The sequence below is a fragment of the Streptomyces marokkonensis genome (assembly GCF_039539045.1).
GTDB lineage: Bacteria > Actinomycetota > Actinomycetes > Streptomycetales > Streptomycetaceae > Streptomyces > Streptomyces marokkonensis.
In genome coordinates, this window is record NZ_BAABCQ010000047.1 from 1 (window position 1) to 45,681 (window position 45,681).

The 45,681-nt window shown below is 71.8% G+C and carries 43 protein-coding genes and 1 pseudogene; 17 read left to right on the plus strand and 27 right to left on the minus strand.

From position 1 onward, the window contains the following. Positions 1-145: 145 nt before the first annotated feature. Positions 146-1,084, plus strand: coding sequence for a cation diffusion facilitator family transporter (locus ABEA26_RS14350; RefSeq protein WP_345592518.1), 939 nt, complete (start codon positions 146-148; stop codon positions 1,082-1,084). Between the two features lie 301 nt (positions 1,085-1,385). Continuing rightward, positions 1,386-1,979 (plus strand): isopentenyl-diphosphate Delta-isomerase, encoded by a 594-nt coding sequence (idi, locus tag ABEA26_RS14355; protein WP_345592520.1) that lies wholly within the window; start codon positions 1,386-1,388, stop codon positions 1,977-1,979. A 53-nt stretch (positions 1,980-2,032) separates the two neighbouring features. On the opposite strand, the gene ABEA26_RS14360 is transcribed toward idi, so the two are convergent. After that, the gene (locus ABEA26_RS14360; protein WP_345592575.1) at positions 2,033-2,485 is read right to left on the minus strand and encodes an ATP-binding protein; all 453 of its coding nucleotides are present in this window, start codon (positions 2,483-2,485) and stop codon (positions 2,033-2,035) included. A 204-nt stretch (positions 2,486-2,689) separates the two neighbouring features. Between ABEA26_RS14360 and ABEA26_RS14365 the strand changes: the two genes are divergently transcribed. Beyond that, positions 2,690-3,469, plus strand: a complete 780-nt coding sequence (locus tag ABEA26_RS14365) for an enoyl-CoA hydratase/isomerase family protein (protein WP_345592522.1) — start codon at positions 2,690-2,692, stop codon at positions 3,467-3,469. Here ABEA26_RS14365 and ABEA26_RS14370 read toward each other — a convergent pair. Both ABEA26_RS14370 and ABEA26_RS14375 read right to left on the minus strand, forming a co-directional pair. Continuing rightward, entirely contained in the window at positions 3,456-4,091 is a 636-nt protein-coding gene (locus ABEA26_RS14370) for a DJ-1/PfpI family protein (RefSeq protein WP_345592524.1), read from the minus strand. The genes ABEA26_RS14365 and ABEA26_RS14370 overlap by 14 nt on opposite strands. Before the next feature lie 41 nt (positions 4,092-4,132). Continuing rightward, positions 4,133-5,092 (minus strand): GlxA family transcriptional regulator, encoded by a 960-nt coding sequence (locus tag ABEA26_RS14375; RefSeq protein ID WP_345592526.1) that lies wholly within the window; start codon positions 5,090-5,092, stop codon positions 4,133-4,135. 159 nt (positions 5,093-5,251) lie between these two features. On the opposite strand from ABEA26_RS14375, the gene ABEA26_RS14380 reads away from it, so the two are divergent. The 3 genes from ABEA26_RS14380 (at position 5,252) to ABEA26_RS14390 (ending at position 8,837) form a co-directional block, all read left to right on the plus strand. After that, entirely contained in the window at positions 5,252-6,121 is an 870-nt protein-coding gene (locus tag ABEA26_RS14380) for an SCO6745 family protein (RefSeq protein ID WP_345592528.1), read from the plus strand. Positions 6,122-6,215: 94 nt separating this feature from the next. Continuing rightward, positions 6,216-6,347, plus strand: coding sequence for an LPFR motif small protein (locus tag ABEA26_RS14385; RefSeq protein WP_260605009.1), 132 nt, complete (start codon positions 6,216-6,218; stop codon positions 6,345-6,347). Positions 6,348-6,464: 117 nt separating this feature from the next. Continuing rightward, positions 6,465-8,837 (plus strand): Tex family protein, encoded by a 2,373-nt coding sequence (locus ABEA26_RS14390; protein ID WP_345592532.1) that lies wholly within the window; start codon positions 6,465-6,467, stop codon positions 8,835-8,837. A 254-nt stretch (positions 8,838-9,091) separates the two neighbouring features. On the opposite strand, the gene ABEA26_RS14395 is transcribed toward ABEA26_RS14390, so the two are convergent. Both ABEA26_RS14395 and ABEA26_RS14400 read right to left on the minus strand, forming a co-directional pair. Next, positions 9,092-10,735, minus strand: coding sequence for an ABC-F family ATP-binding cassette domain-containing protein (locus tag ABEA26_RS14395; protein ID WP_345592534.1), 1,644 nt, complete (start codon positions 10,733-10,735; stop codon positions 9,092-9,094). A gap of 39 nt (positions 10,736-10,774) precedes the next feature. Continuing rightward, entirely contained in the window at positions 10,775-11,806 is a 1,032-nt protein-coding gene (locus ABEA26_RS14400) for an oxidoreductase (RefSeq protein ID WP_345592536.1), read from the minus strand. A gap of 66 nt (positions 11,807-11,872) precedes the next feature. On the opposite strand from ABEA26_RS14400, the gene ABEA26_RS14405 reads away from it, so the two are divergent. Beyond that, positions 11,873-12,826 carry an FAD-dependent oxidoreductase gene (locus ABEA26_RS14405; protein ID WP_345592538.1) on the plus strand — a complete coding sequence of 318 codons (954 nt, stop codon included), beginning with the start codon at positions 11,873-11,875 and terminating at the stop codon, positions 12,824-12,826. A 332-nt stretch (positions 12,827-13,158) separates the two neighbouring features. Here the strand turns inward: ABEA26_RS14405 and ABEA26_RS14410 are convergent, their stop codons facing one another. From ABEA26_RS14410 to ABEA26_RS14465, 12 genes are all read right to left on the minus strand, one after another. Next, entirely contained in the window at positions 13,159-14,889 is a 1,731-nt protein-coding gene (locus ABEA26_RS14410; RefSeq protein WP_345592540.1) for a BCCT family transporter, read from the minus strand. A gap of 79 nt (positions 14,890-14,968) precedes the next feature. Further along, on the minus strand, positions 14,969-16,273 hold the full coding sequence (locus tag ABEA26_RS14415; RefSeq protein ID WP_345592542.1) for a M14 family metallopeptidase: 1,305 nt from the start codon (positions 16,271-16,273) through the stop codon (positions 14,969-14,971). Then, a complete protein-coding gene (locus ABEA26_RS14420) occupies positions 16,270-18,237 on the minus strand; it encodes a Xaa-Pro dipeptidyl-peptidase (RefSeq protein WP_345592543.1) in 1,968 nt (655 codons plus the stop codon). The genes ABEA26_RS14415 and ABEA26_RS14420 overlap by 4 nt, the downstream gene beginning before the upstream one ends. 165 nt (positions 18,238-18,402) lie before the next feature. Next, positions 18,403-19,527: an ATP-grasp peptide maturase system methyltransferase gene (tgmC, locus tag ABEA26_RS14425; protein ID WP_345592544.1), complete on the minus strand. Its 1,125-nt coding sequence runs from the start codon at positions 19,525-19,527 to the stop codon at positions 18,403-18,405. Further along, the gene (gene tgmB, locus ABEA26_RS14430; protein ID WP_345592545.1) at positions 19,527-20,477 is read right to left on the minus strand and encodes an ATP-grasp ribosomal peptide maturase; all 951 of its coding nucleotides are present in this window, start codon (positions 20,475-20,477) and stop codon (positions 19,527-19,529) included. Before tgmB ends, tgmC begins: the two co-directional genes overlap by 1 nt. Beyond that, positions 20,474-20,767, minus strand: coding sequence for a putative ATP-grasp-modified RiPP (gene tgmA / locus ABEA26_RS14435; protein WP_345592546.1), 294 nt, complete (start codon positions 20,765-20,767; stop codon positions 20,474-20,476). The genes tgmB and tgmA overlap by 4 nt, the downstream gene beginning before the upstream one ends. Positions 20,768-21,170: 403 nt before the next feature. Next, complete coding sequence (locus ABEA26_RS14440) at positions 21,171-21,545, minus strand: DUF6415 family natural product biosynthesis protein (RefSeq protein ID WP_345592547.1); 375 nt, start codon at positions 21,543-21,545, stop codon at positions 21,171-21,173. Beyond that, complete coding sequence (locus tag ABEA26_RS14445) at positions 21,542-21,700, minus strand: hypothetical protein (protein WP_345592548.1); 159 nt, start codon at positions 21,698-21,700, stop codon at positions 21,542-21,544. The genes ABEA26_RS14440 and ABEA26_RS14445 overlap by 4 nt, the downstream gene beginning before the upstream one ends. Positions 21,701-21,858: 158 nt before the next feature. Beyond that, on the minus strand, positions 21,859-23,109 hold the full coding sequence (locus tag ABEA26_RS14450) for a helix-turn-helix domain-containing protein (protein WP_345592577.1): 1,251 nt from the start codon (positions 23,107-23,109) through the stop codon (positions 21,859-21,861). 92 nt (positions 23,110-23,201) lie between these two features. Further along, complete coding sequence (locus ABEA26_RS14455) at positions 23,202-23,438, minus strand: LexA family transcriptional regulator (RefSeq protein ID WP_345592549.1); 237 nt, start codon at positions 23,436-23,438, stop codon at positions 23,202-23,204. 445 nt (positions 23,439-23,883) lie between these two features. Beyond that, complete coding sequence (locus ABEA26_RS14460) at positions 23,884-24,369, minus strand: macro domain-containing protein (protein WP_345592550.1); 486 nt, start codon at positions 24,367-24,369, stop codon at positions 23,884-23,886. Between the two features lie 42 nt (positions 24,370-24,411). Then, positions 24,412-25,878, minus strand: coding sequence for an amino acid permease (locus tag ABEA26_RS14465; RefSeq protein WP_345592551.1), 1,467 nt, complete (start codon positions 25,876-25,878; stop codon positions 24,412-24,414). Positions 25,879-26,125: 247 nt separating this feature from the next. Here ABEA26_RS14465 and ABEA26_RS14470 point away from each other — a divergent pair, with 247 nt between their 5' ends. Beyond that, a complete protein-coding gene (locus ABEA26_RS14470) occupies positions 26,126-26,854 on the plus strand; it encodes a MerR family transcriptional regulator (protein WP_425587839.1) in 729 nt (242 codons plus the stop codon). A gap of 9 nt (positions 26,855-26,863) precedes the next feature. Here the strand turns inward: ABEA26_RS14470 and ABEA26_RS14475 are convergent, their stop codons facing one another. From ABEA26_RS14475 to ABEA26_RS14485, 3 genes are read right to left on the minus strand one after another with little or no spacing between them, the layout of a single operon-like run. Further along, positions 26,864-29,044 carry a 3-hydroxyacyl-CoA dehydrogenase NAD-binding domain-containing protein gene (locus ABEA26_RS14475; RefSeq protein ID WP_345592553.1) on the minus strand — a complete coding sequence of 727 codons (2,181 nt, stop codon included), beginning with the start codon at positions 29,042-29,044 and terminating at the stop codon, positions 26,864-26,866. 53 nt (positions 29,045-29,097) lie between these two features. After that, complete coding sequence (locus ABEA26_RS14480; protein WP_345592554.1) at positions 29,098-30,312, minus strand: acetyl-CoA C-acetyltransferase; 1,215 nt, start codon at positions 30,310-30,312, stop codon at positions 29,098-29,100. An 11-nt stretch (positions 30,313-30,323) separates the two neighbouring features. Further along, entirely contained in the window at positions 30,324-31,604 is a 1,281-nt protein-coding gene (locus ABEA26_RS14485; protein ID WP_345592555.1) for a CaiB/BaiF CoA transferase family protein, read from the minus strand. 204 nt (positions 31,605-31,808) lie between these two features. Between ABEA26_RS14485 and ABEA26_RS14490 the strand changes: the two genes are divergently transcribed. Next, positions 31,809-32,987 carry a saccharopine dehydrogenase family protein gene (locus ABEA26_RS14490; RefSeq protein ID WP_345592556.1) on the plus strand — a complete coding sequence of 393 codons (1,179 nt, stop codon included), beginning with the start codon at positions 31,809-31,811 and terminating at the stop codon, positions 32,985-32,987. 154 nt (positions 32,988-33,141) lie between these two features. Here the strand turns inward: ABEA26_RS14490 and mmpA are convergent, their stop codons facing one another. Next, entirely contained in the window at positions 33,142-33,291 is a 150-nt protein-coding gene (gene mmpA / locus ABEA26_RS14495; RefSeq protein ID WP_345592557.1) for a morphogenic membrane protein MmpA, read from the minus strand. A 192-nt stretch (positions 33,292-33,483) separates the two neighbouring features. On the opposite strand from mmpA, the gene ABEA26_RS14500 reads away from it, so the two are divergent. Further along, entirely contained in the window at positions 33,484-33,678 is a 195-nt protein-coding gene (locus tag ABEA26_RS14500; RefSeq protein WP_345592558.1) for a hypothetical protein, read from the plus strand. Here ABEA26_RS14500 and ABEA26_RS14505 read toward each other — a convergent pair. Next, on the minus strand, positions 33,621-34,370 hold the full coding sequence (locus tag ABEA26_RS14505; RefSeq protein ID WP_345592559.1) for an endonuclease V: 750 nt from the start codon (positions 34,368-34,370) through the stop codon (positions 33,621-33,623). The two genes, ABEA26_RS14500 and ABEA26_RS14505, sit on opposite strands and share 58 nt — an antisense overlap. 44 nt (positions 34,371-34,414) lie before the next feature. Here ABEA26_RS14505 and ABEA26_RS14510 point away from each other — a divergent pair, with 44 nt between their 5' ends. Beyond that, a complete protein-coding gene (locus tag ABEA26_RS14510) occupies positions 34,415-34,714 on the plus strand; it encodes a YciI family protein (RefSeq protein ID WP_345592561.1) in 300 nt (99 codons plus the stop codon). Between the two features lie 16 nt (positions 34,715-34,730). On the opposite strand, the gene ABEA26_RS14515 is transcribed toward ABEA26_RS14510, so the two are convergent. Then, positions 34,731-35,060 carry a plasmid stabilization protein gene (locus ABEA26_RS14515; protein ID WP_345592563.1) on the minus strand — a complete coding sequence of 110 codons (330 nt, stop codon included), beginning with the start codon at positions 35,058-35,060 and terminating at the stop codon, positions 34,731-34,733. A gap of 332 nt (positions 35,061-35,392) precedes the next feature. Between ABEA26_RS14515 and ssgD the strand changes: the two genes are divergently transcribed. Beyond that, the gene (gene ssgD, locus ABEA26_RS14520) at positions 35,393-35,809 is read left to right on the plus strand and encodes a spore wall synthesis regulator SsgD (RefSeq protein WP_345592565.1); all 417 of its coding nucleotides are present in this window, start codon (positions 35,393-35,395) and stop codon (positions 35,807-35,809) included. Positions 35,810-36,147: 338 nt separating this feature from the next. On the opposite strand, the pseudogene ABEA26_RS14525 reads toward ssgD, so the two are convergent. Then, positions 36,148-36,705: pseudogene (locus tag ABEA26_RS14525) on the minus strand (GOLPH3/VPS74 family protein); the annotation flags it as partial. A 322-nt stretch (positions 36,706-37,027) separates the two neighbouring features. On the opposite strand from ABEA26_RS14525, the gene ABEA26_RS14530 reads away from it, so the two are divergent. The 3 genes from ABEA26_RS14530 to ABEA26_RS14540 all read left to right on the plus strand — a co-directional run bounded on the left by ABEA26_RS14530 (position 37,028) and on the right by ABEA26_RS14540 (position 42,175). Further along, positions 37,028-38,653, plus strand: a complete 1,626-nt coding sequence (locus ABEA26_RS14530) for an ABC-F family ATP-binding cassette domain-containing protein (RefSeq protein WP_345592567.1) — start codon at positions 37,028-37,030, stop codon at positions 38,651-38,653. Positions 38,654-38,663: 10 nt separating this feature from the next. Next, the gene (locus tag ABEA26_RS14535) at positions 38,664-40,922 is read left to right on the plus strand and encodes an ATP-binding cassette domain-containing protein (RefSeq protein ID WP_345592568.1); all 2,259 of its coding nucleotides are present in this window, start codon (positions 38,664-38,666) and stop codon (positions 40,920-40,922) included. A gap of 278 nt (positions 40,923-41,200) precedes the next feature. After that, positions 41,201-42,175, plus strand: coding sequence for an acyl-ACP desaturase (locus tag ABEA26_RS14540; protein WP_345592570.1), 975 nt, complete (start codon positions 41,201-41,203; stop codon positions 42,173-42,175). 122 nt (positions 42,176-42,297) lie between these two features. Here the strand turns inward: ABEA26_RS14540 and ABEA26_RS14545 are convergent, their stop codons facing one another. Further along, a complete protein-coding gene (locus ABEA26_RS14545; RefSeq protein ID WP_345592571.1) occupies positions 42,298-42,660 on the minus strand; it encodes a hypothetical protein in 363 nt (120 codons plus the stop codon). A gap of 7 nt (positions 42,661-42,667) precedes the next feature. Between ABEA26_RS14545 and ABEA26_RS14550 the strand changes: the two genes are divergently transcribed. Beyond that, a complete protein-coding gene (locus ABEA26_RS14550) occupies positions 42,668-42,994 on the plus strand; it encodes a hypothetical protein (RefSeq protein ID WP_345592572.1) in 327 nt (108 codons plus the stop codon). 56 nt (positions 42,995-43,050) lie between these two features. Here ABEA26_RS14550 and ABEA26_RS14555 read toward each other — a convergent pair whose 3' ends face one another. Next, the gene (locus tag ABEA26_RS14555) at positions 43,051-43,296 is read right to left on the minus strand and encodes a WhiB family transcriptional regulator (RefSeq protein ID WP_345592573.1); all 246 of its coding nucleotides are present in this window, start codon (positions 43,294-43,296) and stop codon (positions 43,051-43,053) included. A gap of 189 nt (positions 43,297-43,485) precedes the next feature. Here ABEA26_RS14555 and ABEA26_RS14560 point away from each other — a divergent pair, with 189 nt between their 5' ends. Further along, positions 43,486-44,274, plus strand: coding sequence for a VOC family protein (locus ABEA26_RS14560; RefSeq protein WP_345592579.1), 789 nt, complete (start codon positions 43,486-43,488; stop codon positions 44,272-44,274). Between the two features lie 158 nt (positions 44,275-44,432). Here ABEA26_RS14560 and ABEA26_RS14565 read toward each other — a convergent pair whose 3' ends face one another. Beyond that, positions 44,433-45,461, minus strand: a complete 1,029-nt coding sequence (locus tag ABEA26_RS14565) for a multicopper oxidase domain-containing protein (protein ID WP_345592574.1) — start codon at positions 45,459-45,461, stop codon at positions 44,433-44,435. Positions 45,462-45,681: the final 220 nt, after the last annotated feature.

Below are 45,681 nucleotides of genomic sequence, written 5' to 3' on the forward strand. Positions count from 1 at the left end.
CGTTTCTGCAGGTCAGGGCACATGACAACGGTGTTCAGTGCCGCGTTGCCGGATACCCCCTACCCGTAGTTGACTGTGTCCCGGACTCCGCGCTCCGGATTGCCGGAGGCCGGACGACGTCGACCGCACAGAGAGGCTGCTTCTCATGGGGGCTGGGCACGATCACGGGCATGCGCACGGAGCGCACGCCGGCGGGACGGCGACCGCCGCGTACCGCGGCAGGCTTCGGGTCGCGCTGGCGATCACGCTCTTCGTCATGGTCGTCCAGATCGTCGGTGGCATGCTCGCCGACTCGCTCGCGCTGGTCGCCGACGCGGCGCACATGGCGACCGACGCGCTGGGACTCGGCATGGCGCTGCTGGCCATCCACTTCGCGAACCTGCCGCCCAGCGACCGGCGCACCTTCGGCTACGCCCGGGCCGAGATCCTCGCGGCCCTTGCCAACTGCCTGCTGCTGCTCGGCGTCGGCGGCTACGTCCTGTACGAGGCGATCGAGCGATTCGTCACGCCGGCCCAGACCAAGGGCGGGCTGGCCGTCGTCTTCGGCGTGATCGGCCTGGTGGCGAACATGGTGTCGCTGACGCTGCTGATGCGGGGTCAGAAGGAGAGCCTCAACGTGCGGGGCGCCTTCCTGGAGGTGGCGGCCGACGCGTTGGGCTCGCTGACCGTGATCGTCTCGGCGCTGGTGATCCTGGGCACCGGATGGCAGGCGGCCGACCCGATCGCCTCACTGGTCATCGGCCTGATGATCGTGCCGCGCACGTGGCGGCTGCTGCGCGAGACCCTGGACGTACTGCTGGAGGCCGCGCCCAAGGGCGTGGACATCGCCGAGGTGCGCGCCCACATACTGGCGCTGGACGGGGTCGAGGACGTGCACGACCTGCACGCCTGGACGATCACCTCGGGTATGCCGGTGCTGTCGGCGCACGTGGTGGTGAGCGGCGAGGTGCTGAGCGCGATCGGCCACGAGAAGATGCTCCACGAGTTGCAGGGCTGCCTCGGCGACCACTTCGACGTGGAGCACTGCACCTTCCAGCTGGAACCCAGCGGCCACGCGGAGCACGAGGCGCGGCTGTGCCACTGAGAGACGGTGGCACCGGCGAACCTCTTCCGCGCGGCCACGCCCTGTTCCCGGCCACTTCTTCTTGGCCACTTCTTCTTGGCCACTTCTTCTTCCCGGCCATGTCTTCTTCCCGCCCGGGCGCGGACGGTTCCCGGTGCGCGGCGCCGGGCACGATGATCACTTGGGCCCCTTCCTCGGCGCCCGACCGGTGACCACCGCCGCCCGCGCCCTCGCGCGGAACATGCGGGAGTGCCGTGAAGTGCCGAGAGCGCCGGATTCGTACGGCACACTTGGGGCGCGAGGACCGATGTGAAGGATGGGTATGCCGATCACTCCTGCCACCGCGACGCACAGTTCGTCGAACGGCACCGCAGACGCGATTTTGCTGGAACTGGTCGACGAGAACGGCGTGACGCTCGGCACCGCGGAGAAGCTCTCCGCGCACCAGCCTCCGGGGCAGCTGCACCGCGCCTTCTCCGTGTTCCTCTTCGACGAGCGGGGCCGGCTGCTGCTCCAGCAGCGGGCGCTGGGCAAGTACCACTCCCCCGGTGTGTGGTCAAACACCTGCTGCGGTCACCCCTACCCCGGGGAGGCACCTTTCGCGGCGGCGGCCCGGCGGACGTACGAGGAGCTGGGCGTCTCCCCGTCGCTGCTCGCCGAGGCGGGCACGGTGCGCTACAACCACCCGGACCCGGCCTCGGGGCTGGTCGAGCAGGAGTACAACCACCTGTTCGTCGGCCTGGTGCAGGCAGCGCCGCGGCCCGACCCGGAGGAAGTGGCCGAGACGGCCTTCGTGTCGCCTGCCGAGCTGATCGAGCGGCATGGGCGGGACACCTTCTCGGCGTGGTTCATGACGGTGCTGGACGCGGCGCGGCCCGCCGTCCGCGAGCTGACGGGCCCGTCCGCGGGCTGGTGAGCATGTCCGCCGGCCGGCTTCGCCGACCGGCTTCGCCGACCGGCGGACACTCCTCACGCAAGTGCGCGTTTGAGCGGCAGGGCGGCCCAGATCACCTTGCCGCCACTCGCCGTGTGGGCCACGTCGCACGCCCCGCCCGCCTCCAGGGTGATCTCCCGCACCAGGAGCAGCCCACGACCGCCCGTCCGGCCGTGGTCGGCCTCCAGGGCGGTCGGGCGGTAGGGGTGGCTGTCCTCCACGGACACCCGCACCCACTCGGGCCCGACTGCGACCTCGACGGCGAGGACCGGCGACAGCACCGCCGCGTGCCGGACGGCGTTCGTGACCAGCTCCGAGACGATCAGGAGCAGGCCCTCGATCACGTCGTCGGAGACCGGCACGCCCTGGCGCACCAGCAGGTCCCGCACGGCGTGCCGCGCCTGCGGGACCGACGCGTCCACGGCGGGGGCGGTGAACCGCCAGACGCCTTCGTACGGCAGCGGCCCGGCGGGCCCGGTCTCGTCCATCGTCCGGTCGCCACCCCTGGGCTCGATTGTCACCACACCCCTGAGTGTTGGTAACGCGTCGCTCCACTTCGGAGAACTGAACACAAGTCGGCAGATATCGAACACTTCTGAGCGTTGGCGTATGACACGGTCAGTTGTGGGACCGTTCCTGTCCCGCTCGCACCCGCCGCACGACCCCACGGATCGGCGGATAGCATCCGGGCCATGGAGCCGCAGATGCTGCACCGGGTCGCCGACTCGGTCGCCACCGTCATCGTCCACCACCCGGCCAAGCGCAACGCCATGACGGCCGCGATGTGGCGGGCGCTGCCCGAGCTGCTCGACGCCCTCGCGGCCGATCCGGCGGTGCGGGCCCTGGTGCTCACCGGCGCGGGGACGACGTTCTGCGCCGGGGCCGACATCTCGACCCTGCGGGAGTCGGCCCAGGAGGCGCAAGGACTCGCCGTCCGCGCCGAGGAGGCCCTCGCGGCCTTCCCCAAGCCGACGCTGGCGGCGATCCGCGGCCACTGTGTGGGCGGCGGGGCTCAGTTGGCGGCCGCCTGCGACCTGCGGTTCGCCGAGGAGTCGGCGCTGTTCGGAGTGACCCCGGCCAGACTGGGGATCGTGTATCCGGCGTCCTCGACCCGTCGGCTGGTGGCGCTGACGGGCCCCGCCACCGCGAAGTACCTGCTGTTCTCCGGGGAGTTGATCGACGCCGGGCGGGCGCTGCGCACCGGCCTGGTCGACGAGGTGCTGCCGGAGGGCGAGCTCGACAAGCGGCTTGCGGAGTTCATTCGGGTCCTCGCGTCGCGCTCACGGCTGACGCAGGCCGCGGCGAAGGAGTTCGCGAGCGGACGCACGGACCGGGACGCGTACTGGAGCGCCCAGGCGCGCGACAGCGGCGACACCGCGGAGGGTGTCGCCGCCTTCCTGGAGCGCAGGCAGCCGCGTTTCGGCTGGAGTGCGCCGGGGAGCACGTCGGGAAGCGCGCCTACGTCGGAATGAACCGGTTCCTGGTGCGGAACTCCTCGACGAGATGTGCGGGCGCCTTCTGCGGGGAACCGGCGTCGTAGGGCGGCTGCGGGTCGTACTCCAGCAGCAGCTGAACCGCCTGGGCGTGCTCGTCGCCGGCGATCCGGCCGACCAGCGTGAGGCCCATGTCGAGGCCGGAGGAGACGCCTGCCGCGGTGACGTACTTGCCGTCGGTGACCACCCGCTCCCCGGCCGGCTCGGCGCCGAACCGCTTCAGGAGCTCCAGGGCCAGCCAGTGCGAGGTGGCGCGGCGGCCGGTCAGCAGCCCCGCGGCGGCGAGCAGCAGGGAGCCGGAACAGACCGAGGTGGTCCAGGTGCTGGTGGCGTCGGCGGAGCGCAGCCAGTCCAGCAGGTCCTCGTTGTCCATCTGCGCCTCCTGGCCGGGGCCGCCCGGCACGACGACGACGTCCGGGCTCGGCACGTCCGCCAGGGTTCGGTCGGCGGTCAGCACCAGGCTCCCCGAATCGTTGCGGACGGGGCCGGTCCGCTCGGCGACGAAGACGGTCTCCGCGTCCGGTACGCGGCTCAGGATCTCGTACGGGCCCACGGCGTCGAGGGCGGTGAAACGGTCGAAGAGCACGATGGCGATCTGCACGTGTTTCCTTCCGGGGTCGCTCAGTGATCGGGGACGCGCCCTCAGTGGACGGGCGCGGGACGGAACCGGCGGCGGTACTCGGCCGGTGAGGTTCCGAGGGCCTTGACGAAGGCGCGGCGCATGGCCTCCGGAGTGCCGTAACCGCTGACGCGGGACACCTCCTCGACGCCGTCGCCGGCGTCCTCCAGCAACCGGCGGGCGTGTTCCAGGCGGACCCGGTCGACGTACCGGCCGGGTGTCGTGCCGGTCTCCGCCTGGAAGGCGCGGGCGAAGTGGCGCGGCGAGAGGCGGGCCCGGGCGGCCAGCGACTCCACACTCAGATCGGCACCCGGGTGCTCGGTGATCCACCGCTGGAGCTCGCGCAGGGGCTCGCGCCGTGCGGTCTGGGCCGCGAGCTGGACGCTGAACTGGGCCTGGTTCCCGGGCCGGCGCAGGAACACCACCAGGTGGCGGGCGACGGTCAGGGCGGTCTCCCGGTCCAGGTCCTCCTCCACCAGGGCGAGGGCGAGGTCGATGCCGGAGGTGACGCCGGCGGACGTGGCGACGTGGCCGTCGCGGATGTAGATCGGGTCGGGGTCGACGTCCACGGCCGGGTGGTCGCGGGCGAGCCGGTCGGAGTAGGCCCAGTGGGTGGTGGCGCGGCGGCCGTCCAGGAGACCCGCCCCGGCGAGCAGGATCGCCCCGGTGCAGACGGAGACCAGGCGCCGGGCGCGCGGTCCGTTCACGCGCAGCCAGTCGATCAGGCCCGGGTCGGGATTCCGGCTGCCCCGGCCGCCGGGGACGATCAGGGTGTCCGGGCGGGACGCGTCGGCGAGCGCCTGGTCCGGTACGACGGTCAGACCGCTGGACGTGCGCACGGGGGCGCCGTCCAGGGAGGCCGTGCGGATGCGGTACGTCCCCGGTGTGTGCGTCTCGGCGCCCGAGAAGACCTCCACGGGGCCGGTGACGTCGAGGCTCTGAACGTCGTCGAAGAGGACGACGAGGACGGTTCGCTGCACCATGCCGTCGATTCTTCGCCCGGGCGCCGGTGACCGCAATGACGAGTTCCCCACCTTTTCTGCCACGCGGCACCCACCCGGGGAACGGCACGAAAGGCGACATGGAGGGCGGCTCGGCGGGCGGCCTGGAGGACGTACTGAGCGGTTGGTAACGTGCGCGGCATGACCACTGCCGCCCTCGACGCCCGTGCCGGCCGTCGCTGCCACAACGCGCTCAACTCACTGCACTCGACGCACTACTTCTCCCCCGACCTGGGCCGGGAACTGGGCGCCCTCGGGGTCACCGACCCCCGGGCCGTCAACTTCGCCGTGCGTGCCGCCGCGCTGGGGCCGGTCGGCGCCGGCACCGTGACGGCGACGTTCTACAACTACAAGCACGACCTCGTCGCCCGCCATGTGCCCGCGGTGTGGGAGACCGTCCCGCCCGGACAGGTGCTGGCGGCACGCGCGCGAGCCGTCGACGCGACGCTGCGCCGCCTGCTCGGCGAGGAGGCCCTGGCGTCCGCGGAGATGTCCGAGGCCGCCGGTCTGGCGCTGCGCGCCGCCGACGGCTGCTCCCGCGGCGCCCGTCCGCTGTACTCCGCCCACGCGGACCTGCCCGTGCCCGACGCGCCGCACCTGGCGCTCTGGCACGCGGCGACCCTGCTGCGCGAGCACCGGGGCGACGGCCACCTCGCCGCGCTCACGGCCGCGGGGCTCGACGGTCTGGAGGCGCTGGTGACGCACACCGCCACCGGCAAGGGCATGGCCCCGAGGTGGGTCTTCACCACCCGTGGCTGGAGTCAGTCGGAGTGGGACGCGGCGACGGACCGGCTGCGCGAGCGCGAGCTGGTCGACGACACGGGAGAGCTGACCGAGCGGGGCGCCGCACTGCGCGAGGAGATCGAACGGGAGACGGACCGGCTGGACGCCGCTCCCTACGCACACCTCGGTGCGGAGGCCGTGGCTCGTCTGACCGAACTCGCAACGGCCTTCGCACGCACGGCACTCGACGCGGGCGCCTTCCCGGCGGACCTGCTCGGCAAGCGCTGACCGGGTCACCGCCCGCCGACGGGCATGTCCGGCCGATCCGGAGGTACCCGTAGGGCTCCCGGCCGCAGGGGCCGGGAGAGGAAAGGGGTTCTTCGTGTTCCGTGCCATCGCAGACGTACTGCGCCAGATCGGTGGCGCCATCGCCACCGTCGTGACGCTTCCCTTCCGGGCGCTGGCCCGGCTTTTCGGCGGGGCCTCGTCCGCCACCCGCGGCCGCAGGGCCTGATCCCGGGCTCCGGTGCCTGCCGGTCCCCGACCGGCCCGGGTGGCGCCCTGATCCCAGATCGCCGGTGCCACCTGCCACAATTGCCGCGCAACCTCTGTGAGAAGGCGGTACGGCATCGTGACGACACCCGGGCCCAGCGCGTCCATCGACGTGAGGTCCATCGAAGGCAGGATCGCCGAGGAACTCGGCGTACGGGAGCGGCAGGTGAAGGCCGCCGTGGAGCTGCTCGACGGCGGCTCTACGGTGCCCTTCATCGCCCGCTACCGCAAGGAAGCGACCGAGATGCTCGACGACGCGCAGCTGCGCACGCTCGAGGAGCGGCTGCGCTATCTGCGGGAGCTGGAGGAGCGGCGAACGGCGATCCTCGAGTCGGTACGCGAGCAGGGCAAGCTCACCGAGGAGCTCGAAGCACGCATCCGGACGGCACAGACCAAGGCGCGCCTGGAGGACATCTACCTGCCGTACAAGCCCAAGCGGCGTACGAAGGCGCAGATCGCGCGTGAGGCGGGCCTGGAGCCGCTGGCCGAGGGGCTGCTCGCCGACGCGTCCGTGGACCCGCTTGCCGCGGCCGCGGCGTTCGTCGACGCCGGCAAGGGCGTGGCCGACCCCCAGGCCGCGCTGGACGGGGCCCGGTCGATCCTCACGGAGAAGTTCTCGGAGGACGCCGACCTGATCGGCGAGCTCCGCGAGCGGATGTGGGGGCGCGGGCGGCTCGCCGCGAAGGTGAAGGACGGCAAGGAGGAGGCCGGCGCCAAGTTCGCCGACTACTTCGACTTCGCCGAGCCGTTCACCGATCTCCCCTCGCACCGGGTCCTCGCGCTGCTGCGCGGCGAGAAGGAGGACGTGCTCGACCTCGTGCTGGAGCCCGAGGAGGCCACCGACGGCCCGTCGTCGTACGAGGGGATCGTCGCGAACCGGTTCGGGATCGCCGACCGCGGCCGGGCCGCCGACAAGTGGCTGAAGGACACGGTCCGCTGGGCCTGGCGCACCCGCATCCTGGTGCATCTCGGCATCGACCTCAGGCTGCGGCTGCGCACCGCCGCCGAGGACGAGGCGGTGAACGTCTTCGCCGCCAACCTGCGCGACCTGCTGCTGGCCGCCCCGGCGGGCACGCGCGCGACGCTCGGTCTGGACCCCGGCTTCCGTACGGGTGTGAAGGTCGCCGTCGTCGACGCGACCGGCAAGGTCGTCGCCACGGACGTGATCCACCCGCACGTCCCGGCCAACCGCTGGGACGAGGCGATCGCCAAGCTGGCGCGACTCGCCGAGGAGCACGCGGTCGACCTGATCGCGATCGGCAACGGCACGGCGTCCCGCGAGACCGACAGGCTCGCCGGGGAACTGATCGCCAAACACCCGGAGCTGAAGCTGACCAAGGTGATGGTGTCCGAGGCGGGCGCCTCCGTGTACTCCGCCTCCGCCTTCGCCTCCCAGGAACTGCCGGACATGGACGTCTCGCTGCGCGGCGCGGTGTCGATCGCGCGCCGGCTCCAGGACCCGCTGGCCGAGCTGGTGAAGATCGACCCGAAGTCGATCGGTGTCGGCCAGTACCAGCACGACCTGTCCGAGGTGAAGCTGTCGCGCTCGCTGGACGCGGTGGTCGAGGACTGTGTGAACGGCGTGGGCGTGGACGTCAACACGGCATCTGCGCCGCTGCTCGCCCGCGTGTCCGGCGTCACCTCCGGACTCGCCGAGAACATCGTCGCGCACCGCGACGCGAACGGGCCGTTCACGTCCCGCATCGAGCTCAAGAAGGTGTCGCGGCTCGGCCCCAAGGCGTACGAGCAGTGCGCGGGCTTCCTGCGGATCCGGGGCGGCAGCGACCCGCTGGACGCGTCGAGCGTGCACCCCGAGGCCTACCCGGTGGTGCGCCGGATGGTGAAGACCTCCGGGCAGGAGGTGGGCGGCCTGGTCGGCAACACCGCGGTGCTGCGGTCACTGAGGCCGGCGGAGTTCGTGAACGAGACGTTCGGTCTGCCGACGGTCACCGACATCCTGAAGGAGCTGGAGAAGCCCGGACGCGACCCCCGGCCCGCCTTCAGGACGGCCACCTTCAAGGAGGGCGTGGAGAAGATCTCCGACCTGTCGTCCGGGATGGTCCTGGAGGGTGTCGTCACGAATGTCGCGGCCTTCGGGGCGTTCGTGGACGTCGGGGTGCATCAGGACGGGCTGGTGCACGTCTCCGCGATGTCGAAGACGTTCGTGAAGGATCCGCGGGACGTGGTGAAGCCCGGGGACATCGTGAAGGTGAAGGTGATGGACGTCGACATTCCGCGGAAGCGGATCTCGTTGACGCTGCGGTTGGACGACGAGGCCGCCGCCTCTCAGGGGCCGCAGGGGGAACAGCCCCAGAAGCGGGAGCGTGGGGGGAAGCCGCCCAGGCAGCGGCAGCAGCGGGCCTCCTCCGGCGGGAAGGGGAAGGCGGCCGCGGCGCCGGCTCCTTCCAGCGGGGCGATGGCTGACGCGTTGCGGCGGGCCGGGTTGGCGTAGGCGCGCGGTGCTGTAGCTGGGGGGTGGGTGCACGGTCTGTCGCTGGGGGTGGGTGCACGGTCTGTTGCTGGGGTGGGTGCACGGTCTGTTGCTGGGGGGGGTGCACGGTCTGTTGCTGGGGGGGTGCACGGCCCGGCGCTTGCCGGGTGCCTCCCCCACTCTCGGCTTCGCTCGAGCGGGAGGCGCCCCCACCGCCCACCGTGCCGCCCCAGCGGCACGACTGCCCGCAGCTAGGGGGAGGCGGCTGTCCGCGGTTACGTGCGTTCCACCACCTTGCCGTCCGTGACCTCCAGGCGGCGGGTCACGCGTACCGCGTCCAGCATGCGGCGGTCGTGGGTGATCAGGAGAAGCGTGCCCTCATACGTGTCCAGGGCCGATTCCAACTGTTCGATCGCCGGCAGGTCGAGGTGGTTGGTCGGCTCGTCCAGGACCAGGAGGTTGACGCCTCTGCCCTGGAGGAGCGCCAGCGCGGCCCTCGTGCGCTCGCCCGGGGAGAGGGTCGCCGCGGGGCGCACGACGTGGTCCGCCTTGAGGCCGAACTTGGCCAGGAGGGTGCGGATCTCGGCCGGTTCGATGTCGGGGGTCGCCGTGCGGAAGGCGTCCAGCAGCGACTCGGGACCGTAGAACAGCTTACGGGCCTGGTCGACCTCGCCGATCAGGACGCCGGAGCCGAGCGACGCGTGTCCCTCGTCGAGCGGGACGCGGCCCAGGAGCGCGGCGAGCAGCGTGGACTTGCCCGCGCCGTTGGCTCCCGTCACCGCCACCCGGTCCGCCCAGTCGATCTGGAGGGAGACCGGGCCGAGGACGAAGTCGCCGCGCCGGACCTCGGCGTCGCGCAGGGTGGCGACCACCGCGCCCGAGCGCGGCGCCGACGCGATCTCCATGCGCAGGTCCCACTCCTTGCGCGGTTCGTCGACGACGTCCAGACGCTCGATCATGCGCTGCGTCTGGCGGGCCTTCGCGGCCTGCTTCTCACTGGCCTCGCTGCGGAACTTGCGGCCGATCTTGTCGTTGTCGTTGCCCGCCTTGCGCCGGGCGTTCTTGACGCCCTTGTCCATCCAGGAACGCTGCGTCTGGGCCCGGTCCTGGAGGGAGGCCCGCTTGTCGGCGTACTCCTCGTAGTCGTCGCGGGCGTGTCGGCGGGCCACCTCACGCTCCTCCAGGTAGGCCTCGTAGCCGCCGCCGTATAGGTTGATCTGCCGCTGGGCGAGGTCGAGTTCGAGGACTTTGGTGACGGTGCGGGTGAGGAACTCCCGGTCGTGGCTCACGACCACGGTGCCGGCGCGCAGGCCGGTCACGAAGCGTTCGAGGCGCTCCAGGCCGTCCAGGTCCAGGTCGTTGGTCGGCTCGTCGAGGAGGAAGACGTCGTAGCGGGAGAGGAGGAGGGAGGCGAGGCCGGCCCGTGCCGCCTGGCCGCCGGACAGGGACGTCATCGGCTGGTCCAGGTCGACGGTCAGCCCCAGGGCGTCGGCGGTCTCCGCGGCGCGGTCGTCGAGGTCGGCGCCGCCCAGGGAGAGCCAGCGTTCCAGGCTGGTCGCGTAGGCGTCGTCGGCGCCGGGGGCGCCGTCGACCAGGGCCTGGGTGGCCTCGTCCATGGTGTGCTGGGCCTCGGTGACGCCGGTGCGGCGGGCCAGGAACGCGCGGACGGTCTCGCCGGGCCGGCGCTCCGGCTCCTGCGGGAGGTGGCCGACGGTGGCGCCGGGCGGGGACAGGCGCAGCTCGCCCTGTTCCGGGGTGGTCAGTCCGGCGAGCATCCGCAGGAGCGTGGACTTGCCCGCGCCGTTGGCTCCGACGAGTCCGAACACGTCGCCGGGGGCGACGACGAGGTCGAGCCCGGTGAACAGGGAGCGGTCACCGTGGCCGGCGGCGAGGTTCTTGGCGACGAGGGTGGCAGTCATCAGACCGTCGATCCTAGCCAGCCGCGGTCCGGCGCGCGCTCAGCCGGGTGCCTCCCGCGTCACCGCCGTCGCCAGCACGCTTCCCGGCGTCCGCGCCACCACGTAGGACTCCCCCTTCACCGTCCCGGTGTCCAGGGCGATGCGGTGGCCGCCCGGCCCGAGCACGCCGTCGAAGACCTCGTGGGTGTGGGTGCGGCGCAGCCGGTCGAGGCGGTACGTGGTGAGCCGTACCCGGCAGGGCGAGGTGACCTCGACGTCCGCGCCGTCGCCGGTCGCCGTCAGACGGGTCAGCCGACGCCGCTCGGCCGGGCCGCGGTCCAGAGCGTGTTCGATCTGGGCGACGAGCAGCGGGACGATCGGGGCGAGGCCGTCGACGTGGGTCACGTGGACCCCGGCGTCCGCGAAGGCTCGGCGTGCGGCCGTACGCGTCTCCTCCACGACCGCGCGGCCGAAGGCGACGGCGCCGTAGGCCCGCAGTTCGTCGGCCGGCACGCCGGCCGCGTCCTCGGTGATGTCGGCGCCGATGCCGATGGTGCGCAGCGCGGCGGCGAGCTTGGCGAGCAGGGCGACCCGGGCGCCGATCAGCAGGACCCGGCGACGGGTGTGCGCGGTGCCGTCGAGCAGGGCGGCGAGGGCCGTGCGGTACTCGGCGCCGGGGAAGCGGTACGGGCCGATGCCGTGGTAGCCGTTGAACTCCAGGTCGGCCTGTGCGCCGGTCTGCCAGGCGAAGTCCCGCCAGACGAAGTCCTCGCCGTCCCGCAGGATCACGGCGGTCACCGCGCCGCAGGCCAGGTCCTCGCACTCGGGGCAGCCGTAGATGACGTACCGGCCGCCGGGCAGGGGCGGGCCGGTCTCCAGGAGCAGGCTGCGGACCTGAGCGGTGAAGATCGCGGGCGGCACGTCGGAGGCGAGCGGGGAGACGGCGTCCAGGTCGCTGAGGCGGAACAGCAGGGGACGTCCGTCGACGATGAAGTCCACGAAGTCGCGGTGGACCTGGAAGTCGCCGTCGGCGAGGACACCCCCGGCGCGCATCGCCGGGGCCAGACCGAAGGTCGCGTACTCGGCAGCCATGCGGTGAGTATTCCCGGGCCGGCACCACTCTGAGCGCGGCATGGGGCATTCCGCTAACGTCCTCGGATGGAAACCGAACTGGATGGCGAAGTCGTCGTGGTCGGTGGCGGGGTGGTCGGGCTGACGACGGCCGTCGTGCTCGCCGAGCGCGGCAGGCGGGTGCGGCTGTGGACCCGGGAGCCCGCCGAGCGGACGACCTCGGTGGTCGCCGGTGGGCTGTGGTGGCCGTACCGCATCGAGCCGGTGGCACTGGCGCAGGCGTGGGCACTGCGTTCCCTCGAGGTGTACGAGGACCTGGCCACGCGGCCCGAGGAGACCGGCGTACGCATGGTCGAAGGGGTGCTCGGCGAGACCGGCCTGGACGAGGTCGGCTCGTGGGCGGCCACCCGGCTGCCGGACCTGCGTGCGGCGACCGCCGCCGAGTACGCCGGATCGGGGCTGTGGGCGCGACTGCCGCTCATCGACATGCCGGCTCATCTGCCGTGGCTGCGGGAGCGGCTGGAGGCGGCGGGCGGCACCGTGGAGACGCGGGCGGTGGCCGATCTGGCCGAGGCCGACGCGCCGGTGGTCGTCAACTGCACGGGCCTGGGCGCCCGGGAACTGGTGCCGGACGCGGCCGTGCGGCCGGTGCGCGGGCAACTGGTCGTCGTGGAGAACCCCGGTGTTCGGACCTGGCTGGTCTCCACGGACGCCGCCTCCGGCGAGGTGACGTACTTCCTTCCGCAGCCCGGCCGGCTTCTCCTGGGCGGGACGGCCGAGGAGGACGCCTGGTCGGCGGAGCCGGATCCGGAGGTCGCGGAGGCGATCGTGCGGCGGTGCGCGGCGGTGCGGCCCGAGATCGCCGAAGCGCGGCTGCTCGGGCACCTGGTGGGGCTGCGGCCGGCGCGGGACGCGGTACGCCTCGAGCGCGAGACGCTGCCGGACGGGCGGCTGCTGGTGCACAACTACGGCCACGGCGGCGCGGGTGTCACCGTGGCCTGGGGCTGCGCGCGGGAGGCTGCCGAGCTCGCCTCCCGCTGACCGCCGCCCCGGCGGTGCGTGCGCCGACGCGCGACACCGGAGTCCGCGCTGCGGCGCACGTGCCGGCGGCCGCGTGACTCCGGTGCCGGGTTGGCCGACCAGAGGCTGGGCGTCGAGTGTGGCGGGGCGGTGCCGGGCGCCATGGCCATGGTGCGGGGTGCGCCGGCCATGGCGCCGGGCACGTGGGCGAGGGCGAGGCGCGGGCGGGAAGGGCTGTCGACGCGCCGTCCCCGACGGGAAGGGCGGCACGTCGCCCGTGGGCGACGGCCGACCTCCCCGGTCTCCCGCCTCTCGTATGCGGCCCGCGGTGCGCCGGCCGGCCGCCGCGTCGGTCAGTGGTGCTTGCCGATCGGGTCGCCCTCCACCTCCGTGCCGGGGCCCGGGCCAATACGGATCTCGAAGTCGCCCTCGTACTGCTTGTGGCCCTCGATGACGGCCAGCTCGACGGCTTCGGACGCCATCTCGCCGCGCACCATGAGCGGGTCGCGGCGCAGGTCGCGCATGAGGGCGATGCACATGCCGATCATCACGAGGACGAAGGGTGCCGCCGCGAGGATCGTGAGGTTCTGCAGACCGGTCAGCGCGTCTCCCTCGCCGCTGCCGACCAGGAGCATGATGGCGGCGACCGCGCCGGTCACCACACCCCAGAAGACCACCACCCAGCGACTGGGTTCCAGCGCGCCCTTCTGCGAGAGGGTGCCCATCACGATGGAGGCCGCGTCGGCGCCCGAGACGAAGAAGATGCCCACGAGGACCATCACCAGCAGGCTGGTGACGGTGGCGATGGGGTACTCCTGGAGCACGGCGAAGAGCCGGCCCTCGGGGGTCGTCTCGTCACCGAGCCGGTTCTGCTCCTGCAGCCGCATCGCCGAGCCGCCGAAGATCGCGAACCAGATCAGGCTGACCGTGCTGGGGACGAGGATGACGCCGCCGATGAACTGGCGGATGGTCCTGCCGCGGCTGATGCGGGCGATGAACATGCCGACGAAGGGCGTCCAGGAGATCCACCACGCCCAGTAGAAGACGGTCCAGCTGCCCAGCCAGTCGGCGACGCCCTCGCCGCCGCTGATCTCGGTGCGGCCGGCCATTTCGGGCAGGTCGCCGAGGTAGGTGAAGACCGAGGTCGGCAGCAGGTCGAGGATGAGGATGGTCGGGCCCGCGACGAACACGAACACGACGAGGAGCAGGGCCAGCACCATGTTGGTGTTGGACAGCCACTGGATGCCCTTCTCCACGCCGGAGATCGCGGAGGCCACGAACGCCACGGTCAGCACCGCGATGATGCCGACCAGCAGCCCGGTGCTGACCTTGTCCATCCAGTCGAGCTTCTCGACACCGGAGCCGATCTGCAGCGCGCCGAGGCCGAGGGAGGCCGCGGAGCCGAAGACGGTCGCGATGATGGCCAGGATGTCGATGATCCGGCCGCTGACACCGTTCGCGTGCTTCTCGCCGATGAGCGGGGTGAACACGGCGCTGATGGTCTGCCGGCGGCGTCGGCGGAAGGTGCTGTAGGCGATGCCGAGGCCGACCACCGCGTAGATCGCCCACGGATGGAGGGTCCAGTGGAACAGGGTGGTGGCCATGGCCGTCGCCATGCTGTCGCCGGTGTCGGCGGGGCGGGTAGCGGGCGGGGCGGTGTCGAAGTGTGCCAGCGGCTCGCTCACGCCCCAGAACATCAGACCGATGCCCATGCCCGCGCTGAACATCATGGCGACCCAGGACACCGTGCGGAACTCGGGCTTCTCACCCTCGGCACCGAGGTGGATGCGGCCGTAGCGGCTGGCCGCGAGCCAGAGGGCGAAGACGACGAAACCGGAGGCGGCCAGCACGAACGCCCAGCCGCCGTTGTGCATCAGGCCGCTGAGCATGCTGCCGGAGGCGTCCTGCAGCGAGTCCGTGCCGGCGGCGCCCCAGACGACGAACGCGAGGGTCAGGACCGCGGTGACGCCGAAGACGACGCGGTCGGTCCGGGGCTTGTGCTCCTGTCCCGGCAGGCCCGCTTCCGAACCCGGCAGCGCGCCTCTTTCGTGGTGTTCCTTGTCGCTTGGTCGGTCCTGCGTCACAGGCGGCACCTTTCAAGTCGGTGAGGCTGAAAATAGTCCTCTGTACGCCCTTACCACGTGTGACGCGGAACTCACCTTCTCAGCAGCGGGTGTCGGGTTCACCCACCGTCAAGTGGTACGTCGCGCGCTCGTCCAGGAGCAGCGGCACGAGGGCGCGCAGCGGCTGGCGCAGCGGTACGTAGGCGCCCTTCTCCCCGGCTTTGCGCACCTGTACACCGTGCAGGGAGAGTTCGTCCTTCAGATCCGCGTACTGTCCGGGGGTGAGCCGGTAGCCGCAGGGCGGTTCCTCGATCACCTCGGTGGGCTCGGCCGGGTCGTTGTCCGCGCCGCCGAGGTACACGGGCCCTTGGTCGGCCCGGCCGGCCTGCCGGGCGGCGCCGGTGGCCGCCTCGACGTGTCCACGCCGCCGGTCCGTGTGGCGGAACAGGCCGTCCAGGGCGGCGAGCTGGGAGTCCACCCGGCGCCGGTTGTTCAGGGCCTCGTCGTCGCGCTCGGCGTCGGTGAGGGGGTCGAGACGGCTCTCGATGAGCAGGCCGACCGCGTGTTTCACGCCGGACATGTTCCGCAGGATGCGTTCCTGGCCGTCTCCGGCTGTCTGCTTGACCGGGTCGCCGGTGACGGGGTCGGTCCAGATCCCGTAGGTGCCGGTCGAGTACCCGGCCCGCTCGGCCGCGGGGCGGACGTAGGTGCCGGATAGGTTCCGGGCCTCGTCGTGCACCCGGCTGTGGGTGTTGAGGTTGCGCGGCCAGAGGTCGAAGAGGTCCCTGTCGTAGTACGGGGGTGTGGCGCCGTACTCGTGCAGGTCGTAGAGGACGTCGGGGCGCCGGTCGCGGACGACGGCGGCCAGGGCCCGGGCCTCGGCCGTCCGCAGGGCGAGGTGGTCGCGGTTGACGTCCACGCCGTCGCCGTTTCCGCGGGTGTCGGCGGCCCGGCCGTCCGGGTTGGCGGTGGGCACGACCAGCACGGTGGTGCGGTCCAGGAAGCGCCGGGTCCGCCGGTCCGTGGCGTACGCGAGGTCGCGGACGGTGGACAGGCAGGCCTCTCGGCCGGAGGGCTCGTCGCCGTGCTGGCTGCACACGAGGAGCACCTTGTTCGGGGCGGAGGGCCTGCCGATCGTCACCAGCTGGAGCGGGCGGTCCTGCTTCGTGGTACCGATGCGGTCGACGGTGACGCGGGCGCTCGCGCGGTCGGCGGCGGCCAGCAGCGCCTGTTCCTCGGGCTGGGTGGTCCAGCGGGCGCCGTGCGTCTTCTCGAAGCCGGTGCGCGGCGGCTGGTGTGCGGTGTCGGCGGGGCCGGCGGCCTGGGCCGGCGCGGCGAGGAGCGACGCGGCGAGGGCCGCGGTGGCTGCCGCGGTGGTCACGGAGAGGGTGCGCAGGCGGTTCATCGGGCTCCCTTCGGGACGCGGTGGGTCGTGTGCGGCGGGGTCACTCCGTCGAGCGGCGCGGGCGCGGGGGTGGGGGTGGCGGTTGTCGTACCGGCGGTGGCCCGGGCGAACGCGGCGGTGCCGCCGACGAACGGTACGCGTGCCGAGGTGCGGGAGAGGTCCACGGTGAGTGTCGGCGTGTCGGCGGGAGGGTCGATGAGGTCCTTGTCGGTGCCCGCGACGATGAGCGCGAGGCGGTGGCCGGCCGGGACTACGTGGTCGGTGGCCGCCAGGTCGAGGGTGACGGTGTAGGCCTTGCCGGGAGTGAGCGGGCGGCCCCGCCACTTGGACGCGTGGTTGCCGAGGTCGGCCCAACCGCGGCTGACGACCGTGTGGTCCACGTCGGTGGTCTTCGTCGCCGTCTCCAGGTAGCAGGAGCTGTCACCCGGGGTGCTCGGGCCCCAGCAGGTGCGGTCGGTGCGGGTGGTGACGCCCTCGCCCGGGTCGGCGTAGTCGCGGATGGTGTCGGGGCCGAGGTCGACGAGTACGGCGGAGAGGTGGGCCGTCGGGGTGCTGGACCGCGCGGTGACGGTGACCTCGGAGGCGCCGGACAGACGCAGGTCGCGGGTGAGCGGGCCGGTGACGAAGCCGGCCTTGCCCGGGGTGGGCTCGTCGATGCGCGCGGCCCAGTCCGTCTCGTTCAGCGCGGGGTCGTCGGTGAAGGTCTCGGTGCCGCGGTCCCGGCGCAGGCCGAGGGTGCCCACACCCGGTCGCGTGCCGTCGGCGGGGCGCAGGGTCGTGGTGGCGGTGGAGCGCGGCGGCCAGGTCCTCGACGTCTCCCACTGGTCGGGCCGGCGTTCGATGTCGGCCATCGGCTCGCGGTCGACGCCGTTGTCGTAGCCGAGGAGCTCGTGGTCGAACCAGCGGTGCAGGGTGTCGACCCACTCGGCACGGCGGAAGTCGAAGGGGTCGACGTGGCCGGTCTGGGAGAGCCAGATCTTGCGGTCGACGCCGTTCTTCGCGAGGGCGTTCCACCACGGGCCGACGTGCTGCATGCGGACGTTGAGGTCCTGCATGCCGTGGACGAGGAAGACGCTCGCCTTCACCTTGCTCGCGGCCTCGGTGTAGTCGCGTTCGCTCCACAGCCGCGTCCAGTCGCCGGTGCGCGGGGCGCCGTCGACGAGCTTCTGCTGGACGGCGCCGCAACGGGCGCGGGCGTCGGGGCTGTTGACGTAGTCGGACAGCCAGTCGGGGCCGGAGCCGTAGAGCGGGGCGCCCTGGCTGAAGTAGTAGTCGTACCAGGAGGAGATGGCGGCGATCGGGACGATGGTCTCCAGGCCCTCGACGCCGGTGGCGGCGACGCCGTTGGCGATGGTGCCGTCCCAGCTCTTGCCGATCATGCCTGTTCTGCCGTTGGTCCAGCCCGCCTCGGCGCGCTCACCGCCGGTGCGGCTGGTGTACGCCTTCGCGCGGCCGTTCAGCCAGTCGACCACGGCCTTCGCGGACTGGATGTCGGAGCGTCCGCCGACGTCGACGCAGCCGTCCGAACGGTTGGTGCCGGCCAGGTCGACGCCGACGAAGGCGTAACCGCGCGGCACGAAGTAGTTGTCGTAGTACAGCGGCATGCCGTCGACGTCTCCGTCGGCGTCGTACGTCTTCTTCTGGCTCTCGTTGCCGCGCCCGCAGCAGGAGTAGTACGGGCTGGCGTCCATGATGACGGGGATCTTGCGGGCCTGCTGCGCGGGTTCGCGGGGGCGGACGATGTCGACGGCGACACGGTCGTCCTCGCCGTCACCGTCCCCGTCGTGTCCGGTGTCCACCCAGACGGCCTCACGGATGGCGTCGTCGTAGGAGTGGACGGGTTCGCTCTGGCGCGGGGTCTCGGGGTGTGCCGTCGCGGCGGGCGTGAGAAGGGTTGCCATGAGAGCGGCCGTGGCCGCCGTCGCGAGCGGTCTCCAGATCGTGAAGCGCGTGCGTATCGGCATGCGCGGACGGTACATCGGCCAACTGCCGCGCAGAAGAGGGCGGGCCCGCACGAAAAGGCCCGCCCCGTCGGAGGTTTGCGGACCTCGCGTGACCGCGCTCATCAACGACTGAGGCCCCGCCCGTCCGCCACGGGGGAGCGAACAGACGGGGCCGCACAAGGCCCGTCAGACAATGGGCCAGGTGACCCGCTGCCCCTCGGGCGTGACCATGACCTCGAAGCGGTCCAGGGTCGGAGATCCGTCCACCTGCCAGCGCAGCAGATGATCCTCCACCGCGTCCCACAGCTGCACCGGCCCACCCTGCCGGACGGTCCACTGCTTACCGTCCAGGGCGAGGGCCGCCCAGGCGCCGGCCTCCACGTCGACCAGGACGTGCCGGGTCCTGTCCTCCAGCGTCAGGCTGAGGTGCTGTGCGCGCGGTGCCGCAAGCTGGGCGACGAACCGGGCGTCCCAGTCGTCCAGGACATCGGCACCCACCCGGGCCTGGCGCTCCTTGCCGGAGTCGAGGTCGGGCAGCATGCCGAGCGGCGGCGGCATCTGCGGACGGGCCAGCATGAACTGGACCTGTCCCCCGAGGAACCGGCCGTGCGCCACGCCGTCGTGGCCAACGGTCAGCCTGGCGAGCTCGGAGGAGTGCATCCACCCGCACAGGGTGGCGAGGATGATGCCGCCCGGCTTGGTCTGCTCGATCCACGTGTGCGGCAGCTCCCGCACCCCGCACGTGGCGATGACCCGGTCGTAGGGGGCGCCGTCCTTGTGCCCGGCCAGGCCGTCACCGACGACCAGGTCGGGGAAATAGCCGCAGGCACCCAGGCCGGCACTGGCACGGCAGGACACACCGGCGTCCACCTCCACCGACGTCACGAGCTCGTCCCCGAGTCGGTGGCAGAGCAAGCCGGTGGAGTACCCGGTGCCGGTGCCGATCTCCAGGACCCGGTGGCCGTCTTGGACCTGGAGGTCTTCGAGCATCCGCACAACCAGGCTGGCCAGGGTGCTGGAGGAGGTGGGTTCGCGCAGGATCTCCCCGCGGATGTCGCCGGGCACGATGGTGCCCGCGATCTGGGTGACCAGCGACTCGTCTGCGTAGCAGAGCTCCAGCCAGCCTTCCCGGTCGGCGGGCACCGGCCGCCAGGCGCTGCCGAAGCGTCGGAAGAAGCCGCCCCGCAGGAACTCGTGCCGGGGCACGGCTTCTACGGCCGCACGCCACTGCTCGGTGCGCAGGACACCGCTTTCCGTGAGACGGTCGGCGAGATGCCGACGCAGGGCTGCTGCCGAGTCCAGGACGGTCATCAGCGGCTCTTCCTTTCCAGGAGGTCGGTCATCGCCGCGCGCATCGGCAGGCCGGTCTCGTGCTCCAGCCAGTACCACTGACCGGACGGGTTGCACTCCAGGAACCACCATCGGCCCTCGCGGTCGATGGCGAAGTCGAACGCACCGAAGACGAGATCGAAGTGGGACAGGTAGGCGTACAGGGATTCGGTGATGCCGGGCGGCAGCGGCACGACGCTGTAGGTGAGGCGGCTGTAGTCGGTGCGCCAGTCCAACAGGTCGGAGTCGATCCGGACGGCGAACACGTGCTCGCCGATGACGGTCACGCGTACGTCCGCCGTCTTGTCCACGCGCTGCTGGAACAGGTGCGCGGTGTCGGCCACCGTCTCGTCGATGTCGTCGGCCGTGACCTCGGCGACCTTCACGACGGAGGACACGCCGTCGATGCGGTACAGCGGCGCCGCGAGCGGCTTGTAGATGGCGGGGCCGTGCTGCTTGATGAAGGCCCTCGCCGTGTCCGGGTCGCTGGTGATGGTCGTGGGCGGCAGGCGGAAGCCCGCGCTCGCAGCCGCGATGAGGCCGGACGGCTTGAATTCCGCGTCGCCGATGCTGTGGGGGTGGTTGACGTACCGGCAGCCTGGCAGGGAGGCCAGGACGCCACCGAGGCCGTAGCGGGCCTGAGCGACGGCGAACCGGGCGTCCTGGTCCTCCAGGTGTGGGAAGGCGAACCCGGAGGGCCGCCGGTAGTAGAGGGACCGGACCTTGGTGAGGTCGGCGGTCCGGGACGGCGTGGACAGTGTGCCCTCCACACCGTTCGACGTGATCGTGGCCGCGACCGACAGGGCGTGGGGGAAGTCCCCCGAGTCGAGCCGCACGACCGGGACACCCCGGTCGTGCAGCTCACTGATCACCACGTCGGCCGTGGGGTCGTCAAGGTTGGTGACGACCAGCACCGGGCCGACACCGGTCACTGGTCGGTGTCGTTCCCCGTGTCGGTGTCCGTACCGGACCCGGTGCCGTCGGGGCTCGTGCCCGTGGACGGGTTGGTGCCGGTGCTGGTGCCGTGCCCGCCCATTTCGATCACCTTGCCGCGGTCGTCGAAGTACCGGGTGGTCTGGGTGGTCGGGTCCAGGACGGCCTTGGCGTAGCCCGGGGCGGGCGACGGGTAGGGGGCCATGCGGCGTACGCCCCACGGGGTCGGGGTGAGCGTGCCGGTCGGCAGCGGCGTCCCGGTCGGGAGCCGGTCAGAGTGAGCAAACAACGGATCTTCCTTTCGTGTTGTGGTGCGGGGAACCCGCACCGGGGCTCGACCTGTCCAGGGTTGGTGCCCGGGGCGGGAGTTGCGGGACCCGTCCCGCCGACGGCTTGCGGTCCTTCGACGGGACGGGCGTTCATGAGGTGCGACCCTGACCCCGCGGTCGCCATGGGACCCCAGACGCCGAGGCTGGTCGGGGCGGTCAGTCACCCTGGGGGAAGGCGCGGGCGAGGAGGATGCGGGCCAGGGCGCGGACGGCTACCGGGTGCGGCTCGATCCGGTCGGCGTGCGCCCGGTGGGCCCACGTTCCAGCCGGTCCCGGAGTTACCGGCCTCCTGGGCGACCAGGACCGCGGCCTCCGGGTCGGTGATCGGCTGATCGCAGTGCCGGCAGGCGCGCACCGCGCCGGTCATCCGGGTTCGCCGTCCATGAGTTCGTGGTGGTCACACAGGGCGGCCAGGACGCGGGCCAGGCGGCGGGCGTAGGCGACGGCGCCGCCGGGCCGCGCGGCGGGGGCGGCGCGGAGCTTGCCGCGGGCTTCACCGACGCAGGCGAGGGCGCAGTACCGCGTGATGGTGTCCGGGAGCCGTTCGACTGTCGTCTCCACCTCGCGGAGCATCAGCTCCAGGTGGCCGCGCAGCAACTCGGTCAGGACCGCCACCTGCGTGTCGGGCGGTTCCGGGAGGACGGGGCCTCCGTCGGCGTTGAGGAGAGCACGCACGGTCTCGCGCATCTTCTCCAGGTCGACGGGCACGGTCGCCGTGGGCTGCCGGGTGGCGTTCACCGGGCCGCCACCTGTGCGGCGCGGTGGCGCGGGCACCAGCAGGGCGGGTACGCGTCGCGGACCGGGAGCGGCGCCTCCTTGCCCTTCACGTTGACCGTGCCGAAGTCCTTGGTGACCGCACCGTCCCGGTCCACCCGGTACACGTGCAAGGTCATCCTGGCGCCAGGCTTTCTGCGGGCTGTACCGTTCATCTGTCGACGCTCCTTCGCAGCGTTGGCCACGCCCCGGGAGGTCTCACCACCTCGCCGGGGTCTGTGCCCTAAACCGTAGGAGCTCCTAAATCCAACCGCCGACCGTAATCCGGTCGTTACGCTCAGGCAGCAAGGATGCCGATGCGTGATGCCAGGTCAGCGGCACGACGCCGACGGGCAGCCTGAGTTGACTCGACCTCTTCCAGGAGGATCGCGCGGGCATAGCCGTTGTACCGGATCGTCTCTGGCGCGGCCTCGAACGCCTTCTCCAGCGATGCGACAGCCGTGTCCAGCTGGTTGTCCAGCTGGTAGCCGCGGGCCTCTTCGATGCGGTGACGGGCCCGGCGCGGGCGGGACTTGATGACGTTCTGATCCGCGCGGGCAGCCTGCCTGACAGACTCGCCGCCCTGGTGCAGCTCCACCGCCACCGTGACGGCATGCGCACCCATGACTGCCCGCGAGAACGACGTGACCGGGTGGTAGTAATTGGCGGGCAGCCGCTTGGCCATGTCGTTGGCCTGGTCCCAGTGCCGCCACGCCGTGCCGGTCTGCCGACGGCGGGCCGCGGTGTAGCCGAGTTCGAATTCCAGCGCGCCTGCGATGGCGAGGACGTTCTCGCCGGCGTCCGGCAGCAGCGGCTTGAGGTAGGCCACGGCCTCACGGTTCACGGCGTCGGCGGCCTCGAAGTGGCGCGGCCCGGTGTCGCGGTGGGCTTGCGCAAGCAGCCACGAGGCGACGCCGATGGTGTGCGGGTCCTCGCTCTCCTGCGCGACGATCATGCCGCGTTCTGCGACTCGCCACAGCAGGGAGCTGTCCGGCTGGTACGCGATGAAGAACTGGCTCAAGCTGTAGCACTCTGCCAGCAACGCCTGCGCCTTGCGGCGGTCCACTGCTGTGTCGGCGTGCCTCACGAGGGCTTGTGCGTCCCGGATTAGGTCCGGCAGCAGCTTGCCGATCGCCTCGCGGTGGTTCTTCGAGGCATGCCGCTCCCGCCAGGCCGCATGCAGGCGTGCTTCCAGGTGCGCAACTGGGGGAGGCTCCACGCTGCCGGTGAGCGGGAAACTGTCGATGGCCGCCTTCACTGCGGCCAGGCGCGGATGCCCGGGCCCGATGAAGAGGTCGACGTGCGCGTCCGGCCTGCCGGTCAGCTCCGCGAGGTCGCGCACCCGCAACGCTTCGGCCATGCGCATCACCATGTCGAGCCCCGGCGCCTTCTGCTGCCCGTTCTCAATCTTCCTCAGAGTGTGCGGCGAGATGCCGACGAGGTCGGCCAGTTGAGCCTGCGTCATCCCTCGGCGTTCACGGAGGATCTGCACACGCTGGCCGAAACGCAGCGGGTCAGCGTACGGATCGGGGGTAACATCTTCAGACATCACGGCCTTGCCCCTCCTAGCAGCTTCGTCACTGCCAGGGTAGAGGGCAAGGCCAGTTCTGTGTGAGCGCCTTGCACAGCCGCCCTGCCCGGTTACCGCAGCCGGTTGCCGCGGGCCCTGTGCCGCTCGCGGACGATGGTGCCCTTCGCCTCCAGCTCCCGCAGCTGGTAGTGCACGGACGACTGGCTCTTCAACGGCCCGCACTCCGTGAGCTCCTTCACCTGAGTGCCTCCCGTGCTCATGTACCCCTGCTTCCGAACTGCGCTGTGAGACCGCTCCAGGTCGTCGTACAGCCGGTACAGCCGCTCCAGGGCGCGCAGGTCGGACACCGGTCGGCGAGCTGCGCCATCGGGGACTCCCAGTACGCCGTCCACCGGTCCCGGACGCTCTTCAGCAGCCCAGCCGGAGGCGCCGGCGGCTGCGGCAGGCCGACCGTCTCTGGGAGGGCGGCCAGACCATCCGGCCGGTTACGGCGCTGCCGCTTCGCCGGGTCCTTCGGAGCTGGCCCTCTCCCCGCCACCAGGACCACGTCCCACCCGCCAGTCGCGCAGCAGCTCGTCGGCCGGGTCCGGCTCGTAGGCGTCGAACCAGCGGCGTACCCAGGTGCGGGGCGGGCCGGTCTTGCATCGCCCGCAGCGGGCACGCCGGGCGCTCCGGCCGGCGCGCGGCGTCCCTCACGAAGGCGGCGGACACTCCCCCGCAGCCCCGCTCGTGGCGGAAGATCGCGGCGACGAACGACGTGCACCGGCACTGACGGGCGGGTTCAGGGGGCGCTCAGGCGGTGTCCCCGTGGTCGTAGACAGTCACGGGGACACCGCGCCGGGCGAGGCGGTCGGTGATCAACGGTTCGATCCGGGACCACTTGCCGCCGGCCAGGCCGCAGCCTATGCGGGGCATGTGCACGGACGCGCCGAGCTCGGCCGCCTTGTCGGCGAGGCGGCCGAGCGCGGTGTCGATCGCCTCGTAGCGCACGGGGGCGCCCTTGCTGCCGGTCCGCATGCCGCGCTGGCCGATCATGTTGGCCACCCACACGTACGGCTCGACCTGGACGAACTGGACCGCGCCCAGTTGGAAGTCGTTCGTCGCGCGGTCGCGGTGCCAGGCGCGGTAGGCAGCCTCCGGCTCCGGCCAGCGGTGCGAGACGGCCAGGACGAAGCCCTTGCCCCAACCGCCGAGGTCGTTGCAGACATGGGCGATCATCTTGACGCCCTTGACCGACGGGACGGTGGCGTCACCCCGGACATACCTGATCTCCGACATGACGCCACCGTAGAGGCCACCACTGACAGTGGCCCGGGGTCGCTACTTCCTCGGCGCCGACAGCTCCTGCTCGGCGTTCCGTGCCACCCCGCGGCGGACGCCGAACCAGCCGGCCACCAGCATCACCGCGATCACGGGCACGAGCAGCACGGTCTTGCGGCCGACCTCCTGGTCGTTCCACATCAGGACGACCACGGCCAGCAGGAAGGCGATCGTGACGATCTCCGTGACCGGGCTGCCGGGCAGGCGGAAGCGCGGACGGGTGAGGTGCCCGGCCCGGGCCCGGCGGACGAAGGCCAGGTGGCAGATCATGATGATCACCCAGGTGCTGATGATGCCCAGGGAGGCGACGTTCAGCACGATCTCGAAGGCCTTGTCCGGCACCAGGTAGTTCAGGCCGACGCCGAGGACGCAGACCGCGCAGGTCAGCAGGATGCCGCCGTAGGGGACCTGGCTGCGGCTCATCACGCCGGTGAACCTGGGCGCGGAGCCCGACATCGCCATGGAGCGCAGGATGCGGCCGGTGGAGTACAGGCCGGAGTTCAGGGAGGACATCGCGGCGGTGAGGACGACGAGGTTCATCACGTCGTCGGCCGCCGGTACACCGATGCCCGACAGCACGGTGACGAACGGGCTCTCGTCGCCCGAGTAGAGCGAGCTGGGCAGCAGCAGGGCCAGCAGGACGACCGAGCCGACGTAGAACAGGGCGACCCGCCACATGATCGAGTTCACCGCGCGCGGGACGACCTTCTCCGGCTCGGCGGTCTCACCGGCGGCGACGCCGACCAGCTCCAGGGCCGCGTAGGAGAAGATCACGCCCTGCATGACGAGGACGACGGGCATCACGCCGTGCGGGAGGATGCCGCCGTGGTCGGTGATCATGCCCACGCCGGGGGTGTGGCCGGCCACGTCGTGCTGGGTGGCCAGCAGGAAGATGCCGATCAGCATGAAGCCGACGAGGGTGGCGACCTTGACGATCGCGAACCAGAACTCCATCTCGTCGAAGATCTTCACCGAGATGAGGTTCACGGCCAGGACGACCGCGAGGGCGATCAGGGCGAGCGCCCATTGCGGGACGCTCGTGAACATACTCCAGTAGTGCGTGTACAGCGCGATCGCGGTGATGTCGGCGATGCCGGTCGTCGACCAGTTCAAGAAGTACATCCAGCCGGCGACGTAGGCGCCCTTCTCGCCGAGGAACTCGCGCGCGTACGACACGAAGGATCCGGAGGAGGGCCGGTAGAGCACCAGCTCGCCGAGGGCCTTGACGACGAAGAAGGCGAAGACGCCCGCGACGAGGTAGGCGATGGCGAGCGCCGGACCCGCGTCGCGCAGGCGCCCTCCGGCGCCGAGGAAGAGGCCGGTGCCGATCGCGCCGCCGATGGCGATCATGTTTACGTGGCGGGCCTTCAGGTCCTTGCTGTATCCGGCGTCACCCGCGTCCGCGGGTCGTTCGGCCGCCTGGGGGTGGTCGGCGGCCTGTGCCGTGGCGACGGCGTCCTTGCTCACGGGTGGTACCAATCTCTGGTGCGCCCGGGCGGGATACGCCCAGGTCGTCCGTACAGCGACAAGGCCCGCACCACCCTTCGCGGCACAGACCAGGGCGGCACCTTCCCACGACTGTGCGTGTCCATGCGGTGTCTCATGTCACACAGCGTGACTTCTCACAGGATCCGTCAGTCGTCTCCACAGGATGCGCGAGAGGTGTCACGGCATTGTGTGTCACAGCATTGCTGAGACAGCGATACTGCTGCACATGACGACGACGACCGACACCGGGGAGACGCCGGCCCTCACGATCGACGAGCTGGCAGCGCGGGCCGGCGTCACGGTGCGCACGGTCCGCTTCTACGGCACCAGGGGGCTGCTGCCGCCGCCGGCGATCGGGCCGCGCCGGGTGGGGCACTACGGCCGGGAGCACCTGGCCCGGCTGGCGCTGATCGAGGAGTTGCAGCACCAGGGCATGACGCTGGCCGCGATCGAGCGGTATCTGAAGCAGCTGCCGCCGGACCTGAGCGCACACGACCTCGCGCTGCACCGCGCGGTGGTTGCCTCCTGGGCGCCTCGGACGGCGGAGAGCGTCACGCGCGAGGAGCTGGGCCGGCGGGCGGGCCGGCCGTTGACCGACGACGAGGTGGGCCGGCTCGCGGCGATGGACGTCGTCACCCGGGACGCGGACGCCCGGGACGGTGACACCTACCGCGTCGACGTTGGACTGCTCCGGCTCGGCGTCGAGCTGCTGGACGTGCCCTTCTCCCCCGAGACGCTCCTCGCCGCTCGTACGGCCCTCCTCGAACACTCCCGCGCCGCCGCGCGCGACCTGTCGCGACTGCTGCGCGACGCGGTCGCCGAACGCGACGCGCGGGACGTGCGGTCCCTGTCCGCCCACATGCACCCGCTCGTGGTGCAGGCGCTGCTGACCACGTTCCAGCGGTCGCTGCGGGAGGAGCTGCGGGAGTGGCTGGGCCCTGGCGGCGAGGAATGAGCCGCCTGCTCAGCGGCCGTCGGTGAAGACCTCCCCCTTGTCCGCCTTCTCCACGAGCAGCTCGGGCGGTGTGAAGCGATCGCCGTAGCGGTCGGCGAGCTCCCGCGCGCGGGCCACGAAGCCGGGCAGGCCCCCTTCGTAGCCGTTGATGTACTGGAGGACGCCGCCGGTCCAGCCGGGGAAGCCGATGCCGAGGATCGAACCGATGTTGGCGTCCGCGACGGAGGTCAGCACGCCCTCCTGAAGGAGCCTGACCGTGTCGAGCGCCTCCGAGAAGAGCATGCGTTCCCGCATGTCCTCGAAGGGAATCGCGTACCCGGGCTCGGTGAAGTGCTCGCGCAGCCCCGGCCAGAGCCCGGCCCGCCCGCCGCCGTCCCCGTACTCGTAGAACCCGGCACCGCCGCTGCGCCCCGGGCGCCCGAACTCGTCGACCATGCGGTCCACCACGGCGTCCGCGGGATGCGCGGTCCAGGTGCCGCCCGCCTCCTCCACCGCCCGCCTGGTCTCCTCACGGATCTTCCGGGGCAGCGTGAGCGTCAGCTCGTCCATCAGGCTGAGGACCCTGGCCGGGTAGCCCGCCTGGGCCGCCGCCTGCTCGACGGAGGCGGGCTCGATGCCCTCACCGACCATCGCCACACCCTCGTTGAGGAAGTGACCGATGACCCGGGAGGTGAAGAAGCCGCGCGAGTCGTTGACCACGATCGGCGTCTTGCTGATCTGCCGCACCAGGTCGAAGGCCCGCGCCAGCGCCTCGTCCCCCGTCCGCCCACCCTTGATGATCTCCACCAGCGGCATCCTGTCGACCGGCGAGAAGAAGTGCAGTCCGATGAAGTCGGCCTGCCGCTCGACGCCCTCGGCCAGCGCGGTGATGGGCAGCGTGGAGGTGTTGGAGCACAGCAGCGCGTCGGGGGCGACGACGTCCTGGATCTCCTGGAACACCTTGTGCTTGAGGGAGGTGTCCTCGAAGACCGCCTCGATGACCGCGTCGCAGCCCGCGAGGTCGGCGGCCTCGGCGGTCGGCGTGATCCGCGCCAGCAGCGCGTCCGCCTTCTCCCGCGTCGTACGGCCCTTGGCGACCGCCTTGGCGCAGACCTTCTCGGAATAGCCCTTGCCCTTGACCGCCGACTCCAGAGCGACATCCTTCAGGACGACGTCGATGCCCGCACGGGCGCACGAGTACGCGATCCCCGCACCCATCATCCCGGCACCCAGCACAGCCACCTTGCGGACCTTCCGTGCTTCGACTCCCTCGGGGCGGCTGGCACCGGAGTTGACCGCCTGAAGATCGAAGAAGAACGCCTGGATCATGTTCTTCGAGGTCTGGCCCGCGGCCAGCTCGACGAAGTAGCGGGCCTCGATGACCTGGGCGGTCTCGAAGTCGACCTGGGAGCCCTCGACGGCCGCGGCCATGATGTTGCGCGGCGCCGGGTAGGGGGCGCCGTTCGTCTGCTTGCGCAGGTTGGCGGGGAAGGCGGGCAGGTTGGCCGCGAACTTGGGGTGCGAGGGCGTGCCGCCGGGGATGCGGTAGCCGGGCCTGTCCCAGGGCTGGGCGGACTCCGGGTTGGCGTCGATGAAGGCGCGGGCCCTTGCGAGCATGTCCTCGCGGCTGTCGGCGACCTCGTCGACCAGGCCGTTCTCCCGGGCCCGGCGGGGGTTGTACTGGGTGCCCTGGAGGAGCACCTTGAGCAGCGCGTCGGTGATGCCGAGCATCCGGACGGTGCGGACGACCCCGCCGCTTCCGGGGAGCAGGCCGAGGGTGACCTCCGGGCAGCCGATCTTGGAGCCGGGGGCGTCGAGGGCGACGCGGTGGTGGCAGGCGAGGGTGATCTCGTAGCCGCCGCCGAGGGCCGCGCCGTTCATGGCGGCGACGACGGGCTTGCCGAGGGTCTCGATGCGGCGCAGGTTCCGCTTGATGGCCATGCCGCCGTCGAAGAGGTCCTGGGCGGTCTCGGGGGTGTAGCGGATCAGGTCGCGCAGGTCGCCGCCGGCGAAGAAGGTCTTCTTGGCGGAGGTGACGATGACGCCGCGGATCGAGTCCTTCTCGGCTTCCAGGCGGTCGGTGATCACGGCGAGGGATTCACGGAACGCCCGGTTCATGGTGTTCGCGGACTGGTCGGGGTCGTCGAGTACGAGGGTGACGACGCCGGTGTCGTCCTGTTCCCAGCGGATGGTGGTGCTCTCGGTCGTCATGGCAGGGGTCTCCAGTGAGGTCTTTTGTGGCCGCGGTGCCGCTTCCGCGGGGATCAGATGCGCTCGACGATCGTGGCGATGCCCATGCCTCCGCCCACGCACAGGGTGGCCAGGCCGTGGCGCTTGTCCTGGCGCTCCAGTTCGTCGACGAGCGTGCCGAGGATCATCGCGCCGGTGGCGCCGAGGGGATGGCCGAGAGCGATGGCGCCGCCGTTGACGTTGACCTTGTCCAGGGGCAGGCCCATGTCCTTGACGAAGCGCAGGACGACCGCGGCGAACGCCTCGTTGATCTCGACCAGGTCGATGTCGTCGATGGTCAGCCCGGCCTTGGCGAGCGCCTTGCGGGTGGCGGGGGCGGGACCGGTGAGCATGATGGTGGGCTCGGAGCCGGACACGGCGGCGGAGACGATCCGCGCGCGCGGGGTGAGCCCGTAGCGGTCGCCGACCTCCTTGGAGCCGATGGCGACCAGCGAGGCGCCGTCCACGATGCCGGAGGAGTTGCCCGCGTGGTGGACGTGGTCGATCTTCTCCACCCAGTGGTACTTCTGCAGGGCCACGGCGTCGAACCCGCCGAGTTCGCCGATGTCGGCGAAGGACGCCTTGAGACCGGCGAGGGAGTCGGCGGTGGTGCCCGGGCGCAGGTGCTCGTCGTGGTCGAGGACGGTCAGGCCGGCGCGGTCCCTGACCGGTACGACGGACCGCTCGAAGCGGTTCTCCTTCCAGGCGTTGGCCGCGCGCTCCTGGGAGAGGGCCGCGTACTCGTCGACGTCGCGGCGCGTGAAGCCCTCGATGGTGGCGATCAGGTCGGCGCCGATGCCCTGCGGGACGAAGTTGGTGGCGAGGTTGGTCATGGGGTCGTTGAACCAGGCGCCGCCGTCCGAGGCCATCGGCACCCGGGACATCGACTCGACGCCGCCGGCGAGGACCAGGTCCTCCCAGCCGGAGCGCACCTTGGCGGCGGCCAGGTTGACGGCCTCCAGGCCCGAGGCACAGAAGCGGTTCTCCTGGACGCCGGCCACGGTGTCCGGCAGCCCGGCCGCGATGGCGGCGACGCGTGCGATGTCGGAGCCCTGGTCGCCGACCGGGCCGACCACGCCGAGCACGACGTCGTCGACGGCGGCCGGATCCAGGTCTGGGAAGCGGGCGCGGATCTCGTGGATGAGGCCGACGACCAGGTCGACGGGTTTCGTGCCGTGCAGGGCGCCGTTCGCCTTGCCGCGTCCGCGCGGGGTGCGGATCGCGTCGTACACGTACGCTTCGGTGGTCACTGGCAGGCCTTTCACTGAGGGTTGTCCGGTGCGGGGTTCGGGCCGGGGTTCCGGGCGGGGTCCGGCGCGGGGTTCCGGGCGGGGTCCGGCGCAGGATGTCGAGCGGGGTTCGGGCCGGAGTTCCGGGCAGGGCCCGGCGCGGGGTTCCGGGCGGGGTCCGGGTGTGGGGGCAGGTCCCAGTCGCGGGTAACGGCGTCGGTGTCGGCGCCCGGCAGGGCGGGTCCGGTACGGACCGCGGTGGGGGTCGCCGAGAAGCGGGGCGCCGGGGCCGGCTGGGTGATGCCGCCGTGGTCGGTGAAGGTGGAGCGGGCCGCGAGATGCGGGTGGTGCGGGGCCTCACGGAGCGACAGGACGGGGGCGACACAGGCGTCGGAGTCCGCGAAGACGGCCGTCCACTCGTCCCGGGTACGGGATCTGAACCGGGCGGCGATGGCCCCCCGCAGCTCGCCCCAGCGGGCCATGTCGTCGCGGGCGGGTGCCTGGCCGGGGATACCGAGCAGGTCCGTGAACTCGGCGTAGAAGCGCTGCTCCAGGGCGCCGACCGCCATGTACCGGCCGTCGGCGGTCTCGTAGGTGCCGTAGAAGGGACAGCCGCCGTCGAGGAGGTTGGCGCCGCGCCGGTCCTGCCAGCCGCCGGCGGCGAGCATGCCGTGGATCATCGAGGTGAGGTGGGCCGTGCCGTCGACGATGGCGGCGTCGACGACCTGGCCGGTGCCCCTCGCGCGGGCGTGGTGCAGGGCGGCGAGGAGGCCGACGACCAGGTAGAGGGAACCGCCCGCGTAGTCGCCGAGGAGGTTGGCGGGGGCGGGCGGGGGCGCGTCGGGGGCGCCGGTCATGCCGAGGGCGCCGGTGAGCGCGATGTACCCGATGTCGTGGCCGGCGCGCTGGGCGAGGGGGCCGTCCTGGCCCCAGCCGGTCATGCGGCCGTAGACGAGGCGTGGGTTGCGGGCGTGGCAGGGCCCGGGGCCGACGCCGAGCCGTTCGGCGACGCCGGGGCGGTAGCCCTCGATGAGGACGTCGGCGCGTTCGGCCAGGTCGAGGACCCGGGCCGGGCCGTCCGCCGACTTCAGGTCGACGATCACCGAACGCTTGTTGCGGTTGGTGACGTCGTGGGCGGGGTCGACCGCGAGGCCGGGTCCGCCGGGGCGGTCGACGCGGACGACGTCGGCGCCCAGGTCGGCCAGGAGCATGGCGGCGAAGGGCCCGGGGCCGATACCGGCCAGCTCGACCACGCGTACTCCGGTGAGCGGGCCCTCGGGCGGCGTCCGCCCCGCCGTCTTCGCTTCCGACATCGAGCCCCCAGCTCTGTGACACAAACGATGTAACACCAGTGATGCTAGAAACGTGTTCCACTGGGCACAAGACCCGGGCGAGCAAGCGCTTAGCCAATTATGGGCAGGCTCACTCCGGACCGACAGTCCTCACGCTAGCCTCGGCCACCGGCAACGGCGCGTGCTGCGGATCCAGGGGTTGCCGACGGGTGACGAAGGGATGTCATGAACAGGCTGAAGAGGGCCGACCGCCCGTACGACATCGTGCTCTTCGGAGCGACGGGGTTCGTCGGCGAGCTCACCGCGGAGTATCTCGCCACATACGCGCCGGCCGGGCTGCGCTGGGCGATCGCCGGCCGCGGCGAGGACAGGCTGCGGCGGCTGCGGGAGCGGCTGCCCGGCGCGGCGGACGTCGGCGTGCTGCGCGCGGACGTGTCCGATCCGGCCTCGCTGCGCGAACTCGCCGAGCACGCGCGCGTGGTGGCCACGACGGTGGGCCCGTACGTCCGGTACGGCGACGCGCTGGTCGCCGCCTGCGCCGAGACCGGCGCGGACTACCTCGACCTCACCGGTGAACCCGAGTTCGTGGACCTGATGTACGTCCGCCACGACGCCCGCGCGCGGGAGACCGGCGCGCGGCTGGTGCACGCCTGCGGCTTCGACTCCGTGCCGCACGATCTCGGTGTGCACTTCACCGTGCGGCAGCTGCCTCAGGGTGTGCCGCTGACCGTGGACGGCTTCGTGACGGCCGACGGCACCATCTCCGGCGGTACGTTCGCGTCCGCGCTGGGGCAGCTCGCGCGCGGCCGGCAGATGCGGGCGGCCGCGCGGGAGCGCCGGCGGCACGAGCCCCGGCTGGTGGGACGCCGGGCGGTGACACCGACCGGCGCGCCGCGGTTCGCCGGCGAGGTGGGGGCCTGGGCCCTGCCCCTGCCGACGATCGACGCGCAGATCGTGCGGCGCTCCGCGAAGGCCCTGGACCACTATGGCCCCGACTTCCGCTACCGCCACTACGCCGCCGTCCGGCATCTGCCCGTCGCGGTGGGCGGGGCAGCGGCCGTGGGCGCGCTGGTGGCGGCGGCCCAGGTACCACCGGCGCGGCGCTGGCTGTCCGGCCGGCTCAAGCCCGGTGACGGGCCGGGCCCCGAGAAGCGGGCGAAGAGCCGGTTCTCGGTGCGCTTCGTGGGCGAAGGCGGCGGCCGGAAGGTGTTCACCGAGGTCGCGGGTGGCGATCCGGGGTACGGCGAGACGGCGAAGATGTTCGCCGAGGCGGCGCTCTCCCTGGCTCTCGACGACCTGCCGCCGGTGGCCGGGCAGGTCACGACGGCCGTGGCGATGGGGGACGCGCTGACCGAGCGACTGCGGGCGGCGGGCATCCGCTTCCGGGTGGCCGCGACCCGCTGACGACCTTCCCGCACCGGGGCCTGCCTGACTGAGAGCCGGCCTGTCCGGCACCCTCTCCGGCAGCCTGTCCGTGGGCGGGCCCGCGCTCGGGCCCGTGGGCAGGTCCGTGGGCAGGTCCGTGGGCAGGTCCGTGGGCAGGTCCGTGGGCAGGCCGCTACCCCGACCACCCGGCGATCGTGTAGATCATCCCGCCGATCCAGGCCAGCCCCGCCCCCACGGCGAGCACCAGCCCCGCGGCCACGGCCCGCTCGGCGGGCCGGCCGGGGTGGTGGGCGGACTGGTCGGGTGTGCGATGCGTCGTCACATGCGTCCAGCCTGCCGCCGCCGACAACGAGCGCACATCCGTACGGATACTCAGGTGAGTACCGAGCAGTCGCCCGCGACCAAAGCCCCTGGCGTCCACCCGGGTTTGAGACTTTTCCCACGGCCGACAACCTCTGTCAGCACCGATGCGCGGCAAAGTCCCAAAAAGGACTTCAATGAAACCCTTGAAGGTATGAAGTTCCTTCTCGAAGTCACCATGGACGAGGGCGCGCTCGCCGAGGACCCCACGGGCGAGTTGCAGCGGATCCTGCGGTACTGGGGCGGCAACCTGAAGCACTACGCGATGCGGCCCGGCGACGGCTCGGTGGTCTACGACTCGGCGTACCGGGAGGTGGGCCGCTGGAGCGTCGAGGGTCGGGCCGAGTAGGCGGTGGCATCCCTCAGGGCCGCGCGGCACAGGGCGTCCGCCCTGCGGGTGGTCTCCGGCAGACGGTAGGCGGAGGCGAGTGCCAACGTGTGCGCGCACGCGTTGTCCAGGCTCGTCCGATGGCCGACGGAGACGAAGACCGGCTTGACGCCGTCGCGGGTGCGGACGGCGCGTCCGACCTCCTCGGCGCCGGCGAGCAGCGGGGTCGTACTGCCGCGGGACGCGTCCGGGTCGTCGTACGTGAAGGTGAACGGGTTCTTGGCCACGCCGATCGTAGGTAGGCCCGTGAGCACACCGAGGTGACTGGCGAGGCCGAAGCGACGCGGGTGGGCCAGGCCGTAGCCGTCACAGACGACCAGGCCCCGCGGAACGGGCAGGGCGTCCAGCGCGGCGAGGACGGTCGGGATCTCGCGGAAGGCGAGCAGGCCGGGCACGTACGGAAAGGAGATCCGTCCGACGGCCGTGGCCTCGGCGACGACGGCGAGGGTCGCGGCGTCCAGCACCACGGCCGCGGCCGCGACGACATCGCGTCCGTCGTCGTAGGCGACGTCGACGCCGGTCACCCGGCCGGTGCCGGGCGGCGGGCCCGGCTCGTCGCGCACCACGCGTGCCCGCAGTTCCTCCTGGACGGCGCGGGCCCTCTCCTCGGTCGCGGGCCAGTCGGCGGGGATCTGCACGGTCACGGTCGTCATGGTGGCGGCAAGCCTACGGCAGCCCCCGGAGTACGCTCGCGGTCATGTTCGTACTGGAGCTGTCCTACACCGCCCCGCAACACGCCGTCGACGCCGTGCTGGGGGAGCACGTGGCGTGGCTCGACGAGCTGTACGAGCAGGGGGTGTTCCTGGCGTCCGGGCGCAAGGAGCCCCGCGACGGTGGAGTGATCATCGCCGTCGCGGGGGACCGTGCGCGGATCGAGGAGGTCACCGCGGGCGACCCGTTCGTCAGGGCCGGCGTGTGCGCGTACCGCGTCACCGAGTTCGTCGCCACGAAGACGGCACCGGCACTGGAACGGTACCGGGAGGCCCTCGGCCGGTAGCACGTAGCCGTACGGCTCACTTGTCCAGTGCGCGCCGCAGATCGCCCTTGTTCATGCTCGAACGGCCGTGGACGTCACGGCGCTTGGCCTCCTGGTAGAGCTGGTCGTAGGTGGGCCCCTGGGGGCCCTGCCGATTTCCGGACCGCTGCCCGCCCCGCTTGCTCGGTGACTTGTCCCGCGTGGACGTACGGCCGGCGGTCTTCGACTCGCCGGACTGGGCGCGCTCCTTGTTCACCGTCCTGGCCGCGATCTCCTTGGCCCGGCCGGTGCTCTCGCCACGGTCCTCGGCGCTGTCCTTGATGTGCTCGTACTGCCGCTCCCGTTTGGAGCTGGAACCGCGTGGCATGTCCGCTCACTTCCTCTCACGTTCAGCGAACGGATACCCACGTTACGGACGAACACCCGGCCTCGCGCGCCGTCAGCGCTCCAGCCGGCGGTCGAAGCCAGGGGGCCATCCGAAGGACCGTGTGCGGCACGCGTGGGGCGGGCAGGTGTGCCGCAAGTGCCTTATGGGGCACGCGAGGAGAGTCGCGCCACTCCCGTTCACTCCCACGCATGAAGGCGGTGACAGAGGTCACTCGTTCACCGTGTGCACGGATCGGCTGATTCCGTCGTCTCTTCCAGTGCCCGGCCCGCACCACCGGAAAGCCCGTCCAGCCGTCACGAGGGAGCAAGGCGTTGTCCACCGTCATCGAGCAGCCCGTCGAGGCGCGCCTCGTCGCCGCCGCGCCGCGTATGCCGAGCATTCCCGCCACGCTGCACTACGACCGCGGCGACCCGTTCGCCGTCCGCATGACCTTCCCGGCCCCGGCCACCCTCGAAGGTGTGGAGGTCTGCTGGACCTTCTCCCGCGAGCTGCTCATCTCGGGCATGCGGGAGCCGGACGGTCACGGCGACGTGCGGGTGCGCCCGTACGGATACGACCGCACCGTCCTGGAGTTCCACGCGCCCGAGGGCACCGCCGTGATCCATGTGCGTTCGGGTGAGCTGCGCCGGTTCCTCGAGGCCACCGGCGAGCTGGTGCCGGTCGGTCTGGAGCATCTCCAACTGGATCTGGACCACGGCCTGGCGGAGCTGATGCGCGGGACCTGCTGATCGGTCCCCGACTCCCCCGCGCGCCGTTCCGGCCGCCCGCCGCCCTCAGCCTTGTCCTCAGCCGTCCGCCGACGCCACGCCGGCCGCCCTCATCCGCCCGCCGACGCCACCGACCGCGCCGCCTCCGCGCTCACCGCTCCCCACACCTCGCCCACGATCTTCCGCAACCCGGGCGCCGCGTCCCCGCAGCGCCCGGTCAGCTCCGCGATCCGGCCCTCCCGTAGCGCGCCTGCCTCGGCGGACCCGAGAGTGCGCGGCTCGTGAGTGCGCGGCTCGTGAGTGCGCGGCTCGTGAGTGCGCGGCTCGTGAGTGCGGGACTCGTGAGTGCGGGACTCGTGAGTGCGGGACTCGAGGGCGCGGGGCTCGACGGCGCGGGGCTCGACGGCGCGCAGTTGCGCCGTGGCCGCCAGCGCGGCCACGGCCGCGTCCCGCTCGGAGACCTCCCCGGCCGGTGCCGGCCCCTCCACGACGTACCGCGTCTCCTCCCGGAGCGCCCGCGCCGCCGCGACCCGCGCCAGGACGTACTCGACGGACGGAAACACGCCGAGGACGCGCCGCTTCTCGGCACGCAGGTAACCCTCGGCCACCAACTGCTCCCGGACGGCGTCGAAGGTGACCCGCGCGTGCAGTCGCACCCAGGTCCGCCACCCGTGCGGCAAAGACTCGCGGACCAGGTCCAGCAGCCCGTCGAGGACGGCGTCACCGGTACGCGCGTCCAGGTCGACGGGGGTGGCGATGCCCTCGTCGTCGGTGAGCAGACCGCGCTGGGCCAGTTCGGTGAGCGCGCCGGCGCGCACCAGGTGGTGGTGGCGTGGGGTGTCGGCGGCCCCGGGCCGCGCGGGGTCCCAGGCCAGCAGACAGAGCCGGGCCGGCAGTGAGAGCGAGCCGTCGGGCACGGGGCCTCCTCGGGGCTGTGCGACCGGATCCGCGTTAAGGCGTTGACAGCCGACCCGGCCCCTCGTACGTTATATAGCGCTTCTGTTGCCGCCGATCGGAGAAGGACGTTGCTCGTCTGAGGTTCTGAGACACCGCGTCACACATGTCATGTGTGGACGTCGCGTGCGACCTCGGCGTTCGAGCCGTCCTCGCGGAGCAGGGCATTTCTCATGCCCGGCCCTCCCGGGGCTCCTCCTTCCCTCGCCCGACGGCGGTCGCCGCCTCTCGGTGTCTCGATACGCGTTTGCCCCTGACCGCTTCGAGCAACCGCGGAGACCCCGTATGTCTACTTCCATCACCTGTACGTCCCTCTCCTTCGCCTGGCCCGACGGCACATCCGTCTTCGAGGGACTCGACACCGCCGTCGGCCCCGGCAGGACCGGGCTCGTCGGTGTCAACGGCTCGGGCAAGTCCACCCTGTTGAAACTGATCGCCGGGCGGCTCACCCCGGCCGACGGCACGGTCCGCGTGTCCGGGGAGGTCGGTTACCTCCCGCAGAACGTCACGCTCGACACCGCGGAGCGGGTCGACGAGGCGCTCGGCATCGCCGCGCGACGGGCCGCGCTGCACGCCATCGAGGCGGGCGACGTGGCCGAGGAGCACTTCGAGACCGTCGGCGACGACTGGGACGTCGAGGAACGCGCCCTCGCCACGCTCGGCGAACTCGGTCTCGGCCACGTCGGACTCGACCGCACCGTCGGCGAGGTCTCGGGCGGCGAGTCGGTGCTGCTGCGGCTGGCCGCGCTGCTGCTGCGCCGGCCCGACGTCCTGCTCCTGGACGAGCCCACGAACAACCTCGACGTGTACGCACGGGGACGGCTGTACGCGGCCGTCGACTCCTGGCCCGGCGTGATGGTGGTGGTCAGCCACGACCGCGAGCTGCTGGACCTCGTGGACCAGATCGCCGACCTGCGCTCCGGGGAGATCACCTGGTACGGCGGGAACTTCTCGGCGTACGAGGAGGCGCTGGCCGTCGAGCAGGAGGCGGCCGAGCGGATGGTGCGCGTCGCCGAGTCGGACCTGCGCAAGCAGAAGCGCGAGCTGGCCGACGCCCAGGTCAAGCTGGCTCGACGCAAGCGGTACGGCCAGAAGATGTGGGACCAGAAACGCGAGCCGAAGATCGTCATGGGGGCGCGCAAGCGCGCGGCGCAGGAGTCCGCGGGCAAGCATCGCATCATGCACGAGGAGAAGCTCGCCGAGGCCAGGGAGCGGCTCGACGACGCGGTGGAGGCCGTACGGGACGACGACGAGATCCGTGTCGACCTGCCGTACACCGCCGTACCGCCGGGACGGTCGGTGCTCACGCTCCGGGACCTGGAACTGGTGTACGGCGCGCGCGTGGAGGACGGTCTCGATCTGCACGGGCCGGAGCGGATCGCGCTGATCGGGCGCAACGGCGCGGGCAAGACCACGCTGCTGCGCACCATCGCCGGGGAACTGGAGCCGGTGGCGGGCGAGGCGACGGCGCACGTACCGCTGCGGTTCCTGCCGCAGCGCCTCGACGTCCTCGACGGTGAGCTGAGCGTCGCGGAGAACGTGGCCCGGTTCGCGCCGGGCGCCACCAACAACCGGATCCGGGCACGGCTGGCGCGCTTCCTGTTCCGGGGCGCGCGCGCCGACCAGAAGGCGGCGACGCTGTCCGGTGGCGAGCGTTTCCGGGCGGCCCTGGCCGCGCTGATGCTGGCCGAGCCCGCACCGCAGCTGCTGATGCTGGACGAGCCGACGAACAACCTGGACATGGCGAGCGTGCGGCAGCTCACGACCGCGCTGGAATCGTACGAGGGGGCGCTGCTCGTGGCCAGCCACGACCTGCCGTTCCTGGAGTCGATCGGCATCACCCGCTGGCTGCTGATGGAGGAGGGAGAACTGAGGGAAATCACGCCGGAGACTGTCGGGTATTCCGCCTAGCGTCGCCCGCATGAGCGAGTTCATCAGCATCACCGGAGCCAGGGCGAACAACCTCCAGGACGTCACCCTCCGCATCCCGAAGGGCCGGTTGACCGTGTTCACCGGCGTTTCGGGGTCGGGGAAGTCGTCGGTCGTGTTCGACACGATCGCGGTCGAGTCGCAGCGCCAGCTGAACGAGACGTTCACATGGTTCGTACGCAACCGGCTGCCCAAGTACGAGCGGCCGCACGCGGACGCCCTCGAGGACCTGTCCCCCGCCATCGTCGTCGACCAGCGCCCGGTCGGCGGCCACTCACGGTCCACCGTCGGCACGATGACCGACATCCACTCGGTGCTGAGGGTGCTGTTCTCCCGGCACGGCACGCCCAGCGCCGGGGCGGCCACGGCCTACTCGTTCAACGACCCGTCGGGCATGTGCCCCGGCTGCGACGGGCTGGGCCGCAGGGTGCAACCCGACTGGGACCGCATCCTGGACCCGGCCAGGTCGCTGGCCGACGGAGCGGTCCGCTTCCCGCCGTTCGCGGCGGGGACCTGGCAGGGGCAGGCGTACACCAACACCGCCGAACTGGACCCGGACAAACCGGTCGGCGACTTCACGGACACCGAGCACATGTTCCTGATGCGCGGGCGGCCCGGCAGCAAGGTCACCGTCAACGGCACGGGCGGCACCTGGACCACCGAGTACGAAGGACTCGCCGACCGCTTCGAGCGGCTGTACCTCAAGCGGGACCTGTCGGCGATGGCCGAGAAGACCCGGGAACTGGTGCGGCGGTTCCTGGTCGAGGGCCGCTGCCCCCAGTGCGGCGGCGCCCGGCTGAACGCGGCGGCGCTCGCGACCCGGATCGACGGGCGCTCCATCGCCGACTGCTCCGCTGTGCAGGTCACCGACCTGATCACCGTACTGGGAGAGATCGACGATCCGGTGGCCCGGCCGATCGCCGCCGCCGCCGTCACCGCGCTGGAGCGCGTCGAGGCGATCGGCCTCGGCTACCTCAGCCTCGACCGGGAGACCTCCACCCTGTCCGGTGGCGAGGGACAGCGGCTGAAGACCGTACGGCACCTCGGCTCCAGCCTGACCGGTATGACGTACGTCTTCGACGAGCCCAGCGCCGGGCTGCACCCGCGCGACGTCGGACGCCTGGGCGACCTGCTGCTGCGGCTGCGCGACAAGGGCAACACCGTGCTGGTCGTCGAGCACGACCCGGACGTCATCGCGCTGGCGGACCACGTCGTCGACATGGGACCGCGGGCCGGCGCGGACGGTGGCCGGGTCGTGTTCGAGGGAACGCCGGGCGAGCTGGCCCGGGCGGACACGCTCACCGGACGGTTCCTCGGGCGCCCTACGACGGTGAAGGAGGACCCGCGGACGCCGACCGGTGAGCTGTGGGTGAAGGACGCCGGCCGCCACAACCTGCGGGACGTGACGGTGGCCTTCCCGACCGGGGTGCTGACCGCGGTCACCGGGGTCGCCGGGTCGGGCAAGAGCACGCTGGTCGCGGAGCTGGTCGCCGGCCATCCGGACGCGGTGGTCGTCGACCAGTCGGCCATCGGCATCTCGGCGCGCTCCACCCCGGCGACGTACCTCGGGATCATGGACACGGTACGGAAGCTCTTCGCGCGGGAGACGGGCGCCGAGGCCGGCTTCTTCAGCTTCAACTCGGCGGGGGCGTGCGGCACCTGCGGAGGGCGCGGGGTCATCCACACCGACCTCGCCTTCATGGACCCGGTGACCATCACCTGCCACGACTGCGAGGGCCGGCGCTTCCGGGAGGAGGTGCTGGGACTGACGGTTCGCGGGAGCTCCATCGCCGACGTGCTGGCGATGACCGCCGACCAGGCACTGGACTTCTTCGCCGACGCGGGCGTACGGCGGCGGCTGCGCGCCCTGCGCGACGTCGGCCTCACCTACCTCACGCTGGGGCAGCCACTGTCCACGCTGTCGGGCGGTGAGCGCCAGCGCGTCAAGCTGGCCACCCGGCTGCACCGCACCGGTGCCGTGTACGTCCTGGACGAACCGACCACCGGTTTGCACCTGTCCGACGTCGAAGGGCTGCTCGCCCTGTTGGACCGGTTGGTCGACAGCGGCAACACGGTCGTGGTCGTCGAGCACCATCTGGACGTGGTGGCCCACGCCGACCGGGTGATCGACCTCGGCCCGGACGGGGGCCGGGACGGCGGCCGGGTGATCTTCGAGGGCACCCCGCGCGAGCTGCTCACGGCCCGCGGCTCCAGTACGGCGGAGCATCTCAGGAGGGCCACGACTGTGTGACGTGCCTCTCGGTCCGGTCGCGGGAGCTCTGCGGCCAAGCCGTCGCGGACGTCATCCGTTCGGCTCCGCGACCTGCGTGTCCCGGTGCCGTCCCGAGCCGTCCCGAAGCCGTCCCGACACTTCTCCACCCCGATGGACGGTGGCTGATCAGGGACCTTTACAGTGCGTTTAACCTACGGTCTCGTAACCTACGGTTTCGTAGCCTACGATCCCGTAGGTTCCCCGGCACCGCTCGCCGGGCCGCATTCCGCTCTGTCGCACGTCCCCTGGAGTTCTCCGTGACGATCGTCTCCCCGCACCTCGGCAATTCCGCCGAATGGACCGACGCCCGGCTGCTGTACGCGCTGGAGGAAGTGGTCGAGACCGAACTCAACCGGCATCTGAAGGTCGCCAAGGACTGGATGCCGCACGAGTACGTGCCGTGGAGCGACGGCCGGAACTTCCCGGGCGTCTTCGAGGACGGCGAGGCCTGGGCGAAGGATCAGTCCAAGGTCACCGAGATCGGACGGATCGCCCTGGTGGTGAACCTGCTGACGGAGGACAACCTCCCCAGCTACCACCACGAGATCGCGAGCCTCTTCGGCCGGGACGGCGCCTGGGGCACCTGGGTGCACCGCTGGACCGCGGAGGAGGGCCGGCACGGCATCGTCATGCGCGACTACCTGCTCGCCTCGCGCGCGGTCGACCCGGACAAGCTGGAGGAGTTCCGCATGGCCCACATGAGTGAGGGCTTCGAGTCGGACAACCGGCACTCGATGCTCCACTCGGTGGCCTACGTCGCCTTCCAGGAGCTGGCCACCCGCGTCTCGCACCGCAACACGGGCCACCAGTCCGGCGACCCGGTCTGCGACCGCATGCTGGCCCGCATCGCGACCGACGAGAACCTGCACATGGTGTTCTACCGCAACCTGCTCAAGGCGGCCTTCGAGCTCGCGCCCGACCTGACGATGCAGGCGGTACGGGACGTGGTCGTGCACTTCCGCATGCCCGGTCACGGCATGCCCGGCTTCGAGCGGGCCGCCGCGCAGATGGCGATCGGCGAGGTCTACAACCTGCGCATCCACCACGACGACGTGATCCAGCCCGTGCTGCGCTACCTGAAGATCATGGAGATCGACGGCCTCGGCCCCGAGGGGCAGGCGGCCCAGGAGGAGCTGGGGCTGTACATGGGCGGACTGGACGCCGAGGCTTCCAAGTTCGACGAGAAGCTGGCGGCGCGCAAGGCGCGGATGGCGGCCCGCGCGGCGGGCTGACCCGGGGCGTGTCCCACGGGGCCGGCCGCTGTCACCCGTGGGACACTGGCCGCTGTCACTGCGGGCCGCCGTCGCTCCAGGGCCCCCGTCACTTCCGGCCCGCTGTCGCCCGCAGGCCGCTGTCACTCGTGGGCCGTGGTCTCCTCCAGCGCCGCGTCGCGCACGTCGGGGACCGGGTGGCGGCGCAGCGTCCGCAGCAGCTCGCGCCAGGGCGCGGGCCATTCCTCGCGGCTGCCGAGCGCGCCGGTGACGGCGACGGCCAGCAGCCCCTCGGCGTGGCCGCCGTGCCGGGCCAGTGCCACGACCTCGGCGCGGAGCACCTCGGCGTCGCCCCGGTTGCGCCGCAGGCCGTCGACCAGCCGGTCGGCGAGAGCGGTGCGCCCGCCGGCCACGACGGCGCGCAGCAGGTCCTGGCGTGCCGCCTCGGGGGCGTCGGCCAGCGGCCTCGAACGCCGCGTCCGGCACGCCCAGGCTGCCGGCGACACGCAGGGCGTGGCCGCGCACGTACGGGTCGGCGTCGGCGATCCGGTCCGCGATCCACTCGGTGTCGCCCCCCGCGGACGCGGCGACGACGGCGAGCTGAAGCCCGTAGGCACCGTGCCGTTCGAGCTCGTGCAGTACGGGCCGCAGTACGGTCGACTCCCGGGCGCGCAACGCCAGTTCACGCATCCGCTGTGGGTGGGCGAGCGGATCGAGGGCGTGCAGCCGGCCCTCGGCCTCATCCTGGGCGGCGGCTCGCGACGTGCGAGGATTCTGCCTGCCGGGGCGGGCACGGCACAGCAAATTGACGGCACGGACGGCACGGGCGGCACGACGTGAGGCACCGAACCGGCTCCGACGTCGGCACGGCACCGGCACCGGCACCGGCACCGGAGTCAGCGCGGGACGCGCCGCAGCGCCACGCGCTCCTTCTCCGACAGCCCGCCCCAGACGCCGAAGCGCTCGTCGTTGCTCAGCGCGTACTCCAGACAGACCGAGCGGATCGGGCAGAGGGCGCAGATCCGCTTGGCGTCCCGTACCGAGCTGCCGGGCTCGGGGAAGAAGAAGTCGCCCCCGGTCTGTGCGCACAACGCCTCCTCCTGCCAGGCGAGGTCGGGCATCGCGATCGTTTCGATGTGCATGTTCCAGAGCGTGCCGGGCCGCGGAAAACGTTCGATCAACGCGGGATCAACGCCCGCGGCCGGGCCCCTGGCCGACCCGATGGTCCCCCGCCGGGCGCGGGTGCGCACGGCGGCGCGCGGAAGCGGTTGTCAGTGGTGGGTGGAAGACTCGGCGGTGCAGGCAACGGGACCCTTCCGAGGAGGGCGATGATGCTCACCACCCGTTTCGTCACCGGCGCGCCGAACTGGATCGACGTCGGCACCTTCGACACCGACGTCGCCGCTTCCTTCTACGGTGGCCTCTTCGGCTGGCGGTTCCGGCCGGCGGGGCCCGAGGCCGGGGGTCACGGCTTCTTCGAGCTGGAAGGCCGGATCACAGCCGGCGGTGCGCGGACCACGCCGGAGCAGGGCCCGCCGTCCTGGACGGTGTACTTCCAGACTCCGGACACGGAAGCCGCCGCCAAGGCCTCCGAGCAGGCCCGGGGCAGTGTGCTCACCCGGCCGGCGGACGTCACGGGCCAGGGCACGACGGCGATCCTCGCCGACCGGGCCGGGGTGCCGTTCGGTGTCCGGCAGCCTCAGCGGCTGGGCGGCCTGACCGTGGCCGGCGAGGCCGGGGCGCTGTGCTGGGTCGAGCTGTACACGGCGGACATCGCGGCCGCCGCCGCGTACTACGACGCGGTGCTGGGGCTGGAGACGTCCGCCGTTCCCTTCCCCGGCACCGGGACGTACACGTGCGTGAACCCGGCCGGGGAGGGCGAGGAGAGCATGTTCGGCGGCGTTGTTCCGCTCGCCGACGACCCGGTGGAGACGGACGCCCACTGGCTGCCGTACTTCGCGGTCGACGACACGGACGCCGCGGTCGCCCGGGCCCGGGAGCTGGGCGGCACGGTGCGGATGCCCGCGACGGACATCGAGGGTGTCGGGCGCCTCGCCCGGCTCGCCGACCCGCACGGAGCCCGGTTCGCGGTGCTCAGACCGACGCCGCGGGAGGCGTAGGACCTGTCCGGCGGGGCCTGATCAGCCGTGCGTCGTCGAAAACCCGGCCACGGCCACGTCCTCCGGCACCCGACATGCGGCACCCGGCACCCGGCACCCGACACCCGGCACCCACGCTCGGCATCCGGCACCCGCGGGGCGCCCGTGCGTGAGGCCCCTCAGTGCTGGTGGGCGGGGGCCTCCTCGGCCTCCTCCCCGGTCGTGGCCTCCTGCCCGTGCGCGTGCTCGTGCGGGTCGTAGCCGGGGATCGTGCCGTCCGGTTTCTTCACCAGGAACAGGCCCACCATCCCCATGTCGGAGTGGCTCTGCACGTGGCAGTGGTACATCCACGCCCCGGCGCCCACCCCCTCCCCCGCGATGATCTGGAAGCCGAAGGAGTCCGCCGGCCCGGTGATCTTGTTGTCTATGACCTGGCTCGGGTCGTCGGGCCCGGTGAGCATGCCGGTGCGGTTGTCCGCCCAGCGGTGACCGTGCATATGGAAAGTGTGGTAGTACTCGCCGTGCGTGATCATCACGATCTCGACGCGGTCACCCACCGTGGCCTCGAAATCCGGCCCGGTGTGGGGCTCCCGGTTGTTGATGAGCATGTCGTTGAAGACGATCGTGTGCGTGGCGTCCGGCAGCACGTCGCCCTTGCGGCGCACGATCACCGGGCCGTACAGGCCCTTGCGGATGCCGCCGGTGCCGTGTTCCGTGCCGACGACGTGGTCGTGGTAGTGCCAGTAGCCCGCGCTGCCCGCCCGCCAGGTGCCGTCCGCCCGGCGGCCGGGCCTGTGGGTGCGCCAGGTGTAGGTACGGGTGCCGCCGGGCTCGACGTCGCTCTTGTTCATCTTCGTGCCGTCGCTGGAGATCTCGTAGTCCAGGCCGTGGACGTGCAGGCTGGCCCGCACGTCCATCGTGTTCTCGAACTCGATGTGCAGCGTGTCGCCCTCGTTGAGCTCGATCAGCGGGCCGGGGATGGACGCCTTGCCCTTCTCGAGGCCGTAGCCCATCTGCCCGTCGGGCAGCTTCTCGGCGTACATCCTGATGTGTCTCACCTCGCCCCCGGCCGGTGCCGTCTTCGTGGTGGCTCCCTCGGCGGCATCGGCCGCGTCCGCCGTGCCGACGGCCTCCGGAGCGATGGACAACGATGTCGCGACGGCCGCGCCGCCCAGCAGGACCCGTCGGTTGAAGCCTCGTCTGTCCATGTCGAACTCCCCACGCCGGTACGGAACTTGAGAAGATGTGGCCAATGATTGGCCTGATTGGCTGTGATGAACCTGTGGGACGGTACCGGTTGCCGCATCGTTTATCCACACTCAGGACAAAGTTCGTTCGATCCTGGTCATACCTATTGGCGAACCGCGCAAAGAGGTCTAACTTCCTTGGCGCTGCTGCCGTGACCGAGGAGGTGCCCATGCACTTACG

Bases quoted from the DNA above. Each gene is read 5' to 3' on its own strand.
- ABEA26_RS14515 (WP_345592563.1), bottom strand. From the start codon at position 35,060: ATGCCACGCGGTTCCAGCTCCAAACGGGAGCGGCAGTACGAGCACATC.
- ABEA26_RS14405 (WP_345592538.1), top strand. From the start codon at position 11,873: ATGGAAACCGAACTGGATGGCGAAGTCGTCGTGGTCGGTGGCGGGGTG.
- ABEA26_RS14395 (WP_345592534.1), bottom strand. From the start codon at position 10,735: ATGACTGCCACCCTCGTCGCCAAGAACCTCGCCGCCGGCCACGGTGAC.
- ABEA26_RS14510 (WP_345592561.1), top strand. From the start codon at position 34,415: ATGTTCGTACTGGAGCTGTCCTACACCGCCCCGCAACACGCCGTCGAC.
- ABEA26_RS14500 (WP_345592558.1), top strand. From the start codon at position 33,484: ATGAAGTTCCTTCTCGAAGTCACCATGGACGAGGGCGCGCTCGCCGAG.
- ABEA26_RS14360 (WP_345592575.1), bottom strand. From the start codon at position 2,485: ATGGACGAGACCGGGCCCGCCGGGCCGCTGCCGTACGAAGGCGTCTGG.
- ABEA26_RS14505 (WP_345592559.1), bottom strand. From the start codon at position 34,370: ATGACGACCGTGACCGTGCAGATCCCCGCCGACTGGCCCGCGACCGAG.
- ABEA26_RS14535 (WP_345592568.1), top strand. From the start codon at position 38,664: ATGAGCGAGTTCATCAGCATCACCGGAGCCAGGGCGAACAACCTCCAG.
- ABEA26_RS14350 (WP_345592518.1), top strand. From the start codon at position 146: ATGGGGGCTGGGCACGATCACGGGCATGCGCACGGAGCGCACGCCGGC.
- ABEA26_RS14555 (WP_345592573.1), bottom strand. From the start codon at position 43,296: ATGCACATCGAAACGATCGCGATGCCCGACCTCGCCTGGCAGGAGGAG.
- ABEA26_RS14460 (WP_345592550.1), bottom strand. From the start codon at position 24,369: ATGTCGGAGATCAGGTATGTCCGGGGTGACGCCACCGTCCCGTCGGTC.
- ABEA26_RS14470 (WP_425587839.1), top strand. From the start codon at position 26,126: ATGACGACGACGACCGACACCGGGGAGACGCCGGCCCTCACGATCGAC.
- ABEA26_RS14365 (WP_345592522.1), top strand. From the start codon at position 2,690: ATGGAGCCGCAGATGCTGCACCGGGTCGCCGACTCGGTCGCCACCGTC.
- ABEA26_RS14375 (WP_345592526.1), bottom strand. From the start codon at position 5,092: ATGGTGCAGCGAACCGTCCTCGTCGTCCTCTTCGACGACGTTCAGAGC.
- ABEA26_RS14415 (WP_345592542.1), bottom strand. From the start codon at position 16,273: ATGAACCGCCTGCGCACCCTCTCCGTGACCACCGCGGCAGCCACCGCG.
- ABEA26_RS14475 (WP_345592553.1), bottom strand. From the start codon at position 29,044: ATGACGACCGAGAGCACCACCATCCGCTGGGAACAGGACGACACCGGC.
- ABEA26_RS14485 (WP_345592555.1), bottom strand. From the start codon at position 31,604: ATGTCGGAAGCGAAGACGGCGGGGCGGACGCCGCCCGAGGGCCCGCTC.
- idi (WP_345592520.1), top strand. From the start codon at position 1,386: ATGCCGATCACTCCTGCCACCGCGACGCACAGTTCGTCGAACGGCACC.
- ABEA26_RS14380 (WP_345592528.1), top strand. From the start codon at position 5,252: ATGACCACTGCCGCCCTCGACGCCCGTGCCGGCCGTCGCTGCCACAAC.
- ABEA26_RS14420 (WP_345592543.1), bottom strand. From the start codon at position 18,237: ATGCCGATACGCACGCGCTTCACGATCTGGAGACCGCTCGCGACGGCG.
- ABEA26_RS14530 (WP_345592567.1), top strand. From the start codon at position 37,028: ATGTCTACTTCCATCACCTGTACGTCCCTCTCCTTCGCCTGGCCCGAC.
- ABEA26_RS14560 (WP_345592579.1), top strand. From the start codon at position 43,486: ATGCTCACCACCCGTTTCGTCACCGGCGCGCCGAACTGGATCGACGTC.
- tgmC (WP_345592544.1), bottom strand. From the start codon at position 19,527: ATGACCGTCCTGGACTCGGCAGCAGCCCTGCGTCGGCATCTCGCCGAC.
- ABEA26_RS14490 (WP_345592556.1), top strand. From the start codon at position 31,809: ATGAACAGGCTGAAGAGGGCCGACCGCCCGTACGACATCGTGCTCTTC.
- ABEA26_RS14400 (WP_345592536.1), bottom strand. From the start codon at position 11,806: ATGGCTGCCGAGTACGCGACCTTCGGTCTGGCCCCGGCGATGCGCGCC.
- ABEA26_RS14450 (WP_345592577.1), bottom strand. From the start codon at position 23,109: ATGTCTGAAGATGTTACCCCCGATCCGTACGCTGACCCGCTGCGTTTC.
- ABEA26_RS14445 (WP_345592548.1), bottom strand. From the start codon at position 21,700: ATGACCTTGCACGTGTACCGGGTGGACCGGGACGGTGCGGTCACCAAG.
- ABEA26_RS14565 (WP_345592574.1), bottom strand. From the start codon at position 45,461: ATGGACAGACGAGGCTTCAACCGACGGGTCCTGCTGGGCGGCGCGGCC.